Raw genomic sequence first — 55,613 nt, 5'->3', positions numbered from 1 at the left:
ACGAAGATTGAAATTCAAACAAATTGATAACAGTGACTACAGTAAATTTAGAAAATCAATACACAATCAAATTACAAATTGTGAACAAAGGATTCGCATTGCGAGCGAGGAAGAGGCAGTATTTTGCGCTGAATAAAAAATGAGAGAAAAGAATAGATAAAAAAGGTATTAAATTCTAATATATACTTTCTGAAAGTAAATCTATAGTGTAAAATATAAACGTATATAAAAATTCTAATATATCTCAGTGAATTCATAAATTGATATCCAAATCTTATCTAAATTTTCTATTTCGAAACAGAACGATCCTAGTAATTAGTTTTTTGTTTTCGAATATTATTTTGTTCTCAGTATTATTTCCGAAGGAATTTATTCTCAATCTTCAACTTGCCACGAACTTTTTGTTAGATTCCTTCAATTATTATTATCTATATTTGGGGTTTATCTCGATTATTGCCGTCGTTCTCATTATCTGTTTACCCATTGGAGGCAAAAGATTAAATGGAGAGAAACCAGAGTATGGATTTTTTTCTTGGGTTGCCATGCTCTATAGCACAGGTATGGGAGCAGGACTCTTGCTAAGGGCAGTTCAAGAGCCAACTTATTATTTCTTAAATCCACCAGTCGTGTCAGCTCTCGCACCTGAAATCTTATCGTTAGAATATACTTTTTTCCATTGGGGTTTTACTGCTTGGGCATTTTACAGTATTTTTGGCTTAGTAATCAATTCTCGAATGGATCAAAATGAGTCCTTTCTTAGATTCAAATTCAATTTTCCAAGTCAAATTCTATTGATTATTCTAACTATGATCGGAATCATTTCTGTATTATCCTTAGGAAGTAAACAAATATTAACGGGAATTCATCTGAAAGGTTTATTCGAATTAAATTTAGAAAATCATCTGATTATTATTTCGATATTGGCAATGCTCGCAACTCTTTCTGCGTGGGTAGGTGTTCAGAAAAGTATTCGTAGAATTTCCAATTTCAACATATTGCTCGCCTTCTTCTTAATGGGTTTTATATTCTTATGGGGACAGAAGCTACTCATACTTTTTAATTTTTCAAAATCAATCTGTGAGCTGTTAGTTGATTTTATACCATTGAGTTTGAATCTAGGCGACTCCAAAGCCGAAGACCATTTCATCAATGATTGGACCGTTTTCTATTGGGCTTTTTGGTTATCATGGACACCTTTCACCGGGATTTTTATAGCAAAAATTTCTCAAGGACGAACTGTTCGCGAATATCTACTTGGTAGCATTCTGATTCCATCTATTGGAAGTTTTATCTGGTTTTCCATTTTTGGAACAGAGGCTTTCTCAATCATCAAATTTTATCCAGAGCAAAGGGAATCCTTTCTTTCAATTTATAAATCCCTCTTCTCTCTTTTAAACTTTTATCCAATGGCAAAATTAACATCGCTTCTATCCTTAATAGCCATGTCAACATTCCTTTTAACCTCAATTGATTCCGCAATCTACGTTCTTGGAATCCTATCAGACAGAGGAAACTTAACACCTAAGAATAGACTTCGTATCTATTGGGGATGCAGTCTTTTGGTATTGACTTCTTGTTTTGTATTACTTGGTGAGAATGAACTGCTGTCCGCTTTGAAGAATTTACTTATAATTGTAGCCTTGCCTTTTAGCTTTTTCTATCTTTATCTATTATTTCAATTCTTCTTCCATTTATTACAGAAATCGGAAAAAACTTAAGTAACTATATAATAGTTTTTTTAATTTGTCTACTTATTATAGAAACCGCGAAATTTTATACATTTTATACAAATAGAATTTATCATAGAAAGATATCAAGTAATAGGAATTCGTCGTATCCATCCTTGAAAATTTTCAATCCAAAAACAAATTTAGATTTATTTCCAGTCTGTGTAAGCTAAGTTTAAATTAAAATCGAGATCATTTATCGGGTTGCAAGATTTTATAATCCTCTCCAAGATCGGATAAGGAATTTCTAAGCAGGATTCCAAAACTTGGATCAGCAGTCGAACCTTGAACATTCACGGATCCCTTCGGAAAGTATTTTTTTGTTGGAATGATTTTCTTTTGTTTATAAGTTTTATCATCGTAAATATGGATTCCGCTGTTACGTATCCAAGCAATTTCATTGTCCTTCAAGTAACCCTTTCCATGTCCATAGCTTCCAATTTTTTTGGAAGTAACTACTTTGCCTGTATCTGCTTGATAAATTCTCATTTCGCCAGTTTCTGCCGATGCAACAAAAATTCTCTTTACGTCCTGAGAATAAAGTGATCCATAGGGAGTCGAAGGAATGGAGAATCAAATTGCCGATTTGGTTTTGATATCGTAAGAAACTGTATGTGGAACTTCTTTACTATCAGATTCCGCATAATCTAATATTAGAATCTGCCGCGTCCGTTATCTTTTGGAAAATGTAGTAATATTAATTTCCTTATTATTATCAAAATACTCCATTATAGAAGGTGAGTAATGAAAGAATTTTCCAGTTTTGATCTCTACAAAGAATAAATTGACCTTCTTTCGATCTTCTCCTTCTACAAGGTAAAGTATAGTATTTTCTTCCATAAGAACTGCTTTATCTTTATAGCTTATTTTCTCGGTGGTTCCTGGTAAATTTACCGGTCCAATAATTTCACGTATCAGCCTCTGTGCCAATAAATTATTAAATGCTGCACTGATTACAATTAAAACCAAAATGATATAGGAAGAAAAAAATTTCATACTTGTTCCTAAAAATAGAATGATGTAATTGTTCCATTATTTTATAAATGATTGCAAGTGTAAAAAAATTAGAGGTCAAAAAATCAGAAAATGACATTAGAAGATTTAGGATATAATATTGATTTAGAGCAATACGCAAAAGATCATAATCTTCAATCATTTGAAGTAGGAAGAGTCGTAGCCGAGCATAAAGAAAAATATATAGTTAAAACTATCAATTCTGAATACCAAGCGGAAGTAACTGGTAAATTAAGATTCACAGCCGAAAATCGATTTGATTTTCCTGCTGTTGGAGATTGGGTCGCAATAACTGTATATGATGAGAGTCAGTGCCTTATTCATGAAATATATCCAAGGCGGACAATACTATCTAGAAAATCTGTAAGTAAAAATTTTGAATCTCAAATCCTTGCAACGAATATAGATTATGGAATTATCGTAACTGCAGTTGATCATAATTTTAATATTAATCGAATTGAAAGATATCTGACAATTTGCAACGCATCAAAAATTGAGCCGATCATTGTATTGAATAAAATCGATCTAATTGATACGGATAGAAAAGTTGAAATCCTTTATGAAATCAATCAAAGAATTTTTCATACACCCATAATTACTTTAAGCAGTGTGACTTTAGAAGGTATAAGTAAAATAAAAAATTTAATTCTAAAAACTAAGACTTATTGCCTTCTTGGTTCTTCCGGTGTTGGAAAATCTACAATTTTGAATACGCTAGCAGAGCGTTTCTTGATGAACACAGGATCAATAAGTTTGATTCATAACAAAGGTAAGCATATAACAACACATAGAGATTCTTTATTCCAAAACTATATCTCCAGCCTGGAGAATAGTCGATCCTACTCCATCACCTAAATCAGCGATACTATTGTATCCTAACTTTCCGTTTGCACCAGCTCCCCAGCAACGAACTGAACCACTAGCTAGTAAAGCACAAGTATGTGACGCGCCTGCTGATATTTCCCTTACAGCCTCACCTATCGGTACATCTCCGGCACTTTGGATTGTAATACCTGAAACACCATCTGCAATATTGCTTATAGAATTATAACCCAATTTTCCATTAGCGCCAGAACCCCAGCATCTAACATTTCCAGTCGATAATAAAGCGCAGGTATGAGAAAACCCGGCTGTAATTTGAACTGCTGTCTCACCAATCGGAACATCACCACCTATAAGACCATCCCCAATTGAATTTGTGTTATTATATCCCAACCGACCAAAACTTCCAACACCCCAACAACGAACAGTACCTGTCGAAAGTAGAACGCAGGTATGCGCAAATCCAATAGTAATTTGGGTAGGAGTTCCTCCAATGGAAACATCACCAGCATTTATAATACTATTAGCACCACTATCTCCAACATTAATTGTATTATTGTAACCCAATTGTCCAGAAGCATTGAAACCCCAGCACCGAACTGTTCCGGTCGAAAGTAAAGCACAATTATGATCAGAGCCAACGGCTAAGTGAGTAACTGTTCCACCTATATTTATATTCCCTGCAGATTGAATACTGGTTATCCCATCTCCTACATTATCAATATTATTATAACCTAATTTTCCACTATTGCCAGATCCCCAACATCGAACATTGCCTGAGGAAAGTAGAGCGCATGCATGATCAGAACCTGCATGAACCTGGATTACATTCTCTCCTATCGGGAGAATTCCAGCTTCTTGAATGCTGATTCCAACTCCATCACCTACGCTATTCGTATTTCCATATCCCAATCTTCCATTATTGCCGGAACCCCAGCATTGCACATCGCCCGAAATAAAAAGTGCACAACTAAAATTACTACCTGCCGTTAGTTGAGCGATGGGTTGAGAAATTGGAATGAAACTTGAATCTTTGATAGAGAGATTACCGTCCCCTATACTGCTAATATTTCCATAACCAAGTTGTCCAAGATCTGAATTCCCCCATCCCTTGATCCTTCCGTCTTCAAATTTTAATAGAGTGTGATTAGCTCTTGGCATTGTCGCTAGACTTTTAAATGTTGGAGACGGTGCTGGACTAGTAACATTACTATTAAAATTCAAACTATAACCACAGTGTGGAGTTGAATCTCCAATTGTATTTTTTACTAATAAGGTACTAAAAAATGATTCAGTTAGAATATCGCATGGATTGCTAAGATCTGCCTTCATACAATTCGAATTGCAGAATGAGAATAAAAATAAATTGATAGCAAATAAGCATTTACGAATCATCTTTTATATTAGTCCTCTCGTAATCCCATTTATCGCTACGAATTTCATTAGGACAAATTCCTGATTATCTTTTAATTCTAATCTTTCTAGACAAAAATAACATATGATTGTAAGGTATATTTGTCTATTCTAAAATACTACTAAATAGCCAAAAAGATGTTCAGTCGAATTGATTCATTTAGGGAGAATACTAAACCGATTCTTGGGCTTTTGTATTAAAAAATATTGAAATACACTGTTTCATAAACATTTGCAAGGATGACCAATATTTCAATTGAATAAAAAAAAATAAGGCAGTTAACCTTTAAATCACATATGGGATAAGATTAATTATATTCAGAATTTTTCATAATATCTTCTGAAGTTTCATTTCCAAGTTGTTCAGCCAATCCGATTAGTATTCCTTCCGTTCCTCTAACGTAACAAAGCCTATAGACTTCACCAAACTGGACGACTTCCCCAACTATCTTAGCTCCGTATTTCTCAATTCGCGGAAGCAATTCATTTAAATTATCAACTCGAAACATTACTCGTAAATAACCGAGTGAATTGACTGGTGAATTTCTATGGTCAGAAACGATTTTAGGTGAAATAAATTGAGAGAGTTCCAAACGACTATTCCCGTCTGGCGTTACCATCATAGCCACCTCGACAGATTGATCTCCAAGCCCCGTTACTCGGCCAGCCCACTCACCTTCTACAAGCATTCGTCCCTCGAGTGTCATTCCAATTTCTTTAAAAAAAGAAACTGCGTTATCTAGAGATTCAACTACAATTCCAACATTATGCATTTCCATTATTTTACATTTTGACATTTCTATTTTTTTCCAGAGTCCTTAGTTACATCTTTCCCACACCCACCATTCTTTTCATAATTAAAAACAAAATAAAAATTGAATTTTTATACATTGTCATTCGACTTTTCAAGTAAATAAAACTTATTTCACAATGGTTTAATTATTCTACGTATCTCCAAAACAAAAAGGGACATCAAATAGAAATGAATATTATACAACTGAAATAAATTTTCAAAAGGGAGATTATTAAAATTAAAAAAAAATATGTAGATAATAGAAATTAATTAGATAACTGCAGACTTCCTGATAAAATATGCAATTTGGATATTAGAGAATTTTCTTCATGATATTCTCATTACGTCTTCGAACATATTATACAAACAAGTGTTCGCATACTTCCAATTCCAGGAAAAATATAATGGTCAGTCTTTGGAATCTTTATGACCCTCTTATATATTAGCATACTAATTACTAAAGCTAATAGTGAAATTACAAATGCGAAAAATAACTCTATCCAATTGTAGAAAATAGATGATATTAGACCTATGGCCAAAGCAACTAATGTGATTAGAAAAAACTTCTGGATCCTACGAATGTGAATTGGGACAAGCTTTGAATGGGATATAAATATCGGTGGAGGAAGTATTCCAGGAAATGCTGTATTTATTTTATCAACAAAAAACCAATCTTTCTTTTTAGCTAGAGTGTTTATGGATGTGGTTCCAGTTATTCGTTTCTTCGAATCAAAAGAATTTAGTTTTTTCAATAGAAACCTTAAAATACTTCCATGTTTAGATTGTCGGCCTCCAAATTTCCATGGGCTAATTTCCATTGGTTCAGAGTGTTTGGATATAATTTCTGCGAGATCGCCTAGAGTCGATGTATTAGAAGTCCATAATTTGGTAAAGTCAGTTTCTGGTATAGAAGAGTTGAAAGTGTTTCTATAATGATCTAATTGAGTATTTGTCTTCCTTATTAAATCCATCCCATCAATCCAATCGCAAAGAAGAGTGTTTTCAGTTGGATTCAAAAATTGGTCGACTTCAATATCAATAACTCGCGTGATCTGATATGTTGAAACAAATACTTTTAAAAGATGATCTTTGGAAAATACTATTTTCATTTAATATATATGCAAGTAACAACAAACAAATGCTTTTTAGGAATTTAATTTATAGCTGGTTACAATGCTGATTTGATTATTTCTTCAGTCGTCAATCATCAAGTGAATTCGGACATTTTTTTTTAGTCAATATTTAAATCTTTTCCAAAAAGTCCGCTTCAGTTCTTAAATCCTCAAAAACTGCATTGTATCTGCCATAATCAGAAATATTATTGTAGTTTAGATTGGTAGATTAAAAAACTCTGTCGTCCAACAATTTGTATCTAGTCAAGTGAACAAGAACCAAGACTAAAGTCCGTGCATGATACTATATGCAACTAATAAAGCTCGAAGATAAGTATAATCCTGAATAGCAAGCCTATCCAAATTATCTAAATTAAATAATTTATTGAATTTAGTGTATTAATGACCAATGGAAATTTCTTTTTGCATTCCCTTCTCTTTTACTTGCATTCAAAGATAAAAGTAACCGTGTTTTAAAATCTGATTGGTTCCAACGAAAACTACCTTTTTGTCCATAGGAAGCACCGTGCTCTAAATTTCCCCAAGTCAATTCACCAATGAAAACCCCATCTTTAGAATCGTACGAAATTATCCAATCATGAATCTCGGCCGCTCCAGTGAAGGAATCTGCCATAGTTCCATCCTCTCCAGACACCTTTAAACGAGAACCAGATTGTATAGCTTTCATAATATGTCTCACTTGATTATTGATTGAAGGATAAGATTGATTTCCCATAAACTTTGATTGATAACTAAATTAAAGAATTAATATATATTTATTTGCAAGTATAATAATATTAAACCGCAATGCTAGAATTGAGGATAAAAATAATTGCAAAACTTATTAGTTATATTTTTTATTCCCCTATATTAACGTTTTAAATTCTTCCAATATGTTCATCCTTAAGAATCGACCTTAAAAGTGCATTTATTTTTATCAAATAAGGCTAGTCTGTTTAGTTAAGACCATAGTTTCGTTCTAAATATCTAAGAACTCTGTTTTTACCTAAGTAACGATAACTCATTATTTTATTTAATATATATAAGTTAAAGATTCCGGTGACACTAGAATTGGTGAGAAGATATTAATTAATAAATGAGGATTGGAAAATAATTACACTTTATCAGTATTTATTTAAATAAGCGGACTCTGTAATGGCTTTGCAGAGAATTCCATTAGATTTTGTATCTATAACTAAACCAGTTGTTGAAGTAAATGGAATTCCATAGACCTTTCCATTGTTTGCAAGCACTCCGCTTATCCATTTGGCATTGCCTGAGAGTCCTGATATCGAAGCAATATCTGCAACATTCTTAGTTGGATCAATAATCAATACACTTGTTGAAAAATTTGGAATTCCATAAATGAGACCATTTGGAGCTAGTGCCCCACCATACCATTTATCATCGCCAGTCAACCCAGTAATTGTGTTAGTATCAGTTGTATTATTGATAGGATCGATAATAAGCACACTCTCTGATCTACGAGGTATTCCATAAATTTTACCGTTAGGTGCAAGTACCCCTCCATACCATTTTATAGATCCTGTCAAACCAGACATCGAGGAGGTATCCACTGTATTGCTAGTCGGGTCAATGACAAGAACACTCGTTGAGTCAAATGGAATTCCATAAATCTTGCCATTAGGCGCAAGAACTCCACCTGCCCATTTAGTACTATCAATGAGACCAGTAATGGATGTAGTTTCTGCAGTATTATTCTGTGGATCTATAATTAAGACGCTGGTTGAATTATATGGAATTCCATAAATTTTTCCATTAGGGGCAAGAACCCCACCAACCCATTTGCCATTATCCGTGAAACCGGTTATCGATGTAGTATCTATAGTATTGTTAGTTGGATCAATGATAAGGACACTCGCTGAGTTAAATGGAATTCCATAAATTTTTCCATTAGTCGCTAGAACTCCACCAACCCATTTTAAAGATCCACTTAGACCTGAAATACTCGTTGTATCAATTGAGTTATCATTTGGGTTTAGAATCAATACACTCGTGGAGTTAAAAGGAATTCCATATAATTTACCATTAGGTGCAATTACAGCTCCTTGCCATTTGTTCATTCCATTAAGTCCTTGGATTGAAATGATATCAGCAGTTGCTATCCCAGAGGTTCCTAAAATACTTTGCGTCCTTAGTTCGGATGTAAAATCAACTGAATTATTCGTCTGGATGATTTCGAATGACTCTTTCTCACAGAGCGGTATGGAGTCTTCGGGAACTCTAGGAACGCTTACTCCGCAGTGTGGTGAATCGTCACCAATCAATGATTTCATAACCAATGTATCAGAAAAGGACGGATTCTCGAGATCACAAGGATCTAATATTTTTGATGGAATACATTGCGAGAAAAATCCTAATAAAATAAAGCCTGAAACAATATGCATGAGCATGTATAAACTAATATTAGAATTTTTAGATAGTTGTCAATTTTTAAATTCATAATCAATGAATATAAAGCTTCCTTAATTTTCTAGAAACTTGTTTATTTTTTAGGCAAAGATACTCGCGAAAATTGTATTATTGTATAATATTTGGAAATAAATTAGTCGTATTTTTGATATCTAATTTGAACTCAGTGAGAATATATCGTCTATCATAAAGAAAAAATATAAAACTACAACAAATATTTACACCTCAAAAAATAGCTGAGAATAAGGGAAAAATAAATTCAGAATCTTAAGAGAAATATATAGGGGATCTGGAATATAGGGATAAGCTATATTTAAGTAAATTCGCTTAAAGATTATACGATCTTTTATAATAATTGATTGAATCTCGCCCCTTCAGATATCTTTTGGCAAAGGATTTTTGATCTAACACAAGATAACCACCCTTCAAGTATCCTGTTCGAAATTGTACTATTAAATCGAAACAAAAAATATTGTTGTCACATAATCCATTAAATGATGAAAAACAGAAGGTTCATATCGTATAATATACCTTAGTGGATATTGGATAGCAATATAAATAACGAAGTTTAAAATCAGAATATCCCAGAAAACCAGAAATTTGCTTTTTGGATGGATCATAAGTTTCTTAATTCTTCTTAAATGGTATTATGAAAGGTCAACTATTATTGTTGAAAGAAAGAGTATGAGAATTTCACTCAATCATTTAGATTTGGGAATTTTCAGCAGGCATTGCAAGAATAGTTGCTGCCTCTCAAGTAATTCTTCTTTTAAGGCCACTTGAATTAGAAAAAGAATAACTCCTTCTCAAGCTACAGAGGGAAATCATAAAAAGGTTTACTCAAAATATTAGCGGGAAAGATAACTGTTATGATAATGCTCCAGCCGAATCGTTTTTCTCAACATTACAAAGAGAGTTTTTAATCCACAAAAGATATAAAAAAACTCGATTTTTTCTATTTGAGTATATGGAAGTATTTTATAACAGGTATAGATTCGAATCCAGCATGAGGATCAAAATAGCTATTATAGCTCAAAATGAATTTCATGCCTCTCCGTGAGTATATTCTTTGGAATACTACTACGTGTCACCTAAGTGGTCTCAGGTGTATCTAGATGAGCTATCCTTCTTAGGAAACTTAAGATACAATAAGGACTTAGCTAGGTTATTTTTCACAGGCAGTTATACAGAGGGTGAGTCTTTATCTTGTAGCAGTTATACGGTGAACAAGCAAGTAGCTCTTAGAAGTAGTAGCAAGAAGAACTTAGGTGATTTATTATCTTCAGGTAAAGTGAAAACTAGCAGTGAGAAGATATTTAGCTTAGGTGAGAGTATTGTGGGGAGTAGTAATAAGATATGCTCGAAGGGGGACTCGAACCCCCACACCTTTCGGAACTACCACCTCAAAGTAGCGTGTCTACCAATTCCACCATCCGAGCGCAAACGTAATGCCAAGTTAGGGAATGAAGGTGGTGAGTCAAGTTTTTTGGTTTTTCTCTTGTCAGATTCCGATTTCAGAGAGAACTTACCGGAAGATGCCAGGACCTGTTTCCAGTATGCCCGTCGGGGATTTATTTGCCAAAGCCAGATTGATTTTCTGGGGAGTGGGAATTCCTTCCTTGGGCTTTATCGCTCTAATCTTATTCAGTCCAGTTCTTTTGAAATACGGTGGATTCTGGAAGAAGGCAGATATCCTCGTCATCGAACTGAGTTCAACCTCTTCTTTCAAACAATGGAAACTCATCGAGCCTTTGCATAAGAAAGAAATTTTTGACAAAGTATGGATCATTCTACCAAGCGCAATCGGCAATGATTCGGAAATCCTCATTGATAAGGATGCAAATTCTAGACGGGAAAAAATTCTGCAATCTCTATCGGATATTAGCATCAAGGAAGAAAAGATCTCTTTTATCAATCAGTCAGAGGGCGAGTCAGGATCTAGTTTCTATATTTCCAAGGGTTTGATTAAGAATCTCGTAAATGATCCTTCAAAATCCATTTTGGTTTTTACAGACGAGTACAAATCGCAGAGGATTTTGAATACGTACAAAAAGAACTTAAATCCAATCGGCATAGAAGTCTCCATTTACCCTGCAACTTCAGGTTATACATCAACAAATTGGTTTCTAACTGAAGCGGGTGTAGGACATATGACAAAAGAGCTATTTTTATACATATACTACAAGTTTAGAGGCTATTACTAATATTATGGAAGACAAAGAATCAAACGAACTCATACAACAAAGAATCCAAAAGGTTCGTGACTTAGAAAGCCAAGGCATCAATCCCTATCCGCTTCGTTTTTTCCCAAATGGTTTCTCGCAAAACTTAATTGATACATTCAAAGACGAAGACGCAGAAACAAAGAAATCCTATCTTATGGCTGGAAGATTGCATGCCAAAAGAGTTATGGGCAAAGCAAGTTTTGGACATCTCAAAGACAAACAAGGATTGATTCAAATCTATGCTGCTCGCGACGATATGGGCGAGGACAATTATAAAATTTTCAAATCACTCGATCTTGGAGATCATATTGGTATCGAAGGATTTCTTTTTCGAACACAAAAAGGAGAAATCACACTTCATCTAACGAAAGTTACACTACTTGCCAAATGCATACGCCCTCTTCCAACCGTGAAGGAAAAAGATGGGGTTATCTATGACGCATTCTCGGACGTTGAACAACGTTATAGAATGCGTTACGTTGATCTTGTTGTTAACGATCATGTCAAGAAAACCTTTCTAACACGTAGTAAAATTGTACAAGAAATTCGAAATTTTCTAATCAATGAAGGTTTCCTCGAAGTGGAGACTCCGATGATGCAAGTGATTGCCGGAGGTGCAGCCGCAAAACCTTTTATCACTCATCACAATACGATGGATATGGATTTATTCCTGCGAATTGCACCAGAACTCTATCTTAAGAGATTGATCGTCGGTGGGATGGATCGTGTATTTGAATTGAATAGAAATTTTCGTAATGAAGGAATTTCGACCAAGCACAATCCAGAGTTTACCATGCTCGAAGTTTACATGGCTTACGGTGACATGGAGACAATGCTTACTCTCACTGAGAAAATGGTGATTGGCGTTGCCGAAAAAATCGGGATCGGAACCAAGTTTGCTTATGGAAAAGATCAGATAGATATCAGTGCTCCTTGGAAGAGAAAAAAATATGTTGATATCATCAAAGAATATTCTGGAATCGATTTTTCCCAAATCACATCAGTCGAGGAAGCTAAGGCGAAGGCAAAAGAAGTAAAAGTGGATTCATCCAAAGCGACTTCGATTTGGAAAGTTGCCGATGATGTCTTCTCTGAATTGGTTGAACCCAATCTTATCCAACCTGTATTTATTACAGATTTTCCGAAAGAAATTTCCCCTCTTGCGAAATCGAGAGAAGATGATCCAAACTATGTTGAACGTTTTGAGCCCTATGTTGCTGGCCGTGAAATCGGTAACGCATTCAGCGAGTTGAACGATCCTTTTGACCAGAAAGCTCGCTTCGAAGACCAAGTGAAACAGAGAGAAGCTGGAGACGATGAAGCATTTATGATGGATGAAGACTATATTCGAGCATTAGAATATGGTATGCCACCGACAGGCGGCCTTGGAATTGGAATCGATCGACTGGTAATGCTATTCACCAACAGCCAATCAATCCGTGATACTATCCTTTTCCCACTTATGAGAAAAGAATAGAATTGAATGATTTAGTCTCGAGAATGAATAATCAATCTCGAGCAGAAGACTATATTTGAATATTCAAAGATATTGAAATATAGTCCGATTTTATTTATTTAACGATCTTCAATTTTGGCTCAGACTTGAGTTGGCTTGAAATCTTGGTTAAGTAGTCTTTCAAATCCGATCTATCACCCGCTGATAACTCTATATTGCGAGTTTCTTTTCGATTCGTATAGCTTAAGAGGATTTTGTCAGAATTAAGAATAGTGGAAATCAAAGATTCTGGGATTTCGGATATCAATTGCAGAGTCGCTCCGTATTCTGTACTCACTTTCAATAAATTATTGTAACTTGTTCCCAATTGCATCGAGATTCCAACAGGAAATTCTACATCAAAGCTACTCAAATTGTAAACTAAATAGTATCTTGTCTTGAGTGTTGTATTGTCCTTTTCTCCTTTGACGCTAATGCATGGATTGGCGGGGAATACCCAGAGTATGGAATCTAAGCATATTTCATCGGAGATGATGGACACTTGATCCACGACCGGCTCAGGAATGATTTCCATTGACTTAGATTTACCGCAATTGATTAGAATAAGAAAACTAATGGTCAGGAAGATGATAAGAATTTTTTTCAAAGTAAAATACCTCTGACTTCCAGTGTTTTAGAATCTTTTCCGAGTGCAAAGAAAATTTCAATTTCCATTCCATTTGATCATTGGATTATGGAAAATAATTATGGAAGTTTCTTATCCCAAGAAAAAAATCAATGTTCTCCTACTCGAGAACATTCACAGAGACGCATTTCAACTCTTCGAATCGGATGGATTCAATGTCCGCTTAGAAAAAGCTGCCCTGACTGAGCAGGAATTGCTCGAAAGAATTCCCGATATTCATATCCTTGGAATTCGATCCAAAACAAATGTTACAGCACCAGTTATTGCAAAAGCGAAACGTCTTCTTTCTATTGGATGCTTTTGCATTGGAACCAACCAAGTGGATACGCAAGCAGCAGAAGGTCGCGCAATTCCCGTATTCAATGCGCCCTATTCCAATACTCGTAGCGTCGCAGAACTTGTCATTGGCGAAATCATCATGCTCGCACGTAGACTGTCCGATCAGATTCGCAACAATCACGAAGGCAAATGGACAAAAGTATCCGACGGATGTTTTGAGATCCGAGGCAAAACTCTAGGTATCATTGGCTATGGCCATATCGGATCACAAGTTTCTGTCCTTGCTGAGTCAATGGGTATGAAAGTTATTTTTTATGATATCCAAACCAAGCTTCCTCTTGGAAATGCAGTATCACTTCCTACCTACGAAGACGTACTTAAGAATGTAGATTTTCTTTCTTTTCATGTTCCAGAAACAGAAGAGACTATGAATCTATTTCAGAAAAAACATATTCAACTAATGAAGAAAGGATCTTACGTGATCAACGCATCTCGGGGTCGAGTTCTACAAATTGATGATCTTACTGAAGCACTCAAGTCTGGTCATTTGGCTGGGGCTGCCGTTGATGTTTTTCCAGAAGAGCCTAAAGCAAATGGTGAATCTTATAAATCTCCATTGCACAATTTAGAAAATGTTGTTCTCACTTCTCATATTGGTGGAAGCACGGAAGAGGCTCAGAAAAATATTGGAACAGAAGTCGCAGAAAAATTATTAAAATTCATCAACAACGGATCCACTTCTCTATCGGTAAATTTTCCCAATATTGAACTTGGCACAATCAAACCAGGGTTTCACAGAATTCTAAATATTCATAAGAACCAACCAGGTTTCTTACGTGATATCAATAGTATAGTAAGTGATATGGGTGGAAATATTTTGACTCAAAATCTATCTACATCTATGCAGATTGGTTATCTATCCATGGAGATTGATAAGAATTTGGGTGATGAACTAAAAAACCGAATCAAGGAACATCCACATTCCATCCGTACAAGAATTCTCTATTGATACGTTGGTCTTGTCGGAGCTGCTATAGTATTCTACTATCCTAGATGAAAATATGAATTCAAAAAATATTGATAATTTAGAAGATGATAACTGGTTGCCTAAAAACTTTTTTGCCAGAGAATACGGAAGGTTTGCTGCCTGCTTGATGTTTCTTACTAGAATTCCGGCACTTCCCCATCGCTACCATCCCAATCTGCTAAGGACTTGCCACCACTACTCTCCTCTTGTTGGCTTGATTGTAGGTGGAATCCTTGCCTCTCTTTACTATTTTAGCTTTACATTTTTTGGAAATCTGCTAGTTGTCTGGTTTGCATTAGGTGCAGGAATCCTCATCACAGGTTCTTTTCATGAAGATGGTTTTGCTGATACTTGTGATGGACTTGGTGGGAGTTTTAATGTAGAGCGAAAGCTTGAGATAATGAAGGACTCAAGACTTGGAACATATGGAACTATGGGATTGATTTTTCTTATGGGTTTCAAATTCCTACTTTTGTCATCTCTCGATAGATCGAATGGTTGGATTGCAATCTTGGTTGCTCATGTGCTAGCAAGAACTGTTATAATTCCACTCAACTATACTCTTCCTTACGTCGGCAATAGAAATCTGGACAAACCTATGGCTCTTGATGTCAGTCTTCCGAAGGCATTATTTTCCTCTGCGATTGGTTGGATAATCGTTTCCATGTTTCTTGGATATTCTCCTGTTATTTGGTTTCTGCTGTTTAGTTTTTTTATACTCTTGCTATTTTGCGCACATTTTTATCTAAAATCGCAAATTCGAGGTTATACGGGAGATACTCTCGGAGCTGTAAATCAGGTTATGGAGATTCTTGTATATTTTGCATTTTTTATTGATATATATTTTAAATCCAATGGCAGTCCATTTTGAACCTTCTATGTCTTCGTCACCCTCCACTTCCCGAGATTTGGAATGGACGCTTCCTCGGACAGATGGATCCGAGATCGATAGCCTTTTCCCCATCGGATAGCTTCATCGAGAAAGTAAAACTTTTTGATCCAGAACTTATTGTATCATCGGATTTGCTTCGATGTTCAGAAATGGCTGAAGCAATTAAATCTCATTTAGATCCAACGATTCCGCTCATATTCAAACAAGAGCTGAGAGAAATTTCCTTTGGAAGATGGGAGTCTAAATCACATTCTGACCTTGCAGTCGATGAAGATGATAAAGAATTGTATTCTTCCTTTCTAAATAACTTTCCCAATGAACCCGCACCCGAAGGAGAAGCCATACCTGACTTTCAAGATCGCATCGCAAAAACCATTCATGCTATCCATTCGGAGAATCTAGATCGAGTTTTAATAGTTTCTCATGCAGGTGTGATTCGTTCCATCGCAAGCCAAGTTTTGAACGCGTCTCTGGATGTGAGTTTTCGGATGGTTCTAGACTATCTATCCGCTTCTCGTTTTCAAATAGAAAAAGACTTTACAATGTTTCAATCATGGAATGAAAGTTTCTAATGGACATTTTATCATGAAAAAACCAGTTAAGAAAAAAGTTAATAAACAAATCGCAAAAGCTAAAAAAACCAAAACAATTAAAAGTAGTTCTACAATAGACGTGAAAGATTTGGTTAAACAAAACCAATCTTTGCAATCTGAAATCAATCTCATGAAAAAGAAAATTTCCAAATTGGAAAAGGAATCTCTAATCCTAACCAAAAAATTGATGGAATCAGGATACAAACCAAAATTCCTAACCTAAGAATGAATGGATGTTGTCCAGTTATATACCAATTCTTCCCTTCGTAACTTTACATATTTAATCATTGATGCAAAAAGCAAGCTCGCGATTTGCATCGATCCCCATTTCCCAGAACAGATTCTGGGTTACCTCGAATCGAATAATCTTAGTCTTCATGCAATTATCAATACACATGAACACAATGACCACATCTGTGGCAATAAAGGATTATTTGAATATACTAAGGAAGGAATATGGACTCATCCATTTGCAAGATCTAAAATTCCAAACTCAATTCGTAGCTTAAATGCGAATGAAGTGATTTTCTTTGGTCATGGTTACCTTAAGATTTTGGATACACCGGGTCATACATTTAGTCATATAACAATTCTCGGAATCGTGAATGATAAAATCCTATTCACTCTAACGGGAGATAGCCTATTTAATGCAAGTGTCGGAAATTGTTCAAGAGGAGGCGATCCAGAGACTTTGTACAATACAGTTCGAAATTATTACAATCCACTACCAGATGATGTCATATTGTATCCTGGACATGACTATTTCGAAAACAATTTACGATTTACCTTGTCCATAGATCCTGCAAACCAATTGGCTTTAGATATTTTGGATGAAGTAGTCAATCTCAAGAAACAAAATAGATTTCTTTTATCGAATCTAGGTCTAGAAAAGCAATTGAATCTTTTCTTTCAGCTGAGCAATAAAAGGATGAGATCTTCTTTGAATGATTCAGAACTGATATTGTCCGAAAAAGAAATTTTCTTACAATTGCGAAAACTTAGAGACAATTGGTAATCTAACACTTGACTGATAGAGAACTTTTATAAATGATTCTACTATGACTACAGCATTTATTTTTATTGCTATCGCTTTTTGTTTTACTTATGCTACCAAAATTCCTGTTGCAATCGCAATGAGAAATTTGGACAAATTCTATGATAATTCCGATCCCAGATCTCAACAATCTAGATTGACTGGCTGGGGCAAAAGAGCTCTAAATAACCATCTGAATTCCATGGAAATATTTCCAGCGTTCGGAATTTCCGTGATCATTTCTATGTTGGGCAAGACTCCAATCGATGTTTTCAATCTACTTGCAATTGCCTTTCTTATATCCAGATTGTTCTATTCTATATTCTATATTATGGACTTACCTAGAATCCGATCAATAACGTGGTTTTTTGGTTTCCTATGCATTCTTGGACTTATGGTTACTCCAGTATTCGTCTAAAGAATTGAGATAAGAACTAAATCTTAGCAGTTTAGCCCTCAATGACATTTAATAATTCGTATATAGAAAGATTTTTTAAATTTACAAATAATATTTTGGATTTTCTTTTTTCTACTGGAGGTACAATTCAATCGTTTCCAATAATTTAATACCAAATCGAATGATAAATAATTATTTAGTCGAGTTGAATACAGCCGATTCTCAATCGAGAACGAAATCGGAGGATTGGATATCGACTCTTTTGGGATTTCTGACATTGGTATCGATTTTGTATTTAGTATCTTGTCTTCCGACAAGAAATGTTTCACCTAAGAAAAATTCTAACCAAGTTTCCTCTGCCTCTTTTCTTGATACAGATCATAGTGATTCGAAACCGATTGAATCAGATAGGAACATTACAATTCCAGCAGAGTCTATTTTTGCTGAGCAAATTCCTTCGAAAAACAAATTCAATTTTCGTGCGGCAAAAATTGAACTGAGAAAAATTTATAAAAATCATCCCATAGATTTTTACTGCGGATGCGGAATGCAGCGAATATTTAAAGATGGTTATAGCATTTTGTCTGTGACTGATGATTGCAGAATAGCAACAAGAAAAGATCCCAATCGTTCGCGTAGAATTGAATGGGAACATATTGTTGCTGCTGGACATTTTGGCTCACAACTCGCTTGTTGGACCAAAACCAATTGTCAAGTGAATGGAAGAAACCTTCGTGGAAGAAAATGCTGTGTTAAAACCGATCCTGCCTTCAATCAAATGGAAGGAGATATGCACAATCTTCGTCCGGTTCCCGGAGAAATCAATAATGATCGAGGTAATTTTGATTTTGGAATCATACCTGGTGAAATTCGTAAGTACGGATCTTGTGATTTTGAAGTAGATTTCCGTAAAAAAATTGCCGAACCGAGAGAAGAGATTCGAGGAGATATAGCAAGAACTTACTTTTATATGGAAAAGCAGTACGGAGTAAAAATTCAATCAAACTACAAGAAATTATTAATTGAATGGAATTTGATGGATCCACCAGATGATTGGGAAAGATCTCGCAATTTGTTCATTGAAAAAATACAAGGCAACAGAAATCCTTTTATTCAATGAAACATTATGATACAATTGTGATTGGTTCGGGTGGCGGAACAAAATTGGTTCGACCCGTTGCCGATCTAGGACGAAAAGTTGCTATTGCTGAGATGGAATCACCAGGTGGCACTTGTTTAAACCGAGGTTGCATTCCGTCCAAAATGTTAATTTATCCAGCCGATATCATCCATCTAACCAAAGATTTATCAAGATTGAATATACAAAAATCAGATAAATGGAATATTGATTTTCAATCAATGATTCAAAGAATTTCCAATACAGTAGATTCTGAATCAGCAAGTATTCCTCCTGTTTATGATAAGCATCCCAATATAGATTTCTATCCGCATAGAGCTAAATTTATAGGAGAAAAAGAAATTTCAGTAGGAGGTGAGATTATTACGGGTGATCGTATTTTTCTTGCGGTTGGTTGCAGACCGATGATTCCCCATATCAAAGGTCTAGATAAAACTCCCTATTGGACTAGTCGTGAAGCATTGCGATCTGAGACAATTCCCAAAAGGCTTGTTGTACTTGGTGCTGGTTTTATTGCCTTGGAATTGGGTATGGCATATGCAGCATTTGGAAGCAAAGTAGATTTTATAGCGAGATCTAGAGTTCTTGGCGAAGTAGATCATGATATTCGAGAAGCTTTTTGTAAACATGCATCGAATACAGTAAATTTTTATGAGAACACTAATATTCAAGAAGTTGAATATAAAGATGGAATCTTCAAGATTCAACTAACAGATGATAATGATACAATCCTTGAAGCTGATGCACTATTGATTGCAACTGGGATTAGACCCAATACAGATGATCTCGGACTTGAGAATACAAAAATCACATTAGATCGTTCTGGTTATATTGAAACCAATTCTTATCTTGAAACCACTCAGAAAAATATCTTTGCATTGGGAGATGTAATCGGGAGATATTTCTTCCGACATTCGGTGAATTTTGAAGGTGAATATCTTTTTGACAATTTGTATAAAAAAGAAAAACAGCAACCGATTCACTATCCTCCTATGCCCAGTGCTATATTTACTTATCCAGAAATTGCAAATGTGGGCTTAACAGAAGAAGAATGTCGAAACGGTGGATTCGATTATCTCTCGGTAATTCACAATTATTCTGGATCTGCTACTGGTATGGCAAGACTTCCAGAAGTTGGTTTTGTAAAAATATTGGTAGATCGTAAAACCAGAAAGTTACTCGGAACCCATATCATTGGAGATGAAGCGTCCAATCTAATACATCTTATGATTTTTGGAATGACAATGGGCTCGACTATAGAAGATTATCTGAATATGATCTATATTCATCCTGCCCTTCCAGAAATTGCAAGAAATGCATTTCGTAAAGCGCGGGATTTACTTGCTTAGAATAGTTCAAATTTCTAATGCTTGAGGATTTATAAAATGGCAAGAAAAGTTAATATATACGATACAAAAACTCTTCGAGATAGAATAGAGAAAGAAAATTTTGAACGAATCAATTTGTCGTTCTATCGTTATGCAAATATTTTGGATCCGCAAACACTCCGAGATTCGATGTTTGCGGAATTATCCAAAATCAATGTTCTTGGTCGAATCTATCTTGCTCGTGAAGGAATCAATGCTCAGATCAGTATTCCTGATTTTCAAATGGAGAACTTCAAAGCTATTTTGGAATCAATTTCTTATTTCGAGAATATGTATCTAAACATTGCAGTAGAAAGTAAAAAAGAGGCTTTCTTGAAATTGATTGTCAAGGTGCGAAACAAAATTGTTGCCGATGGACTTGAAGATGATAGTTTCGATGTTACAAATGTTGGAACCCATCTGAATGCAGAAGAGTTCAATCGTAAATTAGAAGATTCGAATACGATATGTATTGATATGCGCAATCGTTATGAATCGGAAGTGGGACATTTTGAGAAGGCAATTTTGCCTGATGCAGAAACATTTCGAGATGAATTACCAGAAGTTTTAGAAATTCTTGAAAATCACAAAGATAAACAAATTCTTCTGTATTGCACAGGTGGAATTCGCTGTGAGAAAGCATCTGCTTTTATCAAGCATCATGGATACAATAATGTCTTTCAATTGCGCGGTGGAATTATATCTTATGCACAAGAAATCAAGCAGAAGAATTTAACTTCTAAGTTCCATGGTAAGAATTTTGTTTTCGATGAGAGATTGGGTGAGAAAATAACAGATGAAGTTCTAGGACATTGCCATATTTGCAACGCGTCTTGTGACACTCATACAAATTGCAAAAATCTTGGATGCCATGTTCTAATGCTAATTTGCGATTCTTGCAATTCAGAACTCAATGGATGCTGCAGTACAGATTGCAGAGATATTCTTCAATTGCCTGAAGAATTGCAAAAAGATTTTCGTAGAAAAGCCAAAAAATCCAGTTCGCTTGTACCTTTTACCAAATCACGTTTGAAAAAACGGAACTATCCGACATTAAATACCAATAATATTGATAAGAATTAATAAACCTTAATAGAATAGAATACTCTAACTTATAATCAAATCAAATCAAATCAGAATAGAATAAATTACATAACATGAACGACAACACAACACTTGCTTTAGAAATAAATTCTCTCACCAAAACATATTCCAACGGGATGCAGGCACTAAAAGGAATTGATCTGAATGTCTCTCAAGGAGATTTCTTTGCACTACTTGGTCCCAATGGTGCAGGTAAATCAACAACAATTGGAATCATTTCCTCTCTTGTAAACAAAACGTCCGGCACGGTCAAAGTGTTCGGAGTTGATATCAATTCTGAATCAGAAAAAGCAAAATCTTTGATTGGAATCGTTCCGCAAGAATTCAACTTTGGAATATTCGAAAATATCAAACAAATTATCTTGAATCAAGCAGGTTATTATGGAATTCCAAGAAAGATTGCAAGTGAGAAAGCAGATCACTATTTGAATGTACTTGGGCTTAGTGACAAGAAACATCTGCAAGCAGGCAAGCTTTCGGGTGGAATGAAGAGAAGGCTAATGATAGCAAGAGCCCTAGTCCATGAGCCAAAACTTCTGATCTTAGATGAACCAACAGCGGGTGTGGATATAGAACTCAGGCGGTCTATGTGGGACTTCCTAATTGATCTAAACCGAAAAGGAACAACAATCATATTAACAACCCACTATCTGGAAGAAGCAGAGAATCTTTGCAAAAATATAGCGATCATTGATAGAGGAAAAATTGTTCAAAATTCCTCTATGAAAAAACTTCTTGAGTCATTGGATTCAGAAAATATCATTTTGGATCTTAGAGCTCCCGTGAGTTCTGAGATAGAATGTCCCGGAATGAAAATTCATATGATTGATGACCAGACTTTGGATGTATCATTTTCAAGAAATACAAGTCTCAATTCCTTGTTTAGAGTTCTGGACCAATCAAATATTGAAGTTTTGAGCATGAGAAACAAATCCAATCGCCTAGAAGAATTATTTTTAAATCTTGTGGAGAAATCACTGTAATGAATTTTCAAACCAATTGGATTGCACTCCAAACTATCATCAACAAAGAATATGTTCGTATGACACGAATTTGGATTCAGACATTAATCCCACCTGTTATCACAATGTCATTGTATTTTATCATCTTCGGGAGATTGGTTGGATCTCGAGTAGGTGAGATGGGTGGATTCGATTATATACAATTCATAGTGCCAGGTCTTGTGATGATGAGCGTAATCACCAATTCATACAACAATGTGGTTTCGTCCTTTTATTCGGCAAAATTTCAAAAATACATTGAAGAATTGATCATCTCCCCAGTTCATCCAGCAATCATAGTTTTTGGATTCACATTAGGTGGTGTTCTTCGTGGTTTAATCATTGGAACCTTAGTAACAATTGTGTCCTTGCTATTTACTACATTGCCAATTTACAATATAATGATAATCATTCTCGTAGTATTACTTACAAGTTTCTTATTTTCACTTTGTGGTTTTACCAATGCTCTATTTGCCAAAAGTTTTGACGATATATCAATGGTTCCAACTTTTATTCTAACTCCTCTCACCTATATGGGCGGAGTCTTCTATTCGATTGATATGTTACCGCCATTTTGGAAAACAATGTCTGCGGCAAACCCGATCCTTTATATGGTAAATGCATTTCGATATGGATTTCTTGGAATAACAGATATCAATATCTGGATTGCCTTCGGAATCATTTTAGTATTTTGCGTTGTATTTTTTATTTTAAATGTAATACTAATGATTCGTGGTTATGGGATTAGAAATTGATGGATACTAGAGTCTCTCGCATAGAGCAGAAATTAACACAAGAATTGAATCCTTTAGAACTCAAAGTGACTGATTTCACTGACGAGCACCGAGGTCATGCAGGCCAAGATTCTTCTGACGAGACACATATTCGAATTGCAGTAAAATCTCAAGCTTTCGAAGACTTGACACTTCTTGAATCCCACAGAAGGATCAATGCTCTACTCTCAAATGAATTCAGTTCTGGATTGCATGCTCTAGAAATCCAAATTTTGAAGTAGATTTTAATTAGTTTGACATCAATCTATTTTTTTATATGTTGGAATTACTATGAGTAAACCAAAATTAATAAGCTTCAAACTATGCCCTTATGTCCAACGAAGTGTGATCACGCTCAAAGAGAAGAATGTAGATTTTGATATTGAATATATTGACTTAAGCAATAAGCCAGATTGGTTTCTCAAAATTTCACCCCTCGGTAAAGTTCCCGTGCTACAAACGAATGGAGAAGTTTTATTTGAATCTGCAGTAATCAATGAGTATTTAGATGAGATCTATAAGCCTGCACTTCATCCTCAAGATCCTCTTCTTAAGGCTAAGAATCGAGCATGGATCGAATTCTCAAGTGGAATCCTCGTTGATCAATATATGCTGGCAGTAACCAAAGAAGAATCCGTATATAATAAAACCAAAGAATCAATTCTATCCAAACTCAATCGTCTCGAAGAAATTTTGCCAGATATTGCTGACAATGATTTATTTTTCAATGGCAATCAGTTCTCGCTCGCAGACAGCTCTGTTGCTCCACTACTTCAAAGATTTCGATTTATAGAATTGCATTCCGACGAGAAGTTCATTCTCACTCCAAAGCTTTTAAAATGGACGGAATCTCTACTTCGTAAAAATTCTGTACTGAAATCTCTATTGCCAGAAGTTCCAAAAGAATACATAGAATATATAATTAAACAAAATTCTTATTTAGCTAATAAGCTAGTTTTGTCTAATAGTTAGTATGACTGTAGAGGAAATCAGAAAAAAAATTGAATCTGGACTACCAGGAAGCCAGGTCGAAATCCGAGACCCGTACAACGACGGTGTCCATATCAAAGCAATCGTAGTCTATCCAGGTTTTGAAGGAAAAGGAATATTAGAACAGCATCGGATGGTCTACGATACATTGCGAGAAGAACTCAAGCAAGAAGTTCATGCATTAGGTTTAGAAACAAGGAGTAAATAATTTTGGACGCAGCAACAAAACAAAGAATAGAAGATATGATCGCAAGCAAAAAGGTTTTTCTTTTCATGAAAGGAACACCGGCTCAACCCATGTGCGGATTTTCTGCGGGCGTAGTGTCGACCTTGAATTCGATTTCTACTGACTACGGAAGTTTCAATGTACTTTCAGATCCAGCGATCAGAGAAGGAATCAAAGAGTATGGCAACTGGCCTACTATTCCACAGCTTTACATCAATGGAGAGTTAGTTGGTGGACATGATATCGTTGTTCAAATGAGCCAGTCCGGAGATCTTGAATCCAAAATCAAATCTTAAGATACAGCTAAATTATGATAAAAATTTATCAATTTCCAACTTGTCCGTATTGTGCCAGGGTTATAAGAACCCTGGATTCTCTTGGACTAGAATCAGGTAAAGATTATGAACTAATCGAAGCATACAGAGGAACGAAAGGTAGAGAAGAAGTCGTGCAATTGGGTGGAATCAATCAGGTTCCATTTATGGTAGACGGCGAAACCAAAATGTATGAAAGTAACGACATTATCCATTATCTAAAAAATAAATTTCAAGCTTAAATTAGTTTATTTTTATATTATCTACAAGGATAAGGATAATCTTTTGTCTCTAATAGCTTTGGCAAAAAGCCATCCAAGATATGGGCTCTCGGTTTCCATTTTTTGTCAAAAATTGATGCACAAATAACTACAGTCTGATTTTTTTTAACAGTAAACTCAACTTCCAGATCGTTATACGATTTTGCATTCATTGAGTTTAAACTTACAGAAACAGTATGCTTCCCAGGAAGAATTACTATATATTCAAATAAATTTCCCAAACCTCCGACTAATTCATCATCAAGTTCTCGAATAAATACGTTGTTGGTTGAAGTTAACAAAGCATATTCTTCCTTTGGAAAATTTGGATCATCATGACTTAATTTTTCTGGAGGTTTGCTTCTGATGGGAATATTGGTAATTTTATCACTATAATAGTAATTTCTTGCAGAACAATTCAAGGTTAAAAACACTATGAATAAAATATTGACGATAAGAATAAATCTTTTCATTCAGCTCGATTCCTTTAAGTAAAATAGACTTTCCATATATTCCTATTTACGGCCAGGAAGGTCAACTTTTTTCTAATTGGCTTCCATTATCGAAATAAAATATTAACAACTTCAAAAACCCAGTAGATCCAAAACTTTAGCACCCACTTTGCGATTCTTTCCTTCATAAGGAAAATCATGAATGTACAATACTGGATTGAAATTGATTTCCAAGATTCCATAATTTTCTGATGACGGGAGGGATTCAATTGATTCTGAAATGATATCCACACCACAAATCTGAGATTCAACTGCCCTCGCCGCATTTTCTGCAATTTTAAAATAGTCGGGATGAACCAGGTCCGTTACATCTATGGAATCTCCACCAGTTGATATATTGGAGTTCTTACGCAAATAAACGATCTCTCCTTGTTTAGGAATATAATCCCAATTGAGACCATTGACTTTTAAAATTTCTGTCTCAATATTGGATTTTTGGATTTTTTCAAGCGGAGTCTTGTGTCCAACACCTCTTCGTGGATCTTGATTCTTTATATCGACAAGTTCGCTTACTGTATGCAAGTTGTCCCCCACTACATTCGCAGGAATCCTATTGCAGACAGCTGCTACTTTATAACCTAACACAAGAAAACGGTACTCGGGTCCATTGAGAAACTCTTCAACAATCACAGATGGGGAAAATTCTAGAGCGGCTTTTACTTTATCTAGATATTCTTCCTCGGATTCATTTGGTTCGGAAATAAAAATCCCAATACCAAAATTCGTTGTTACAGGTTTAATAACTTTTTTTATATTTTTAAATTTTGTGTAATCGGACTTAGCCGAATTCACACTGGAATAGGAATCTCCAATAGGAACTCGAAGACCAGCCGTTGACAAAACTTTTTTGGAGACAATCTTATTCTCCATCACTAGATAGGTCATGTAACTATCTAATCTGGTTTTCGATGCTTCTTTGATAAATTCAGACTTTCCATTTTTGATCAATTCAATGAAGTTTTCCGGCCTATCTAAGATTTCAAATTGAATTCCACGTGCTGCTGCTTCTCTTAAAATAATTTGCGTAGATATTTCCATATCCTCATTGCCTGGCAGAATATACTCATCCATATTTTACGACCTGCCGCAACAAACTTTAGCTAATTCCACAAGTGTCGGGCGATTGGATTTATCTGAGTTTTTTGTTTTGATGATTTCTGAAGCTTTATCGATCTCTAGATTCTTCGAATGTTTTTTATCCAAATTCTTTTCTCGAATCTTATCTGCTTCTTCTAATTTTTTTAGTTCAGCAAAAGATACCTTACTCATTTCTAACAAATCAGAGCGAAGGCAGCTATCGATTCCTCTTTGGGAAAAGTAGTTCATATATTTTTTGGATAATCGCATTCCAAGTTCTAAGAAACCAATTTTGTCTCGTTCAAAAATCTTAAGAATGGCACCACTCGGAGTTTCTTCCGGATGAGAAAGTTTGAATCTTTGATTTTTTATCACTTCAGTGAATTTTACTGACTTGGTTTCCTGATCCCAGAACTCAGCTATGCCTTGTAACTTATCCAAGATTTGATTGCCCCATTCTACAATCGTTTTGTTTTCTTCAAACACTTTGTATTTGGTATTTAGGTCTCGTCCATTCCAGACAACTTCATATTGATTGTTATCCCATTGTTTTTTTTCCGCTTCATCCATCTTCGGAGAATCATTGAGTAGACAATAGAGTAAGTACAATTGGGTAAAAAGTATCGCCTCTTCAGAGACTCCAATAGGACTGAAAGGATCAGCATCAATACATCGTACTTCTATATAACGAATTCCTCTCTCGTTTAATGAATCGATCGGTCGCTCACCCGATCTCGGAATTTGCTTAGGACGGACAAGTGTGTAATATTCATTTTCGATCTGTAAATAGAAATCGTTGAGTTGTTTTAGCTTAGAAGAGGATTTCTTCGGATTGTATTGAGAATATGGAGCAAAAGTTGTACTGATCGCTTTACAAAGCCCATTGATATATTCTTTTAAACTATTGAATGATATGTACAAACTGTTCTGCACTTGGCTTGTATAACCTAACTCGCTCAAACGAAGAGTTGTTGCATGTGGTCCATAGAAGGTATTATCATCCCATTTCTCTAAACCAGGAAGCTTCTTCGTAAAACTACTATCCATAGCCGGAGATGCTCCAAAAAAATATAAAATCAAAAAAGAATATCGATTGAAGTTACGAATTGTATCTAAATAGAGCTGAGATTGAGTATGAATGTCTAACTTTTTACCAAACCTCTGCATGGACGCCCATTCCATAAGAGATTTCGAGAAGCTTACATTGACATGCACTCCAGATATCGTCTGCATTTTTCGTCCGTAACGAAAGCCAAGTCCGTTACGATAGATTGTTTTCTTTTTTGCATCCTCCGTATCTCCATAAATCGCGAGTGGAATTTTGGCTTCCGACTCAGGCAATTTGGGTGGCATGCTAAATGGCCACAAACCTTCAGAATCTAGATTCTCCCAAGTGAATACATGCAGATCAGATAGGTTCTTGAGGACAGACTTGGTCTTCGCTGACGGCTTAGTAGAATATTCAACTTGAGATTCTGAAAAATCTGTTTTTATTAATGGATGAGTATATGCAGATCCAAGACCGATTGGATGAGTTTTCTGGCTAATCTCAGCTTTGCTACTTGTGCGAACGGTTTCTCGTTCTAGTCCAAGGATAGTTTTCGAAAGCAACTTTGAATTTTTTTTATTTTTTAGAAAATGATCAAGCATATTCATCCTTATTCTACTGCTGGAATTCCTTGTCCTCGAGGATCTGACACCGCATGCAATCTACCATTTCGATCTTTCTCTACAAGAAAAACCTTAGCTCTATTAGGTGTAAACTTCATTTTATATCCATATTTCTCTAGAGGTTCAAGATCTTTATTGAGCCCCTCTTCGGCAAAGACGAGATCCGGTTTATATTGATGATGAACACGCAAGCTTGATACTGAATCAGAATAAGACATGTCGAAATCAATGCGATTGACTAATGTATTCAAAATCGCTGTCGGAATAAATGATCCACCAGGCGCACCCAATACAAGCCAAGTCTTATTATCATCCAAAACAATTGTCGGAGACATACTAGATAGTGGTATCTTTCCAGGCTCAATTGAATTCGCAAGTCCGCCAACAAGACCATAAGCATTGGGAGTTCCTGTTGCTACAGAAAAATCATCCATTGTATCATTTAGGACAAGTCCCGTTCCTTTTGCAACGACCCTGGATCCAAAAATATAGTTTAAAGATTGAGTAGAACTAACAGCATTGCCTTCTTTATCAATTACGGAAATATGAGTAGTATTATAAGATTCTAATGTTTCCGGCATTTGATCTGTATTCTTTTTATTGGATTTGGGTTTTTCGAGAACGATTCTTTTAATTTGGAGAAATTGATCTGCAGTATAAGCAGATGATAATATTGCATCCACGGGAACATTGGTAAATTTTGGATCTCCACCATACTCAGATCGATCCTTGTATCCTTGTCGCATTGCTTCAATAAAGAATCTATAGAATTCAATAGGATTTTCTTTTTTATACTGATCAAGATCTTGAGAATTCAATATAGAAAGTATTTCTAGCAAGAACACTCCGGAAGAAGGAGGTGGAAAACTAATGATTTTTTTATCGCGATAGTTTACCTCAATTGGTTCTCGTTCTATCGTTTTGTAACGGATGAGGTCTTCTTCAGTTATGTAGCCACCACCTGAGCGCATAGCAGCTATTATTTTTTTCGAAGTTTCTAGTTCATAGAATTCTTGTGATCCATTTTGTATTATCAATCGAATTGTATTCGCAAGATCTTTTTGAACCAAAACTTCTCCTGCTTTCAGCAATCTCCCCTGATTTGAAAAAATAGATTTCATGTCATCGCTCATCTGCTCTTGCGATTTCTCAATTGCTTCTGCTAGATCAGGATAGACAGTAAATCCTTCTTCTGCCAGCCTAAGCGACGGTGTAAGAACCTGCTCTCTAGTAAGTCGTCCGTACTTTTCATGAATATCAAGTAGCCCTCGAACATTTCCAGGTACTGCGACACTTCCAAATCCAAACAAGGAAGCTTGCGGCTTAACCGAATTATCTGCATTCAAATACATTTTTCTAGATGCTCGCATTGGAGCTCTTTCACGAAAATCGAAAGCCTTAGTAACTTGGGATTTCTCCCAATGGATTAAGGCAAATCCTCCACCAGCAAGACTGGTTGATTGCGGTCTTAGGACAGAAATAGCAAAAGACGCAGCTACAAATGCATCTATAACATTTCCACCTGCATTGTAGATTTGTTTACCCGCCTGTGATGCAAGTGGGTGATCGGTTGCAATGGCGAATTCATTTCCTGTCTGGGCAAAAGCAGTATTAGATGATTTGCATGCTAAAATTAGCATAACAATCATTATGCAATTGAATAACTTTCCTGAACTTACAGATAGCTTTCTATAGGTAGACATTTTAGTTGGAAACAAATACAATCTATATTCCAACTAAAAAATTCCTAGCATATCCTTTGCATCTTCCGATGCCATTTCGCGTGGATCCCATTTCGGAGTCCATACGATCTCAACTTCAACTGAATCAATACCTTCCACCCGAAGAGCCGCCTCTTCAACTTCTCTCTTCATCTGAGCGCCAGCAGGACAAGCCATACTCGTGTAGGTCATCTTAACTAATGCTTTATCATTTTCCGTTTTTACTTCGTAAACTAGACCCAATTCTGTGATCGCAATTCCAATTTCAGGATCTTGAACATATTGAATCTGCTCGAATACTTCTTTATCTTTTTCTGTTTCAAGATGGATCATAAAAAAACTCCAATGATTCGTTCATAAAATTCAGATGCAAACTTAATATTAATTTTAGCTTATTCAAATCTACGCTTTGACAAATTTACTAAACAATTTGTGAACTTTCTTTAAAGCCTGAATGAAAGCATCCACATCTTCTCGTGTATTGTATAGATAGAAACTTGCTCGACATGTTCCAGGAATTTCATTCAATTTCATAAAAGGTTGACAGCAATGATGTCCAGTTCGAACTGCAATTCCTTCTTCATCAAGAATGGTTCCTATATCTGTCGGATGAATCCCTTCCATATTAAAGGAAAGTACACCACCTCGATTTTTGCGATCTTTTGGCATATACAAAGTTATATTAGGAATTTCTTGAATTTTCTCCAAGGCATAGTCCATAAGACTCATTTCATGTTCGTGAATATTTTCGAGTCCAATATCATTGAGATAATCAATTGCCGAAGCAAGTCCCATAACACCTGCAATATTCGGAGTTCCCGCTTCTAGTTTCGCTGGAAGATGCGCATAGGTAGAATACTGCAATTCAACATTTTCTATCATATCACCACCACCCTTCCAAGGTGGCATAGCCTCAAGAATATCTTCTTTGCCATATAGAACTCCGATCCCTGTTGGACCAAGCATCTTATGTGCGCTAAAGGCATAGAAATCTACATCCAACTCTTTTACATTGGTTGGAATATGACAAGCCCCTTGAGCTCCATCTAGAAAAACAAGTGCACCAACACTTCTTGCTTTCTCGATAATAGGCTTAATGTTAAGAATACTTCCTGTAACATTGGACATTTGAGAGATGGAAACGATTTTGGTTTTTGGAGTGATAATTGAATCTAAATTGCTTAGATCATACATGTAGTCAGAATCAAAACCTATGTAACTCAAAGTTGCTTTTTTCTCAGCTGTAAGCATTTGCCAAGGAACAATATTTGAGTGGTGTTCAAAATGAGAAAGTACGACATTGTCTCCTTCATGAACATTTGCCCTGCCCCAAGCCTGTGCAACTAAGTTGATGCTCTCCGTAGTACCGCTTGTATAGATAATTGCTTTAGCACATTGTGCTTTTATAAAATTAGAAATTTTGATTCGAGTTTTTTCAAATTTCTCTGTTGCTTTCTGAGATAATAAGTATACACCACGATGAATATTAGCATTTTCTTCTCTATAGTATCTTTCAACGCTATCGATTACTTGAAATGGTTTCTGCGAACTTGCGGCATTATCCAGATAAACCAACGGTTTACCGTTCATAGTTGTCTGCAAAATGGGAAAATCCGTTTTTATTCTTTTGGCATCTAACATAAATTACTCCAAATCCACTTCAATCTCATCACCATTGATTCGTATGGGATAGACTGGTAAATCTTCTGTTGCTGGCATACACAACACTTTGCCATTCCTGATATCAAATTCTGCAAAATGCCTAGGACAGATGATCACATCTCCTCGCAATTCTCCTTCGGAAATTGTACCGCCGTCGTGCGTACAAACGTCTTCGAAGGCAAAAAAATTATTTCCTCTTTTGACAATTGCAAGATCACAAAACTTAGTTGTGAAGGAATAGACTTTATCCTCTTCAATATCTTGCTTAGATGCTATTCTTTGGAAGGCCATATCTTATTCTTTAAAAGGATTCGAATTCTTTCAATCTCGTTTTCATCACCAATCATATCCAATATCTCACTCAAGAACCCTTCAATGAGAATATGTCTCGCATCCTCTTCATTTAGACCTCTGGATTTCAGATAAAAAATCTGTTCTTCATCGATTTCTCCAACGGTTGAGCCATGTGATGATTGGACATCTTCAGAAAAAATCTCCAACTTGGGGACGGACTCAGCTCTTGCAGTGGAATGAAGTGAAAGATTGTGATTTACTTGACTTGATTTTATTTTTTTTAAATTGGAAGGAATATGTAAATTCCCTGTGAATATATGATGCGAACGATCAGTAACAACGACCTTATGTAAAATTGCACTTTCAGTATAATCTGCTCGATGCAAGACTTCCGTTTCCGTATCAATAAATTCTCTTTTGCTTGAAGCGGTAATCCCGTAACCCAATAGATTTGCACCCTTGCCTAAGAGTTCATTTCGTTGAATGGTTTTGCCTCTATATCCACCGAGATAGAAGTGGATATTTTTTAAAGAGCTATCTTCCCAACTTCTAGTAACTAAATTTCGAAAGTGGAAAGCAGAACTAGAATGAGATTCATCTGTAAGAAATTCTACGTTAGATCCTTTACCAATATCTACAACAGTAAGAGAGCTGATAAATTGAAATCCTTCTTCCTCAGAATCTTGAGAAATAATTTTTTCTGTGATTTCAATTTTTGCATTCTCACCGATTCGAATGATAAGTAGCGGAAAATAAGATGCGATCTCCAAGAGAATTGGATGCTCTAAAACCAATCGCTCATTTGATTGGAAATTTGATGCAACATCAATGAAGACTCCAGATTCACTCTCGGCAATCGTTGTAAGCGAGAAATAATTTTCTAAAGTTGCATACTCATTTAACAGCGAATTGACGTAATCTAGATTTTTACCATCCAAGGAATAAAAACTTGAAATGCGAATTTCTTTTGGAAGATTTGCATTCAAGGAATCGAAATCATAAACTGGCTTGAATTTTCTATCAAAATTTGTCGGGAAATTCTTGAAATTAAATTTACGAAAGGATTCATTCGACGAAGTATCTGGAAGACTTGCCTTCTGTAAAAGTTCTTTGGCTTGGATTGACATTTTGCTTGTTCTATCCAAAACTTTCAAATCTTGATACCTGCTTGTTCAAGCAACCAATCATAACCTTTCGATTCGAGTTCAAGTGCCAATTCTTTGTTACCAGTTTTGATAATTCTTCCGTCGGCAAATACATGAACGAAATCTGGCACCACATAATTGAGCATGCGTTGGTAATGTGTTATGAGAAGAATAGATCTATCATTTGACTTACATCGATTGATTCCTTCGGATACAATTCGAAGCGCATCTATATCCAATCCGGAATCTGTCTCGTCAAGAATAGAAAGTTTTGGTTTGAGAAGTGCCATTTGTAAAATCTCATTTCGCTTCTTTTCGCCACCAGAAAAACCATCATTTACATATCTTTTGAGAAAAGTTTCAGGCATTTCCAGAAGCTTCATGCCTTCTTTGAGTTCCGCTTTGAATTCTTTCATCGGAACTTCTTTGCCTCGAACAGATTTGAGAATTGTGCGAAAGAAATTGGGAACAGTAATTCCAGGAAGTGATGTTGGATATTGGAAGCAAAGGAAGACCCCTCTTCTTGCTCTCTCATCGGTTGGAAGGTTTAGAATGGACTGTCCATCCAATAGAATATCACCTGACTGGATTTCGTAATTGGGATGTCCAAGTATCACATTGCTAAGAGTAGATTTACCAGATCCATTTGGACCCATGACTGCATGCACTTCGCCTGGGGCAATTTTGAGACTTACACCTTTTAGAATTTCTTTATCTGCAATGCTTGCATGCAAATCGCGTATTTCAAGAACGGGAACCATATCACCTCGCAAATGGGTATCTTCTAAGTCTTAGACGTTAGAAAATGAGTGGTTCTAAGTGATAAGGAAATTTCTAACTTTTCCAGTCAACTTGTGCCACTAGAACCAGTTCCTCAGAAATGGAATAGGTGAAAACCACATATTCTGATTGTTTCTTGATATCGTAGAGAGGAGTTGTAATACTCCATTTCTTATTTTCCTTGAGCGAGAAAGCTTTGTGTTTTATAAAGTAGGGTTTCCAAGCGTAGTTGTTTCCGAGCCCAGAAAGCCTTTCCATAAATTGCCCATTTTCATTGCGCAAATAAGTAGGAGTTGTCTGATAGCCGTGGATGTCGCAGAGGAATATTTTTGTGATATTTTTGGGAAGAAGTTCCAAGATAGATTGAAAGGATTCTAAGAGACCAACCTCATCAGTAGCTTGGATTACTTGGAATACGCCTTCCAAAGAATGTACCAAATCGCTTTCTTTATTGAGTTCATCCACCAGATCAATAAATCGCAATCCTGCAAATTTTTCCAAAGTGGCTTTGAGAGACTTGGCAAAATAATTTTTATTCAAAAAATTGGATGCGGGCTTCGCAAAATAGTAGCCCTGCAAAAGATTGGCACCCATAGAAAGAGCAAGATTCAATTCTTCTTCATTCTCTATACCTTCGAATAGAAGATGGGATCCAAGTTTCTGAGACATCTCAGAGACTGCAGTAAGCACCTGTTTGAAAGAATTCATGCTGAGACTTTCTCGCATAATCTTGATATCAACTTTGATTATATCAGGATGAAGGTATCCGATTCTTTCTAAGTTCGAAAAACCAACCCCAAGATCATCGATAGCAATGGTCAATCCATACTCTCGAAACACGCTCACCATCTGAATGAGGTTTTCAATGGATCCTTCGAATTCATCTTCTGTAATCTCTAAAACGATATCCGCTTTGTTGATTTCGTATTTTTCGATCAACTGAATGATATGGAAGCGATCAGCGCGTAGATCCGATTTATGAACTCGTGAAAGAAAGTTCGGCATGATATTGAAGAATAATTTCGTTTTGGAGTGAGAATCCTTAAGATACCGAATGGCTTTTTCTCGAATGATTCTATCCACATTATACACGTTGAGAATATCGTCACCGCCGCCTCCATGGAAATACGATCCCAGTGAGTGGAATTGGTTTTCTGTGGGTGAGAAAAGTCGTCCAAGCACTTCATAGCCAGAAACATTTCTCGTTGTCACATTCAATATAGGTTGAAAGTGCGGAACGAAAAACGATTCGTTAAGAAACACTGGATCTATTCCATTTGGTATACCGGTCGACATGAAATCTCTCTTTAAGGCTCAGAATCCTGAGCTCATAGGTCATCATATCAACTCTATAGTATTTGGATAGCTTTTTTTGTGTCAAAAATAAGACAAATTCGTAACAATTTTCTGCAGATTTATGTTATTTTAAATCTCATAACCGTCCGGGACAACCGTTCGTCTAGGGACGACAATGATCCCATCTCTAATTACAACATACTCATCTTCATAATTCTGAACATTGTTCGTATTAAGTAGTTTAACACCCGCTCCAATTGAGCAATCTTTATCAATGATGGTTTTGTGGATCTCACAATTAGGACCGACACCTCGCTTGATATTGCTTCCTTCTTGGAATCCGTAATTGTCCAAGCCCATAATGACACTGTCGGATATTTTGGTTCCTGCATCTATGAATTGACGAATTCCAATAATCGATCTATAGATTTCTGCATCATTGATAATCGATCCTTCACATATCAAAGCTTTGTTAACGCGAGCATTGTTCAGCTTCGTTGGAGGAAGAGATCTTGCCCTAGTATAAAGAGGTGTATCTTCTTCATAGAGAGTAAAAGGAGGAATGTCATCTGTTAGCATAAGATTTGCATCATAAAATGCCTTGATGGTTCCAATATCTTCCCAGTAACCTTTGTATTCATAAGATCTTACCTTTCTTGTGGCAAGAGATTGAGGAAGAATTTCTTTACCGAAATCGGTCTTGGTTTTATCAGAAAGAACATCAATCAATGTTTTCGTGTTGAAAACATAGATACCCATATTTGCTAAAAAATTACTATCTGGCATTCTGCAAGATTCTACTTGAGTGATATCACTTGGCTTTTCGATAAATTCTTCAATATAGCCAGCTTTGTTTGCCTTGATGATTCCTAGTCCATGAACTCGATCTTCAGGCACAGAATTGGCAGCAACACTAATCTCCGTATCAGGATTGATCATGTGATTCTGAACAAACTCCGTTAGATTCATATTGTACAATTGATCGCCTGAAAGAATCATTACATATTTTGGTTTGTATTCTTGGATATGTGGGAGTACTTTTCTTACGGCATCTGCCGTACCTTCGAACCAGTTTACACTCAGATTTGTCTGCTCAGCTGCAATGATCTCAACAAAACTTTTGTTGTTGATTGAATTGATATTGTAAGTTCTGGAAATATGTCTATTGAGGGAGTATGAATTGAATTGGGTTAAAACGAAAATTTGGTTGAAGCCAGAATTCAGAGAATTTGAAATTGGGATATCGATCAACCGATATTTTCCGCCAAAGCTAACAGCAGGTTTGGATCTTCTATCAGTGAGAGGCATAAGTCTCGTACCCTTGCCTCCACCTAAAATTATGGTGATGACTTCACTTTTTTTTAGAATGAAATCAACACAGTCTATTGTATCTTGTGATGAAGCTCGAGTCATAATTTTATCCTCCCATTCTAAAGGTATGAACTCAGAATGAAAAGAAGAAAAATTATATACCTAGAAAATAGTCAAAAAATAGCTTCCCGTCCATAAGCCCAGTATACGGATTCATTGCACGTTCCGGATGAGGCATCATACCCACCACTTTTTTGTTGGGAGATGAGATTCCAGCTATATGTCTCTCAGATCCATTTGGATTTTCTTTATAGTAAGCAAGTACAAGTCCATCATTCTCTAAACTATCAAGAGTTTGCTTATCAGCATAGTATCTTCCTTCACCATGTGCGATAGGCCAAGTAAAACTATTAGAATGATTCTTTGCAGTCATGGATTTCCAATAATTCTTAGAATCAATCGAAGTTTCCATTTCAACATCTTTGCATATGTATTTGAGACTCAAATTATTGGTGAGTGCTCCAGGTAACAATCCGGCTTCTGTTAGAACTTGAAACCCATTACAGATCCCTAATACTTTACCGCCTTTACTGGCATAATCCACAACAGATTCCATCGCAGGTGAAAAACGTGCCATCGCGCCACATCGTAGATAATCACCATAAGAAAATCCACCGGGCAAAACTACAAGATCCTGTCCTGAAGGAATCGAATCCTTATGCCAGATATAATTCACTTTAATATTATAAAATTCTTCTAAAACACTTCCAATGTCTTTATCGCAATTGGAACCAGGGAACGTGACAACTGATGCTTTCATGCTTGAACTATCGATAAACGGTATGACTCAATTACACTATTGACTAAAAGCTTCTCGCAGATTCTTGTCGCAGATTTTTCTGCGTCTGACTGAGAAGTTTCGTTCAATTGAAGTTCAACGTATTTGCCGACGCGAACATCTTTTACTTGGGTCTCGCCCATTCCATTCAAGGCCTTCATAACAGTTTGACCTTGGGGATCGAGCACGGATTCTTTAAGGGTGATATTTATTTGCGCGATGTACATTGTATTATAATTTCTTCCAAGATTTCGTATTTTCTTTTGAGTTCAAGTTGTATTTCCTTTGAGAGAGGTGGAGGCGGAGGATTTTTATCCCAATCTAGAGTCTCTAGATAATTTCTGAGAATTTGTTTATCTAAACTCGGTGGGCTGATTCCCGTTTTATAAGTAGAAGCTTCCCAGTAGCGAGAAGAATCAGGTGTGAGTAATTCATCAATCAAAATCACTTCATCTCCGATCAACCCGAATTCAAATTTAGTATCACAGAGAATCAATCCGCTTTTTTCCAATCTTTCCCTTGCAACTGTATAAAGATGGATCGATGTGGACTTGAGCTTGTCAAAAAGTTCTTGACCTACTTCTTCAGCCATCAAGTGCTCAGAAATATTCTCATCGTGACCTATATCATTCTTTCGTGCCGGAGTAAAGATGGGTCCTGCCAACTTTTCGGATTCAAGCATTCCTTTTGGGTAATCCTTGAAAGCAATCTGTCCTGTTTTCGTGTATTCTTTAAACGCAGAACCGCTCAGGTAGCCACGAACGACACATTCATAATCAATCCGTTTGCATTTTTTTACAAGAATAGATCTTCCTTCTAAATAGCTATCGCTTCGAAACGGTTCAGGAAATTTTCTATAATCTGTTTCTATAATATGATTTGCAATACTCGAAAAAAATTCAAACCAAGCAATGGAAACGTGGTTTAGAACTTTTCCCTTGTTCGGTATTGTCTCATCGAATACCACATCAAATGCAGAAATTCGATCCGTTGATACAAGTATCAAAGAATCGCCTAGATCGAAGACATCTCTTACTTTACCAACATAGGAAGGTTTAATATTTAAAACTGTATACATAACATTGCCATATCATCTTCGGGTTCCGCATCCCCACAATATTCCAAAACACCATTGATCATACCATTGAAAATATCTGGTTCTTTCTTATCCATAACTGTTTTGAATAAATCCATAAGACCTTGAGTCTGAAACATCTCAAGCTTAGAATTTGTTGCTTCGATCATTCCATCTGTATAGAGCAATAGTGTCGTACCCTTCTCAAGCGTAATTGATTGGATATGATCTTGAGGTATAAGATTCAGATCTATAATCAAAGGACTCTGACCGGGAAGCGAATTCACTATGGAATCTTTATAATAAATGGGTTCCGGATGACCACATTTAATATACTGAATCGATCTATCTGGAGAAATAATCAAATATACTAAAGTGATAAAATAATCTTCAGGCAATATTCGTCTCAAATTCGATCTCAAGCAATCTACCTTCTCGGCAAGAGTGGAGCCAACTTGACAATTCAAAAGTTGCATCTTGAACATAACACCAATTAATGCTGCTGAAGGTCCATGCCCTGAACAATCTGCAATCACAGCATGCAGTTCATTATTTTCCGTCCAAATATCTACGAAGTCTCCTCCGATCTGGAATAGAGGATGTAAATACGTACTGGCTTTTATTCCATTCCATTCAATCGATTTGGCTGGAATCATTTGCTCTTGAACTTTTCTAGCAGCTTTAAGTTCTTTTTCGTATCGAACCTTTTCGATCATTAAGTGATCTTGAAGATCTTTGATTCGAAGGAAGGCACGAATTTTTGCAATCAGCTCTTTTTTATGAAACGGTTTACTTATAAAATCATCTCCACCATTGGCGATGGCTTCTTGGAAACCAATTTCTCGATCAACTGCTGTAATAAATAGAATTGGGAGCAGACTAAATTTATCAATCTCTCTGAGTTCTTTACAAAAAGAATATCCATTCTGATCCGGCATGTTTACATCCAATAGAATTAGATCGATCTCTTCAGTTAGTAGGATAGATCTTGCCGTCTGCGCTGAATAAGATTTGTATACTGTAAAATTTTCTGATTTGAGCAATCGATCTACAAATTCCACATTCTCTGTTGCATCATCAACAACCAAGATAGAATAATTTCGTGACAGAGCGGGCATCTCCATCATTCATCATCCATGCTTGCTTTGATAATGTTGCGAAAATTTTGAATATTTTCAAGCCTGTATGCAATTCGTATAAAAACAAGAAACAGTATATGAAATGCTAAAACATTTAGATAAAAAGCAATTCTCATATCTGTTTCCATTCCGCCTTTGCCCAGAACAGAACTTGGGTGATTGCCTGGGTTATCAATCCATCGAATCGCGCCCCAAGTAAGAACCGCATTGACACCACAGAGAATTGTTAAGTAAGCACCAATCATAGCTTTCTTTATTGGATTTGGAATCAGAGATCGAAAAATAAAATATCCAAATAGAGAAAGGCATAGAATAAAAAATGACTGCAATCTTGCATCGGTCCAATCCCAAGGAACTCCCCAAGCACTGTAAGCCCAAATGGGACCCGAAAATAACACTCCAATAGCAAATATTAGAGAAACTTGATTTAGAGCAAAACTCATTCGATCGAATTTTAAATTTCTTGTTAATAAATAAAAAATTGATGCAATGAATGAAAATAAAGGGCCATACAAAGCAACCCAAGCAACCGGAACATGGAAATAGAAAATTCGATGCGAAAGTCCTTGCTCAAGTAAGACATTCGGAACTTTCATTGCATAGTGAATTGAATATCCAGATAACACAACAAAGATGAAAAATATCAAAAAATCCCAAAGCCAAGATGATATAGAGATTTTATTAGAATCTGAGCTAATTGCGTTGTTAACCATCCATATCCTCCGATAAAACCTCTTGGAACAATGCTCCAATCCCCCCATAAAAGAAACAGAAAAAAATCAATAGAAAAATCGAGGAAATTAGAGTTTCTGGATTTTTCAAATATTTATATTCGGAATTGAGTCCGTATAAAAATAAAGGAATACTAAATGGTACCATAAGCAATGGAAGAATAATTTCTTTCATTCGAGAAGCGTTCGAAATGTTCGCAAGACTGACTCCAAGAAAAGAAAGCGACAAAGAACCTGGTATAATAAACATCAATTGAGCAAGAATATTTTCCATTTTACTATTTTGGAAAAATAAAACCATAGCAAAAACAAGTAAAATTTCTATAACAATTAACATAAGCCATACTGCAAAAGATTTAACCATAAATAGTATCCAATTTGATACAAAAAGCTTAGTGATTCGATGAGCTCCCGTTTCTCTTTCTTCCCAACTAGATTGTCCAATCAGAACAAAAGATACAATAAAAACAATTGCCCACTTGATTCCAGCCAAACTAGTTGGAATCAAGATTTGGTTTTTTTCAATGGAAAAATAAAAAATAAATAAAATTGTAAAAGCTAAAACTGCCATAGAGATAAATCCACTCGTCGATCTCGAAATCAATTTAATTTCTTTATTAAGAATTGTAAGAAACAAGTTTTCCTCCTTTTTCAATTTTAAATTGGTTTTTCCAAATCGGATGTTCCATTCCGTGGATCACTGCAAAAATAGTAGAATCTTTTAGAATTTCTTGCAAAAGTTCCAAAACATTTCGATAAGAAGTTTCATCCAATCCCGTAAATGGTTCATCCAAAAGAATCAGTTCGCTTCGTGAGAGAAGAGTTCGGATGAGTGCAGCCTTTTGCTTCATACCTCTAGAAAAAGAAAAAATGGGATCATCTAATCTTCGATGCAAATTGAATCGATGAACCCAATCCAGAATCGTGCTCCAGGGAAATGGCGACAAAGAAATATTATAAAAAAATCTTAGATTCTCTTCAAGACTCAAGCTCGAATACAATCCCAACTCATGACCGAGAAAAGATATCAGATTCTTTGTCTGAATAGAAGTATTGCCGGTTTGATTCCATCGAACTTCATTTGGGAAATGAGAATAGTTTAGAAGGATTTTGAGAATAGTCGATTTACCTACTCCATTGTCTCCTCTTAAAGCATGCGCCTCACCCTTTTTTAGCGCAAAATTCACATTTTTGAGAACGACTTTTGCGCCGATAGAATAAGATAGGTTTGTAACGCTAATAATTTCCAATGGAAAACTCGTATATCCAGTCTGAAAATATGTTACGATTCGACGAGTGTTTCTTTGCTATCATGAAAAATCTCAGAAAAGTATTTCCTTATTCCTTTTTCCCATTTTTGAAAATCTTTCTCTTTTTTTTAGGAATTTCTTGCTTCAGTTTTGCAGTTCATTCTCAAGTTACTATCGATGGTAAACTCTATCCCGATCTTCTCTGGGGCGAAGGAGAAGAAGATCCCAGCGATTTTCCCAACGGAGGACTGATAATAATTCCAGAAGATTTTATCGTGACCACGGGTAAGCTCTGGGAAGGAGAACCGCCTCGGTCTATGGGAAGTTTTAAATTCCAAGACAAGACAATAACCAATTCAGCCAAATTCAATAATGAGATAGTTGAGATCCTTCTCAAAGCTGAACCAAAGGAAAGAGCTCAAGCAGAAGAGATGCTGAAAGCAGGAATTCTATATGATCCAAGATTTTTTGCCTTTCGATACAATTATGGAAGACTTCTGCACCTAAGTAGTAGATACGATGAGGCTTTGGCTCAGTTTGAATTTGCCAAATCAGAAATCCCAGAATTTTACCGAACATATATTCATATTGGGATTCTTAGTTTATTAAAAAACGAAAACTACTATGCAATCAAAAACTTTAAAGATGCTGTGAGTCGAAATTCATTTGACATAACGGCACTTGTATTACTCGCCGAACATTACTTAGAGACAGGACTCAAGAATAGAGCAAAACTTTACTTAGACCGGGCATTAACAATAGATGATGGAAGCCCAAATGCGAAATTAGGTTTAGCCAGATTGGAAATGGAAGCTGGCAATCACTATAGAGCTTACATGATTCTGAACAAAACTGAACTCTATTCTCCCGAAGGCAAAGAAAAATCTTACGACAAAAAGTTTCACTATTATTTTGCCGAAACAGCATCGAAAGTGCAAGATTACGCTACAGCTGAAAGTCAATACAACAAAATTTTAGAATATCCGAATGATCCATTTTTCGGTAGCTTCTCTTATAAAGTAATTCAAAGACGAAGAGATATTACTAAGAAATTCGCGGATGCAAAGAAAACACAACTTGAAGATGATGTAGAAAAGGATGTAAGTAATTTCAAATGAAGATAACCCCAGCTAAGAAAATTCCTCCTATGGAATCTATCGGTGATGATATTTTTAAGATCGTACTTCCTCAACCATTTTATGCACCTAACAATATATATATTTTAGTGAATGATGGATTGACTCTAATTGATTCTGGATATATTGAATCTATACCAATGCTGCAAGCCTCACTTCGAACACGCGGATTTTCCCTAAAAGATATTAAGCATATTATTTATACACATAACCATCTTGATCATATATCTTCGGCTCTATTATTGAAATCGTATGCGCCTCATGCAATCTATTATGGATATCGATCTATGCAAGATGGCGTTGGTAATTATATTGAATCAATGAAATTATTTGAGCAAGCTACTGAAGATTTATTCCATCGAGCTTTTGGAGATCCAGAGCAACTCAATGATATACTCACCAAATCAAGAGAAGGATGGAATACTTTCTTTAGTAAGTTCAATAAAACTAAGAAAGGCAATCCGAATCTACGAATTGATGTAGCACTGGATCATAATGATAGCATGGAATTCAATGGACGAACAATCCGATTTATCCATACTCCAGGACATAATTTATATCATATCACACCGGTCTTGGCGGACTGTGGTGTATATTTTTCCGGTGACTTAATTATCGCAAATCTCACTGCAATCTATTCAGAATTGGATGGAAGCTTAAATGATTATCATTTTACACTTTCGAAGTTGTTGGAAGAGCCAATCAAAAGACTCCTTCCCGCTCACGGCAAAGAAATTGAAAATCCACACAAAACTATCACCTTAGTAAAAAAGACTCTCTCGATTCTAGAAAAAGGGGTCATCCGACGACTCAAAGAAGGATCTTCAGACCTATTGCATCTAATGGAAGCGGCTATCGGCAAAAAAGTTCATAGCGGAGGACATTTGCCAACAGCATTGGGACTCGTCTATTCTATCATCAAAAAAATGGAACTCGAAGGTAAAATTCGAATTGAGTTTCGGGAGAATGGATATGAAATATTTCATTATAAGGAAATTTAAGTTCGCCTTCTAGAATCCGATAATAGAAAGTACAGAAAACTTACCTGGATACAATTATGAAAAAATTACAACTGGCTTTTTGCATAACTCTATTATTTTTTGGGCTGATTACAAGTTCAAGCGCTCAAGAAGCAGACAACGATATATCTGCGAGTGATATTTTTGTTGACAAGGATAGTAAATATACCAAGTCCCTTCTGCGGATTATAGAAGATCTCAAGAACACAATCCAGGTTCGACTCAATGATATCGAGAAAAAGCATGCTCAACTAGTTTTGCTCAAGCCAGAATTCAAAAACAAACATACAATCATCACAGAAGATATCCCATTCACAATCGATGAAGGTTATGAATCGAATCTACTAAAATTTATATCATTCGAATATGATGGAACTAAAATACGCCAAGTTAAATTGGAATCCAGAAAAAAGAGGATTTTATTCGAATTTGCTTTTGAAAATAAAACAATGTTGATCAATCCTAATGATGTGATGAGCACAGAAGTGATTTTAACTCGATTTGACACAGAACAAAAAACTGTGATCAAAACAATCTCACTGGATAATCAGATTCGAGCACTCAGATTGATGGAATCTTCTCTTCGAAATGCCTTCTATAGAATGGACGTTATGATTGTTCTTCTAAAAGATAAGAAAGATAGAGCTAACGAATACCAGATAGATATCTGATGTTATTTAAATTTTAAATCAATTTGCCATAATAACACAATCTTTCTTTTTTAAGAGAGGCAACTTGTTTGCCTCTCTTGCTTCTCATTATTCAGTGACACAATCCCCAATATAGGCAGCTAGTTACTTAAATAGGACTAATTGTTACTCTATATAAAAACTGTCATAAATAGAAACGGTACACAAATGGTGGGAAAATTTGTTCAGAGATCTAAAGCTAGAACTCATCGGTTGAATTGGAAATTCCTTTGCTAGGAAATATGTAAAATAGCTAACGGTTAAATGGTAAAAAGACAGCCGACTTGCGGATATCCTTTTACCTAAGAAATTCTTACTTAAACGAAATAATATGTGATTTTTCGTCCAAGAAAACAAGTTGTTCGGGCTCAACTGTCGTTGGAAGAGCATACATCAAGGTTCTTGTTATAGTCTCATTGGGTTTAATAACAACTTCCTTTTCAACTTTTCCGTTAGCAAAGTTATTCCCAGATACATCTTCCTTTATATCGTTCGAGAATCCAACCTCATAAAAGCGAACAAAAGCCGGTGGATTTAATTTACGGACTTCCTTTCCCTTCTCGTCTAATAAAACCTCAAATGGTGGTTCTAATGCAATTTTAGTGAAGATGAAGCTGTAATCGGTTTTTGTCAAATTCGTAACATTCAAAGTAATATGGATCAACCGATGAGATCTATCTTTTGGAAAAAAATTCTTTCCGCCGGAAGCAAAGCTATCGGGTCCTGATGCAACCTTCACTACTTCGATCGCTAGGTTTTTTGTTTTTGATTTGACATTCTCTTTCAGGATTGTGGGAGTTGCACAATGTAATATAGAGAGACAAAGGCTTGCAATAACAATGATATTCTTCATATTGTGTAGTAATTTAACCATCCACTTAAAAATTTTCACTGCCTTTTTCAAGGATCAATCCACTGAGATCAGTAACAGAACCCTGATTCTAGACAGATTTATATTTATGAGAAGTTAATCGGATTTAAGTCAAGAAATTTATCTAAATTTTATCAAAAAAATCGAAAATAATATTTAGACTTTATGAGATTAAGCTATTGAATTGCGCCTTTTTTGTCTACTTTAGCTTGGTAAAATTATGATATCGAACAACTAAGTTTTTCTAGTATTCGCCTGTCGGATTTACGTGTTCGTTTTGGATACACGTAACCATGAATATAATCGTATTTATATTTGAGTTGCTTTTCCATTTTAGAAAGAAGTTGTATTCCTCCTTGGGGATATGGATTTTTCAAGTAATTATTAAAATACAGTTCTCTGTCAGTCGTATTGCATTGCTTTATAAGGTATAAATTTTTGCCGCAAGACCATTTAAGAAATGAGAATTGACTAACTTTTGAAACCAAAGTTCATTCAATCTTCCAAGGATGGTGAAGAAAGTAAGGTGGTTCAGTATTTTGGATAATGGTATGGACCATCCAAATAGTTTTTTCGGATAGCAAAAAAGACAAAAACAGCTTTTGCAAGAAAAAAAAACCAAGACAATTTTGCAATCATCGCATTCGTTCAGCACAAAGAAGCGATTAGATTTTCCACAAGCGAATAGATATTAATTGAAGCGAGTTTCCAACTTGGATCTTTTCCGAATTTAGATTCGAATTTTTAGGAATAGATATTTTTGTAATGTAAGAAGTTTTAGTACATTTCTTTTTTTTATCAGTATTTATCTTCTTGGAATCTTCAAGCGATGCAAAAGTTTCATTTACTAATATTTGTATAATTTTAACTTTATTATAAAAAATCATATTCGAGATCAAATAATTCTTTGGTATAATTATCCGAACGATAATTGGGAATTTCATTGCTTAGTCCAGATTCTACAATCACTCCTTCTTTAATTACATAAATGCGATCCGAAATCTTTCGGACAACATCCAAGTCATGAGATATAAATAGTATTCCCATTTTCATTCTTGATTTGAGTTCCATGATAAGGTCTAGGATTGGTTTTCTTACCAATGGATCAAGCCCGCTTACAGGTTCATCCATGATGAGAATTTTTGGTTCAAGCAAGATAGATCTCAGGATGGCAAGTCGTTGTAATTCTCCGCCAGAAAATTGATGTGGACGCGATTGTAATCGATGTCTGTCGATACCAATTATTTCGAGCTTTGATCGAATATTCTCCAAACCGATTTTGCGATCTTTATTGTGGATTATAAACGGTTCAAGAAGACAATTTATCATCTTCCAGGAAGGATTGAAGCTTGAAAATGCATCCTGAAAAACAGGCTGAACAGATTGTCCGTCTAAACTTACCTTCCCTTCGATCACATACCCATCCATTGGCAGAATTGAATGAAGGATTGATTTAAAAATTGTCGATTTGCCAGAACCCGATCCGCCAACCAGAGAGACTATTTCATCGGAATTGACAGCCAAACTAACTGAATCCAAAATTTTTTTACCTTGGATCGTTTTCACATTTAGATTTTCAATTCTAAGCATTTTTTTCTTGAAGTCCAGAATTTACAAACCAGACTAGAACCAGGTTACAAGTATGCAAGAGAAAGAGAAAGTGAAAATCACAGAAGTTGGTCCAAGAGATGGTCTACAAAATGAATCCAAATTTATCCCGACTGAGGCTAAACTCGAATTCATAGAGAAACTCATAGATGCAGGACTCAAAAATATTGAGGCAACCTCTTTTGTAAAACCTTCCGCAATTCCTCAGTTAGCTGATTCGAAGGAACTATCAACTAAACTAGATTTTCAAGATTCCAAAATTCAATTTTCCTGTCTCACTCCTAATTTGAGAGGATATGAAGAAGCCGTCGCCTGCGGATATAAGGAAGTTGCAGTCTTTACAGCCGCATCCAATACATTCACAAAGAAAAATATCAATAAGACTGTTGATGAATCATTCGCAGCCTTTGATGAGATTTTTAAACAGGCTAGAAAAGATGGTATAGCTGTGCGAGGTTATGTATCCACCGTGATTGCTTGTCCGTATGAAGGATGGATTGAACCTACGGCAGTACATGAAGTAGTATCAAGACTTCATGATGCAGGAGCCTATGAAATATCACTTGGAGAGACGATTGGATGGGCGACTCCAGACAAAGTCGATTCACTTTTAAGTAATCTATTTCGGGATTTTACGCCAAAGCAATTCGCGGGACATTTTCATGATACCTACGGAATGGCCGTCGCAAATGTTCAGAAAAGTCTAGAGATGGGACTTTTGTCCTTTGATTCATCCGCAGGTGGTCTTGGGGGTTGCCCCTATGCTAAGGGCGCTTCTGGAAATCTTGCAACCGAAGACTTAGTTTATCTTTTAGAAAACCAAGGTTATATAACTGGAGTTTACCTAGACAAACTAATCGAAGCTTCACATAGCATAGAAAAAATACTGGGTCGTACTCTCCAGAGCAAAACTTATATCGCGAAGAAAGCAAACCTCAATGTATGAGGATAAACAACGAATATTTAATAATCTGAAAATGAAATATTCCACCATGGAATATCTAAAAACAGATCCAATTGAATTAGTATATAATTACAAAAATAAAACTGATCAAGAAATTGTTGGATTGATTGTTGCATTGTATTCTTATGGAAATGTATCGAGTATTCGAAATTTTCTAAATAAAATTCTTATACTTCTAGGCGAACATCCATTTAGACTATTGCAAGACATATCCTTTGATGACTTGGCTAATTGGAAAGGTAAAATTGGAGTCTACCGTTTTCAAAAAGAAAAGGATACTTTAGAATTCTTACGTTCTCTAAAAATCCTAATCAATTCTAAATCTCCAATTTTTGAGAAATATTTTATTTCTGATTCGGGAATTGTTGCGGGTATTACAAATTTTCAAAAAACCTTTATGAATTTGTTCCGTTATCAATCCAATGGTTTAAAATTTCTAATTGGGATAGATAAATCCACTTCAGCGAAAAAAAGAATATTTATGTTTCTTAGATGGATGACATCTAATGAGTTTCCTGATTTAGGAATTTACCACAGGCTCTCTGCTTACGATTTACTTCTGCCCTTAGACACGCATATCCAGAAAATCGGAGCTCTTCTAGGACTCACTGAGAGAAAAACTCCAGATTACAAAATGGCATTAGAGATCAGCCAAGGATTGCAAAAAATCGTCGGAGCGCCTGCCGTATCCTATGACTTTGCCCTATCAAGAATAGGAATTGCAGAGAAATGCAAATCAAAATATGAATCTGAAATTTGCAGTATTTGTGAGATCCGAAGTCTATGTAGAATATTTATCAATAGATAAATATCTATAAATTTACTAATTTTACTGTAGTTTTAGAAATTTGTAAAAACAAATATTGCATCGGAATCTAATAAAAAATAGATAAATATAAATAGATATCTTAAATTAAAAAATGCGATCCACAAAAATATCGAAAATAAAATTTGTGGATCGAACTTGATTTTAGATTACTGCAAGAGCAGAATCATAGTTAGGTTCATGAACGATGTCATCTACCAATTCTGAGTGAATGACTTTGTTATCTTCGTCCAGAACAATCACAGCACGAGCAAGTAGACCAGCCATTGGACCGTCTTTTAGAGTAACGCCGTAAAGAGATCCAAAGTCTTTGCTTCGAAAATCAGAAAGAGTCTCAACATTATTGAGTCCTTCAGCACCACAAAATCTTTTCTGAGCGAAAGGAAGGTCTGCTGATATACAAAGGACAACTGTATTCTTTAGACTGCTTGCTTTTTCGTTGAATTTGCGAACTGAAGTTGCGCAAACAGCGGTATCAATACTTGGAAAAATATTTAATATTTTTTTCTTTCCTGCGTAGGTTTCCAAGCTAACATCCGCTAGACTGCCATTTGTAAGATTTAGGTTTGGAGCTTTGCTTCCAATGCTTGGAAGTGATCCAACTGTGTTGATGGGATTACCCTTTAATTTTAATTCTGCCATAATAACTAAAGGAACAATGATCGAGAAGATAAGTCAATGAGGAAAATTGGCAGTGCCACGGGGAATTGAACCCCGATTGCAAGGATGAAAACCTTGTGTCCTAACCATTAGACGATGGCACCATTTGATTCATCAGTGAGTCGTTTGGGATTCGAACCCAAGACCCTCTCATTAAAAGTGAGATGCTCTACCAACTGAGCTAACGACTCCTGACTGTCTGTAAATACATATATTTTTAGAGGTCGCCTGGGTCAAGGATATTCAATAAAAAATCTTCATCCTGCCAAAATTATTGTATGATCTCGATCTGGACCAGTTGATATCATATGAACCGGAACTCCGATCAATTCTCTTAATACATTTATATAATCCTGACAGTTTTTAGGTAACTTTTTGAAATCATTGATTCCGGTAATATCGGATTTCCATCCTGGAAATTCTTTGTAAATAGGCTTCACTCTTTCAAGTCCTTGCGATGGGAAATAATTTATTTTCTTTCCATCAAGTTCATAACCAATCGCAACAGGAATGGACTCATAGTCACTTAGAACATCAATTTTCGTAAGTGCAACTGCATTCATTCCGTTTACGCGAATAGCATGTTTTAACATTTCAACGTCAAACCAACCACATCTTCTAGGTCGACCAGTTGTTGCTCCATACTCTCCACCTAACTCGCGCAAACGAGAACCTTCATCTCCGAATAACTCTGTAGGAAATGGTCCCTCACCTACTCGCGTTATGTATGCCTTACTGATACCGATTACTTTTTTCAAGAAATGGTAGCCTACTCCAGATCCAATCAACGCTCCACCCGTCGTAGGATTGGAAGATGTAACGTAAGGATAAGTTCCAAAATCAACATCCAATCCAGTTCCTTGCGCACCTTCCAGTAAAACTCTTTTTCCTTCCTTTAATTCTTCATTCAAATAAAAGGATGTATTGATAATTCGATTTTTCCATAAATCATAAAAAGTCATAAGTTGGTCCCAGACTTCAGCTTCGTTGAGCCCTGGTAGTCCGTATAGAATGTCCATCTCGCGATTTTTATTTTGGATGATAGTTTTTAGTTTGTTTCTAGCAGTTTCAGGGAACAAAAGATCTCCTACTCGAAGCCCAGTTCTCATCATCTTATCTGCGTAGCATATACCGATTCCTTTTTTGGTAGTACCGATTTTTGTCTCGGAATCACTGCCATCCTCAATGGAGGCATCAATCATTTTATGAAATGGTAAGAGGAGATGAGCCGAATCCGAGATAAAAGTTTTACCGCGAACGTCGAAGCCTTCCTTTTCAATAGATGCAACTTCTTCAAGAAAATAAGTTGGATCTAATACCACTCCGTTACCAATCACACAGATTTTATTATCATAGATGATTCCCGATGGTATCAGATGAAATACATATTTTTTTCCTTTTACAACGACCGTATGTCCTGCATTGGCTCCACCTTGATAGCGAACAATTATATCTGTATCTTTAGAAAGCACATCAATTACTTTCGCTTTTCCTTCATCGCCCCATTGGGCACCCACTACTAAATTTGCTGGCATAAACTCTCCTCAATCTCCTAAAGATGATTCTAATGTATCGATGTGGATTGCAAATCCACAGGCAGGCATTTCTTTACCTGAAAAAATTTCATATAAATTATCATATTGTCCGCCAGTCAAGACCGGCTCTGATTCAGATTCAAGAAATCCTTGAAATAAAAAGCCTGTATAGTATTTCAAATCTCGAACTAATGATAAATCCACGCAGAGATCAGAGAATCTATCACCTTCATACCATAACTTGACAACTTTGCTGAGTTCGGTTAAATCTTTACTAAAATCAAAATCTTCTTGTTTCGCAAATGATGTGAGAACCTCTCTGATCTTTTCAATATCTAAGGTATGAGTTAATTCAATTATTATATCACCATATGCTTTTTTAAGATTGAATAACTGGACAAACTTTAAGATCTCACTGGAGTTTTTTGTATGAATGAAATATGTAAGTTGATTTATAGAAGTAGCATCTAACGACAATCTAGAAAGAATTGATCTTATGAGTCGATTGTTGCTTAAGACTATAGTTGGTCGTTTTTTTAGGTTGGAATTTTTTAGAAGATGATCTGATTCTTGCAAAATTCGAAGGATGTCTTCTGGATTGGATGAACCAATACATTCTGCACCAACTTGTAGAACTTCTCGCCTGGATGCATTTTTTTTCTTGTGATCTCTAATTCTTCGAGCTACATAAAAAACTTTTTGATTCTCCGCAATATGGGAAAGTCCTGCCATTCCTTTAACAACTTGAACGGTTAAATCGGTTCCAGGACTGATTTCTCTACCTTGCAAGTCCCGCAGTTTGAGTACAGAATGTTCTTCTTCCGGGCTGATCTGATTTAAAAATGATACAGAATAATCAAAAGCAGGAACAGTAACTTCGCTATATCCTACATCAAATAAATATTTAGTAAACTGATTGATTAAGCTTCTACGATTACTGGATTCTGTTGGACCCAGGAAATGAAAGCCATCAGGTAACCATTTGGTTTCGCTATTATAATTGAGATTCACTTTCTTTTAGTTCCAGAACTATTTTTTATGAAAGGGTTTTCCAACCAAATCAAAAAAAAATTCGATAGACAAAACAAAGCCAATGTCGAGTATAAAAGTCTTTTGAGGAGATAAAATGACGGAAAAAAAAGCCACAGTCGGCCGATGGTCCAAAGAATTTTTCGAAAATATTCACCTATTCATTAAATCTGGAATGAGCCAAGAAGAAGCTCGCAAAATTCTAGAAGAATTTTTAATACTTTCCAATGCCACTCCTAAACCTAAGGTTATGGAGATTTTCAATGATCCTAGTAAATTAGAGGAAGTGGGCGTTTTGACCGACATGAACCCCGTTCCTCGAGATTTCATGTTGAGATTCCTCGATCCAATCATGAAAAAATTTACAGTGGAAGGAGTAGAGAACTTAGAACTTTTAAACCCTGTCATTGGCAAGATTCCTATTACTTTAATCTCGAACCATCTAAGTCATTTGGATGCACCTGCTATATTTGCCCTACTCTACAATGCTGGACCGCAAGGTAGAAAAATAGCCGAACAACTTGTATTCATCGCAGGACGACTCGCATTTGAGCCAGACTTTACAAGACTAGGACTATATATGTTTGGAACCTTGCTTGTCTGTTCTAAGAAAGACATGTCAGATACTCCAAGTCTTTCTGATATCATGACCAAGATCAATATGAGGTCTTTTCGTCAGGCTCAGAAGATTCAAACGGAAGGTAAAATTATTTCCATTTTTCCCGAAGGGACAAGATCACGGGATGGAAGGTTGATGCCCTTTGTAGATACCGTTTATCACTATGTAGCCAATAAAATTGTATTACCTATCTCTCTCGAAGGAACAGATAAGATTCTACCTACATCAGGATTTTTATTCAATCAAGCGACAGGTAAATTAACCATCGGTAAACCTGTTTTGGTTGGTGAATTGAGTAAGAAATTGATGGAACATTTTCCAGAAACAATGGATCATGTTCAATTCCCTGGCAAAGGTGACAAAAAGCAATTTCTTATTGACAACCTGGCTTTGTTAGTTGGTTCCAATTTAAACAAGCACCAGCATGGAACCTATAGGAATCTATACAATGGTGACAATACCAAAGAAAATGTTTTAATTACGATTCCCAAAAGCCCCAAAGAAGAAGTGGTAATTCTTGGATCTAGCAATATGTCGGTTGCAGTCGGAACGGTTCTTGCCAATAAAGAAGTCCGTGTAACCGTTTATCATCCCAATGAAGAAGAATGCAGACAATCCAACGAAGAACAAAGAGATATCGTTCATTACCCAATTTATAAACTACCGCCCAATATGGAGTTCTCAGCGGATCCGGACGTCTGCAAAAAAGCAACTCTACTTATCCAAGGAACCAATCCCTGGCAGATGGACGAAATCTATCCAAAAATCCGCGATCAAATCGTTAATAATCAAGCTCCCATTATTAACGTTATCAAAGGATTTACAGGTTCTGCTCAAGGTCTCATTCTAGAAGACTTGCAGACGATATTTGGAATCGATCCGAACCGTCTATGCGTAGTATCTGGAGCCAACTACCCAGATCAAATCATGGAGAGAAAAGTTTCAGGATTTGAAGTAGCTACTGTAAAACCCGAATTACAGGCTAGAATCCAAGCTCTATTTAATACAGGCTATGTATTCAGCCGTCCTGCTATCAATCCCACCGATATCAAAGGTGTTCAATTGGGAGGAGCTCTCAAGACAGTTTTCGCGCTCTCGATGGGCTTAGTAGAAGGCTACTTTAAAAAGAATTTAGGTGGAAATGTGGATAATACACTATTTCACTTATCGAGTCGTTTTTTCTCAGAAATGGTCAATATGGGAGTGGCGCTTGGTGGCAGACCGGAAACGTTCCAAGGATTGTCTGGTCTAACCGATTTCATGCTAGCTTGCTTTGGATCCGACACAAGGGATCGTAATTATGGATTTGATGTCTCTTATGGTAAAACTCCAGAAAAAATCACCAATGGTTTTTATGGCTTAAAAGTTTTACCAAACCTTGTGGACATAAAGCCAGAACAATACCCGATCATCAGTTCTACTTATGCTGCAGTGATTCAGAAAGTTGACTTTGACAAAATTGCAGCTGAATTGCAAGAGAAGCTAAAAAGGTTCTAGGAAGAATATTTATTGGGTTACTCTTGTTGGAGTAATTCAAATTCAGACGAGGAATCGTGGTTTAATGTTCTGTTTTCAGTGAGCGATTTTGTTAGAAAGAATAAAATGATAAAGTAGATTTAAGGGTAAGAGTAAGCAAGAAAGGCATTTACTCTTACCCGTTTGTTGGTCTAATGAATTTGAACTATTCGCCCCAGACGATAACACAGTCCAGATAGAATATCCGACCCAAAAAATTCACCGAAGATCTATCGACTACGGCAATTTTTGTAATTCCACCCTTCTTACTTGCCTCTTCTATGCTTCCGCCGTTTCCGTAGTAAAACCAACTTAATATAAATGATGAGGATAAAGAACAAGACTCACCACTCTTTTCGACTCGCGCAGAAGTGATTTGATTACCTTGGGATAAGCCATAAACATGCTGTGTTGTAACCGTAATGAAACTTCCACCACCAATTCCTGGCGTAGTAGAAGAAACACATGCTCCAAAATTAAGTCCCAAGATGAGCAACAATACTACTATAAAAATCTTCTTCATATTCCTTCTCCTGATACAATTGTGCAGTAGTTTTGATAAACCATCGTTAGAATACTAAATGTAGAATGATCAACAGTAGCTATTCTTGTTATATTATTGGTATGTGCAACATTGCCCGCACCAGATTTACCGAAACCAAAAAGCCCCAAGATCGAATGTGAGCAGCCTTTTCCAGTTTTTGTAACTTTCACATCATTATTTGTATTAAATTCACCTGCAAATTTATTTGAAGTAAATAAAAAACCATGAACTGGTCCAGTTGCACATTGATTTAATGTAAAAAGCATTAAGATTAGACTTGAAATTTTTATTATTTTAACCATAGTTATATTACCTCTTATCTACCTTTCTTCACTGAAGTAGTCGGTTGAACTGTTTTGGTAAGTTCAGACGATCCAGCCTCTGACGATCCATTAACCTTAATGCAAAAGCGATGGTAAAACATACCCAAAATCGCCAGTTGTTCATATTCAACCGAAGAAACTCTAGTAATTCCTGCAGCTTTTTTTCCAGCCTCAATGCTTGAATCACCCCACGCAAATAACCAAAGAACAGCGTTTGAACATGATTTGCCGATAGCGTTAGGTTCAGCATTACTAGAGATTTGCCCTGCTACTGTATTATTGTGGAATAATAAACCTCCTTTATCCGCTATAAAACCAGGATTTACATACTCACGCGCAGGATTGGTCACAGCTCCAACACCAAAAGTTGTAGCAACATTAAGCCCCGTGCAATTCCAGGTTAAGAAGATGAGACTGGTCTGTATTAACAAGATCAATCGAAGTTTTAGATTCATAGTTTTTCCTTCAGAAATAAATTAGGTGAACACATCATATTCAAACCCATCTTTGTAGGAATCATAATTTCTGCTAAAAAGACAATTCTTTTTAAATCTATGCAGCTAAAAATACTGAAAATGCACGAATTTTTAAAATTTGAGTTTAATCAGAATCTCTTTAAAAAGGAAATCGCTATAAAATGGTGATTCATTTAAACAGCCAAATGAGAAAATTTACTTTCTGTGGTTAAATGCAAAAATT

Annotated in this window: 61 protein-coding genes and 3 tRNA genes (1 of these 64 cut by a window edge); 27 read left to right on the top strand and 37 right to left on the bottom strand. The window is 35.9% G+C overall.

Annotated elements, in window-relative coordinates; all coding sequences use genetic code 11:
- Both O4O04_RS10240 and O4O04_RS10235 read left to right on the top strand, forming a co-directional pair.
- Nucleotides 1-136, top strand: the final stretch of a protein-coding gene (locus O4O04_RS10240; protein WP_272535845.1) for a hypothetical protein. Its footprint begins 374 nt before the window's first position; only the last 136 of its 510 coding nucleotides appear in the window; the start codon falls outside the window, past its left edge; it ends in the stop codon at nucleotides 134-136.
- 187 nt (nucleotides 137-323) lie between these two features.
- Nucleotides 324-1,718 carry a BCCT family transporter gene (locus O4O04_RS10235; protein WP_272535843.1) on the top strand — a complete coding sequence of 465 codons (1,395 nt, stop codon included), beginning with the start codon at nucleotides 324-326 and terminating at the stop codon, nucleotides 1,716-1,718.
- Nucleotides 1,719-1,919: 201 nt separating this feature from the next.
- Here the strand turns inward: O4O04_RS10235 and O4O04_RS10230 are convergent, their stop codons facing one another.
- Nucleotides 1,920-2,216, bottom strand: a complete 297-nt coding sequence (locus tag O4O04_RS10230) for a hypothetical protein (RefSeq protein WP_272535841.1) — start codon at nucleotides 2,214-2,216, stop codon at nucleotides 1,920-1,922.
- A 183-nt stretch (nucleotides 2,217-2,399) separates the two neighbouring features.
- Nucleotides 2,400-2,723 carry a hypothetical protein gene (locus O4O04_RS10225; protein ID WP_272535840.1) on the bottom strand — a complete coding sequence of 108 codons (324 nt, stop codon included), beginning with the start codon at nucleotides 2,721-2,723 and terminating at the stop codon, nucleotides 2,400-2,402.
- Nucleotides 2,724-2,813: 90 nt separating this feature from the next.
- On the opposite strand from O4O04_RS10225, the gene rsgA reads away from it, so the two are divergent.
- Complete coding sequence (gene rsgA / locus O4O04_RS10220; protein WP_272535838.1) at nucleotides 2,814-3,596, top strand: ribosome small subunit-dependent GTPase A; 783 nt, start codon at nucleotides 2,814-2,816, stop codon at nucleotides 3,594-3,596.
- Here the strand turns inward: rsgA and O4O04_RS10215 are convergent.
- From O4O04_RS10215 to O4O04_RS10190, 6 genes are all read right to left on the bottom strand, one after another.
- Complete coding sequence (locus tag O4O04_RS10215; RefSeq protein ID WP_272535836.1) at nucleotides 3,540-4,895, bottom strand: RCC1 domain-containing protein; 1,356 nt, start codon at nucleotides 4,893-4,895, stop codon at nucleotides 3,540-3,542. The two genes, rsgA and O4O04_RS10215, sit on opposite strands and share 57 nt — an antisense overlap.
- Before the next feature lie 389 nt (nucleotides 4,896-5,284).
- The gene (locus tag O4O04_RS10210; RefSeq protein WP_272535835.1) at nucleotides 5,285-5,773 is read right to left on the bottom strand and encodes a VOC family protein; all 489 of its coding nucleotides are present in this window, start codon (nucleotides 5,771-5,773) and stop codon (nucleotides 5,285-5,287) included.
- A gap of 337 nt (nucleotides 5,774-6,110) precedes the next feature.
- Nucleotides 6,111-6,878 carry a hypothetical protein gene (locus O4O04_RS10205; protein ID WP_272535833.1) on the bottom strand — a complete coding sequence of 256 codons (768 nt, stop codon included), beginning with the start codon at nucleotides 6,876-6,878 and terminating at the stop codon, nucleotides 6,111-6,113.
- A gap of 394 nt (nucleotides 6,879-7,272) precedes the next feature.
- On the bottom strand, nucleotides 7,273-7,569 hold the full coding sequence (locus O4O04_RS10200) for a hypothetical protein (RefSeq protein WP_272535832.1): 297 nt from the start codon (nucleotides 7,567-7,569) through the stop codon (nucleotides 7,273-7,275).
- Between the two features lie 436 nt (nucleotides 7,570-8,005).
- Nucleotides 8,006-9,289, bottom strand: coding sequence for a Kelch repeat-containing protein (locus O4O04_RS10195; RefSeq protein ID WP_272535830.1), 1,284 nt, complete (start codon nucleotides 9,287-9,289; stop codon nucleotides 8,006-8,008).
- 1,382 nt (nucleotides 9,290-10,671) lie between these two features.
- Nucleotides 10,672-10,753: transfer RNA gene (locus O4O04_RS10190), tRNA-Leu, on the bottom strand.
- 33 nt (nucleotides 10,754-10,786) lie between these two features.
- Between O4O04_RS10190 and O4O04_RS10185 the strand changes: the two genes are divergently transcribed.
- Both O4O04_RS10185 and lysS read left to right on the top strand, forming a co-directional pair.
- Nucleotides 10,787-11,518 carry a hypothetical protein gene (locus O4O04_RS10185; RefSeq protein WP_272535829.1) on the top strand — a complete coding sequence of 244 codons (732 nt, stop codon included), beginning with the start codon at nucleotides 10,787-10,789 and terminating at the stop codon, nucleotides 11,516-11,518.
- Nucleotides 11,519-11,522: 4 nt separating this feature from the next.
- Nucleotides 11,523-13,016, top strand: a complete 1,494-nt coding sequence (lysS, locus tag O4O04_RS10180) for a lysine--tRNA ligase (protein WP_272535828.1) — start codon at nucleotides 11,523-11,525, stop codon at nucleotides 13,014-13,016.
- Nucleotides 13,017-13,110: 94 nt separating this feature from the next.
- On the opposite strand, the gene O4O04_RS10175 is transcribed toward lysS, so the two are convergent.
- Nucleotides 13,111-13,641, bottom strand: a complete 531-nt coding sequence (locus tag O4O04_RS10175; RefSeq protein ID WP_272535827.1) for a hypothetical protein — start codon at nucleotides 13,639-13,641, stop codon at nucleotides 13,111-13,113.
- A 100-nt stretch (nucleotides 13,642-13,741) separates the two neighbouring features.
- On the opposite strand from O4O04_RS10175, the gene serA reads away from it, so the two are divergent.
- The 16 genes from serA (at nucleotide 13,742) to O4O04_RS10095 (ending at nucleotide 25,056) form a co-directional block, all read left to right on the top strand.
- Nucleotides 13,742-14,968, top strand: a complete 1,227-nt coding sequence (serA, locus tag O4O04_RS10170; protein ID WP_272535825.1) for a phosphoglycerate dehydrogenase — start codon at nucleotides 13,742-13,744, stop codon at nucleotides 14,966-14,968.
- Nucleotides 14,969-15,020: 52 nt separating this feature from the next.
- Nucleotides 15,021-15,857: an adenosylcobinamide-GDP ribazoletransferase gene (cobS, locus tag O4O04_RS10165; protein WP_272535824.1), complete on the top strand. Its 837-nt coding sequence runs from the start codon at nucleotides 15,021-15,023 to the stop codon at nucleotides 15,855-15,857.
- A complete protein-coding gene (locus O4O04_RS10160; RefSeq protein ID WP_272535823.1) occupies nucleotides 15,854-16,450 on the top strand; it encodes a histidine phosphatase family protein in 597 nt (198 codons plus the stop codon). The genes cobS and O4O04_RS10160 overlap by 4 nt, the downstream gene beginning before the upstream one ends.
- Nucleotides 16,451-16,463: 13 nt before the next feature.
- Nucleotides 16,464-16,694 (top strand): hypothetical protein, encoded by a 231-nt coding sequence (locus O4O04_RS10155; protein ID WP_272535822.1) that lies wholly within the window; start codon nucleotides 16,464-16,466, stop codon nucleotides 16,692-16,694.
- A gap of 6 nt (nucleotides 16,695-16,700) precedes the next feature.
- Entirely contained in the window at nucleotides 16,701-17,486 is a 786-nt protein-coding gene (locus tag O4O04_RS10150; RefSeq protein WP_272535821.1) for a hydroxyacylglutathione hydrolase, read from the top strand.
- 43 nt (nucleotides 17,487-17,529) lie between these two features.
- Nucleotides 17,530-17,922, top strand: coding sequence for an MAPEG family protein (locus O4O04_RS10145; RefSeq protein WP_272535820.1), 393 nt, complete (start codon nucleotides 17,530-17,532; stop codon nucleotides 17,920-17,922).
- A 160-nt stretch (nucleotides 17,923-18,082) separates the two neighbouring features.
- Nucleotides 18,083-19,021, top strand: a complete 939-nt coding sequence (locus tag O4O04_RS10140) for an endonuclease (RefSeq protein WP_272535819.1) — start codon at nucleotides 18,083-18,085, stop codon at nucleotides 19,019-19,021.
- Nucleotides 19,018-20,388 (top strand): dihydrolipoyl dehydrogenase, encoded by a 1,371-nt coding sequence (locus O4O04_RS10135; RefSeq protein WP_272535817.1) that lies wholly within the window; start codon nucleotides 19,018-19,020, stop codon nucleotides 20,386-20,388. The genes O4O04_RS10140 and O4O04_RS10135 overlap by 4 nt, the downstream gene beginning before the upstream one ends.
- 36 nt (nucleotides 20,389-20,424) lie before the next feature.
- Entirely contained in the window at nucleotides 20,425-21,489 is a 1,065-nt protein-coding gene (trhO, locus tag O4O04_RS10130; RefSeq protein WP_272535816.1) for an oxygen-dependent tRNA uridine(34) hydroxylase TrhO, read from the top strand.
- Between the two features lie 74 nt (nucleotides 21,490-21,563).
- Entirely contained in the window at nucleotides 21,564-22,493 is a 930-nt protein-coding gene (locus tag O4O04_RS10125; RefSeq protein WP_272535815.1) for an ABC transporter ATP-binding protein, read from the top strand.
- Nucleotides 22,493-23,266, top strand: a complete 774-nt coding sequence (locus O4O04_RS10120) for an ABC transporter permease (RefSeq protein WP_272535814.1) — start codon at nucleotides 22,493-22,495, stop codon at nucleotides 23,264-23,266. Before O4O04_RS10125 ends, O4O04_RS10120 begins: the two co-directional genes overlap by 1 nt.
- On the top strand, nucleotides 23,266-23,526 hold the full coding sequence (locus tag O4O04_RS10115; protein WP_272535813.1) for a BolA family protein: 261 nt from the start codon (nucleotides 23,266-23,268) through the stop codon (nucleotides 23,524-23,526). Before O4O04_RS10120 ends, O4O04_RS10115 begins: the two co-directional genes overlap by 1 nt.
- A 49-nt stretch (nucleotides 23,527-23,575) precedes the next feature.
- Nucleotides 23,576-24,256 (top strand): glutathione S-transferase family protein, encoded by a 681-nt coding sequence (locus O4O04_RS10110; protein ID WP_272535812.1) that lies wholly within the window; start codon nucleotides 23,576-23,578, stop codon nucleotides 24,254-24,256.
- 1 nt (nucleotide 24,257) lies between these two features.
- Nucleotides 24,258-24,482: a BolA/IbaG family iron-sulfur metabolism protein gene (locus tag O4O04_RS10105; RefSeq protein WP_272535811.1), complete on the top strand. Its 225-nt coding sequence runs from the start codon at nucleotides 24,258-24,260 to the stop codon at nucleotides 24,480-24,482.
- Nucleotides 24,483-24,484: 2 nt separating this feature from the next.
- Entirely contained in the window at nucleotides 24,485-24,796 is a 312-nt protein-coding gene (gene grxD, locus O4O04_RS10100; protein ID WP_272535809.1) for a Grx4 family monothiol glutaredoxin, read from the top strand.
- 14 nt (nucleotides 24,797-24,810) lie between these two features.
- Nucleotides 24,811-25,056, top strand: a complete 246-nt coding sequence (locus tag O4O04_RS10095) for a glutathione S-transferase N-terminal domain-containing protein (RefSeq protein WP_272535808.1) — start codon at nucleotides 24,811-24,813, stop codon at nucleotides 25,054-25,056.
- A 17-nt stretch (nucleotides 25,057-25,073) separates the two neighbouring features.
- Here O4O04_RS10095 and O4O04_RS10090 read toward each other — a convergent pair whose 3' ends face one another.
- The 18 genes from O4O04_RS10090 to O4O04_RS10005 form a co-directional block, all read right to left on the bottom strand.
- A complete protein-coding gene (locus O4O04_RS10090) occupies nucleotides 25,074-25,547 on the bottom strand; it encodes a hypothetical protein (protein WP_272535807.1) in 474 nt (157 codons plus the stop codon).
- A gap of 111 nt (nucleotides 25,548-25,658) precedes the next feature.
- On the bottom strand, nucleotides 25,659-26,657 hold the full coding sequence (gene gshAB, locus O4O04_RS10085; RefSeq protein ID WP_272535805.1) for a bifunctional glutamate--cysteine ligase GshA/glutathione synthetase GshB: 999 nt from the start codon (nucleotides 26,655-26,657) through the stop codon (nucleotides 25,659-25,661).
- A 3-nt stretch (nucleotides 26,658-26,660) separates the two neighbouring features.
- Nucleotides 26,661-28,313: a glutamate--cysteine ligase gene (gene gshA, locus O4O04_RS10080; protein WP_272535803.1), complete on the bottom strand. Its 1,653-nt coding sequence runs from the start codon at nucleotides 28,311-28,313 to the stop codon at nucleotides 26,661-26,663.
- Between the two features lie 8 nt (nucleotides 28,314-28,321).
- Complete coding sequence (gene ggt / locus O4O04_RS10075) at nucleotides 28,322-30,052, bottom strand: gamma-glutamyltransferase (RefSeq protein WP_272535802.1); 1,731 nt, start codon at nucleotides 30,050-30,052, stop codon at nucleotides 28,322-28,324.
- A gap of 18 nt (nucleotides 30,053-30,070) precedes the next feature.
- Entirely contained in the window at nucleotides 30,071-30,388 is a 318-nt protein-coding gene (locus tag O4O04_RS10070) for a metal-sulfur cluster assembly factor (RefSeq protein ID WP_272535800.1), read from the bottom strand.
- A 69-nt stretch (nucleotides 30,389-30,457) separates the two neighbouring features.
- On the bottom strand, nucleotides 30,458-31,696 hold the full coding sequence (locus O4O04_RS10065; protein WP_272535798.1) for a cysteine desulfurase: 1,239 nt from the start codon (nucleotides 31,694-31,696) through the stop codon (nucleotides 30,458-30,460).
- Nucleotides 31,697-31,699: 3 nt separating this feature from the next.
- A complete protein-coding gene (locus tag O4O04_RS10060) occupies nucleotides 31,700-32,008 on the bottom strand; it encodes a Rieske (2Fe-2S) protein (RefSeq protein WP_272535796.1) in 309 nt (102 codons plus the stop codon).
- Nucleotides 31,990-33,138, bottom strand: a complete 1,149-nt coding sequence (locus O4O04_RS10055; RefSeq protein ID WP_272535795.1) for a SufD family Fe-S cluster assembly protein — start codon at nucleotides 33,136-33,138, stop codon at nucleotides 31,990-31,992. Before O4O04_RS10055 ends, O4O04_RS10060 begins: the two co-directional genes overlap by 19 nt.
- Before the next feature lie 23 nt (nucleotides 33,139-33,161).
- Nucleotides 33,162-33,917 carry a Fe-S cluster assembly ATPase SufC gene (sufC, locus tag O4O04_RS10050; RefSeq protein ID WP_272535793.1) on the bottom strand — a complete coding sequence of 252 codons (756 nt, stop codon included), beginning with the start codon at nucleotides 33,915-33,917 and terminating at the stop codon, nucleotides 33,162-33,164.
- 73 nt (nucleotides 33,918-33,990) lie between these two features.
- Nucleotides 33,991-35,232: an EAL domain-containing protein gene (locus O4O04_RS10045; RefSeq protein ID WP_272535792.1), complete on the bottom strand. Its 1,242-nt coding sequence runs from the start codon at nucleotides 35,230-35,232 to the stop codon at nucleotides 33,991-33,993.
- A gap of 129 nt (nucleotides 35,233-35,361) precedes the next feature.
- Complete coding sequence (locus tag O4O04_RS10040; RefSeq protein ID WP_272535791.1) at nucleotides 35,362-36,645, bottom strand: sugar phosphate nucleotidyltransferase; 1,284 nt, start codon at nucleotides 36,643-36,645, stop codon at nucleotides 35,362-35,364.
- Between the two features lie 52 nt (nucleotides 36,646-36,697).
- Nucleotides 36,698-37,363 (bottom strand): phosphoribosylformylglycinamidine synthase subunit PurQ, encoded by a 666-nt coding sequence (purQ, locus tag O4O04_RS10035; protein WP_272535790.1) that lies wholly within the window; start codon nucleotides 37,361-37,363, stop codon nucleotides 36,698-36,700.
- Nucleotides 37,360-37,608, bottom strand: coding sequence for a phosphoribosylformylglycinamidine synthase subunit PurS (gene purS, locus O4O04_RS10030; protein ID WP_272535789.1), 249 nt, complete (start codon nucleotides 37,606-37,608; stop codon nucleotides 37,360-37,362). The genes purQ and purS overlap by 4 nt, the downstream gene beginning before the upstream one ends.
- A complete protein-coding gene (locus O4O04_RS10025; protein WP_272536061.1) occupies nucleotides 37,590-38,441 on the bottom strand; it encodes a phosphoribosylaminoimidazolesuccinocarboxamide synthase in 852 nt (283 codons plus the stop codon). Before O4O04_RS10025 ends, purS begins: the two co-directional genes overlap by 19 nt.
- A 2-nt stretch (nucleotides 38,442-38,443) precedes the next feature.
- Complete coding sequence (locus O4O04_RS10020; protein ID WP_442915959.1) at nucleotides 38,444-39,574, bottom strand: PP2C family protein-serine/threonine phosphatase; 1,131 nt, start codon at nucleotides 39,572-39,574, stop codon at nucleotides 38,444-38,446.
- A gap of 5 nt (nucleotides 39,575-39,579) precedes the next feature.
- Nucleotides 39,580-40,308, bottom strand: coding sequence for a cytochrome c biogenesis protein (ccsA, locus tag O4O04_RS10015; protein ID WP_272535786.1), 729 nt, complete (start codon nucleotides 40,306-40,308; stop codon nucleotides 39,580-39,582).
- On the bottom strand, nucleotides 40,301-40,963 hold the full coding sequence (locus tag O4O04_RS10010; protein ID WP_272535785.1) for a heme exporter protein CcmB: 663 nt from the start codon (nucleotides 40,961-40,963) through the stop codon (nucleotides 40,301-40,303). Before O4O04_RS10010 ends, ccsA begins: the two co-directional genes overlap by 8 nt.
- The gene (locus tag O4O04_RS10005) at nucleotides 40,944-41,576 is read right to left on the bottom strand and encodes an ABC transporter ATP-binding protein (protein WP_272535784.1); all 633 of its coding nucleotides are present in this window, start codon (nucleotides 41,574-41,576) and stop codon (nucleotides 40,944-40,946) included. The genes O4O04_RS10010 and O4O04_RS10005 overlap by 20 nt, the downstream gene beginning before the upstream one ends.
- A 62-nt stretch (nucleotides 41,577-41,638) precedes the next feature.
- On the opposite strand from O4O04_RS10005, the gene O4O04_RS10000 reads away from it, so the two are divergent.
- Genes O4O04_RS10000 through O4O04_RS09990 form a run of 3 tightly spaced genes read left to right on the top strand, consistent with a single transcriptional unit; the run spans nucleotide 41,639 to nucleotide 44,402 of the window.
- Complete coding sequence (locus O4O04_RS10000; protein ID WP_272535783.1) at nucleotides 41,639-42,694, top strand: tetratricopeptide repeat protein; 1,056 nt, start codon at nucleotides 41,639-41,641, stop codon at nucleotides 42,692-42,694.
- Nucleotides 42,691-43,713, top strand: coding sequence for an MBL fold metallo-hydrolase (locus O4O04_RS09995; protein WP_272535781.1), 1,023 nt, complete (start codon nucleotides 42,691-42,693; stop codon nucleotides 43,711-43,713). The genes O4O04_RS10000 and O4O04_RS09995 overlap by 4 nt, the downstream gene beginning before the upstream one ends.
- 56 nt (nucleotides 43,714-43,769) lie before the next feature.
- Nucleotides 43,770-44,402 (top strand): hypothetical protein, encoded by a 633-nt coding sequence (locus tag O4O04_RS09990; protein WP_272535779.1) that lies wholly within the window; start codon nucleotides 43,770-43,772, stop codon nucleotides 44,400-44,402.
- A 331-nt stretch (nucleotides 44,403-44,733) separates the two neighbouring features.
- Here the strand turns inward: O4O04_RS09990 and O4O04_RS09985 are convergent, their stop codons facing one another.
- Both O4O04_RS09985 and O4O04_RS09980 read right to left on the bottom strand, forming a co-directional pair.
- Entirely contained in the window at nucleotides 44,734-45,294 is a 561-nt protein-coding gene (locus O4O04_RS09985) for a hypothetical protein (RefSeq protein ID WP_272535778.1), read from the bottom strand.
- An 870-nt stretch (nucleotides 45,295-46,164) separates the two neighbouring features.
- The gene (locus tag O4O04_RS09980) at nucleotides 46,165-46,881 is read right to left on the bottom strand and encodes an ABC transporter ATP-binding protein (protein ID WP_272535776.1); all 717 of its coding nucleotides are present in this window, start codon (nucleotides 46,879-46,881) and stop codon (nucleotides 46,165-46,167) included.
- 52 nt (nucleotides 46,882-46,933) lie between these two features.
- Here O4O04_RS09980 and O4O04_RS09975 point away from each other — a divergent pair, with 52 nt between their 5' ends.
- Nucleotides 46,934-47,845, top strand: coding sequence for a hydroxymethylglutaryl-CoA lyase (locus O4O04_RS09975; protein WP_272535775.1), 912 nt, complete (start codon nucleotides 46,934-46,936; stop codon nucleotides 47,843-47,845).
- A gap of 46 nt (nucleotides 47,846-47,891) precedes the next feature.
- Nucleotides 47,892-48,671: a TIGR02757 family protein gene (locus O4O04_RS09970; RefSeq protein WP_272535773.1), complete on the top strand. Its 780-nt coding sequence runs from the start codon at nucleotides 47,892-47,894 to the stop codon at nucleotides 48,669-48,671.
- 162 nt (nucleotides 48,672-48,833) lie between these two features.
- Here the strand turns inward: O4O04_RS09970 and tpx are convergent, their stop codons facing one another.
- From tpx to O4O04_RS09945, 5 genes are all read right to left on the bottom strand, one after another.
- Complete coding sequence (tpx, locus tag O4O04_RS09965) at nucleotides 48,834-49,331, bottom strand: thiol peroxidase (RefSeq protein WP_272535772.1); 498 nt, start codon at nucleotides 49,329-49,331, stop codon at nucleotides 48,834-48,836.
- Between the two features lie 47 nt (nucleotides 49,332-49,378).
- A tRNA-Glu gene (locus O4O04_RS09960) sits at nucleotides 49,379-49,453 on the bottom strand.
- A gap of 14 nt (nucleotides 49,454-49,467) precedes the next feature.
- Nucleotides 49,468-49,540 (bottom strand) — tRNA-Lys (locus tag O4O04_RS09955).
- A 66-nt stretch (nucleotides 49,541-49,606) separates the two neighbouring features.
- Entirely contained in the window at nucleotides 49,607-50,884 is a 1,278-nt protein-coding gene (locus tag O4O04_RS09950) for an adenylosuccinate synthase (RefSeq protein WP_272535771.1), read from the bottom strand.
- Between the two features lie 9 nt (nucleotides 50,885-50,893).
- The gene (locus tag O4O04_RS09945; protein ID WP_272535770.1) at nucleotides 50,894-51,895 is read right to left on the bottom strand and encodes an ATP phosphoribosyltransferase regulatory subunit; all 1,002 of its coding nucleotides are present in this window, start codon (nucleotides 51,893-51,895) and stop codon (nucleotides 50,894-50,896) included.
- A gap of 115 nt (nucleotides 51,896-52,010) precedes the next feature.
- On the opposite strand from O4O04_RS09945, the gene O4O04_RS09940 reads away from it, so the two are divergent.
- Nucleotides 52,011-54,029 carry a 1-acyl-sn-glycerol-3-phosphate acyltransferase gene (locus O4O04_RS09940; protein ID WP_272535769.1) on the top strand — a complete coding sequence of 673 codons (2,019 nt, stop codon included), beginning with the start codon at nucleotides 52,011-52,013 and terminating at the stop codon, nucleotides 54,027-54,029.
- 184 nt (nucleotides 54,030-54,213) lie between these two features.
- Here the strand turns inward: O4O04_RS09940 and O4O04_RS09935 are convergent, their stop codons facing one another.
- Genes O4O04_RS09935 through lsa14 form a run of 3 tightly spaced genes read right to left on the bottom strand, consistent with a single transcriptional unit; the run spans nucleotide 54,214 to nucleotide 55,369 of the window.
- On the bottom strand, nucleotides 54,214-54,570 hold the full coding sequence (locus tag O4O04_RS09935; protein ID WP_272535767.1) for a TRL domain-containing protein: 357 nt from the start codon (nucleotides 54,568-54,570) through the stop codon (nucleotides 54,214-54,216).
- The gene (locus O4O04_RS09930) at nucleotides 54,567-54,893 is read right to left on the bottom strand and encodes a TRL-like family protein (RefSeq protein ID WP_272535766.1); all 327 of its coding nucleotides are present in this window, start codon (nucleotides 54,891-54,893) and stop codon (nucleotides 54,567-54,569) included. The genes O4O04_RS09935 and O4O04_RS09930 overlap by 4 nt, the downstream gene beginning before the upstream one ends.
- 14 nt (nucleotides 54,894-54,907) lie before the next feature.
- On the bottom strand, nucleotides 54,908-55,369 hold the full coding sequence (lsa14, locus tag O4O04_RS09925) for an adhesin Lsa14 (protein WP_272535764.1): 462 nt from the start codon (nucleotides 55,367-55,369) through the stop codon (nucleotides 54,908-54,910).
- Nucleotides 55,370-55,613 lie beyond the last annotated feature (244 nt).

Origin of the sequence: Leptospira sp. GIMC2001 (assembly GCF_028462125.1) — a bacterium.
In the GTDB taxonomy this organism is placed as follows: domain Bacteria; phylum Spirochaetota; class Leptospiria; order Leptospirales; family Leptospiraceae.
The sequence above is the reverse complement of the archived record's forward strand: the minus strand, read 5'-3'. Positions and strand labels throughout refer to the sequence as shown.

Coding starts and splice junctions, on each gene's coding strand:
- O4O04_RS10230 (WP_272535841.1), bottom strand. CDS start 2,216: ATGAGAATTTATCAAGCAGATACAGGCAAAGTAGTTACTTCCAAAAAA.
- O4O04_RS10225 (WP_272535840.1), bottom strand. CDS start 2,723: ATGAAATTTTTTTCTTCCTATATCATTTTGGTTTTAATTGTAATCAGT.
- rsgA (WP_272535838.1), top strand. CDS start 2,814: ATGACATTAGAAGATTTAGGATATAATATTGATTTAGAGCAATACGCA.
- O4O04_RS10215 (WP_272535836.1), bottom strand. CDS start 4,895: ATGAAGGCAGATCTTAGCAATCCATGCGATATTCTAACTGAATCATTT.
- O4O04_RS10210 (WP_272535835.1), bottom strand. CDS start 5,773: ATGTCAAAATGTAAAATAATGGAAATGCATAATGTTGGAATTGTAGTT.
- O4O04_RS10205 (WP_272535833.1), bottom strand. CDS start 6,878: ATGAAAATAGTATTTTCCAAAGATCATCTTTTAAAAGTATTTGTTTCA.
- O4O04_RS10200 (WP_272535832.1), bottom strand. CDS start 7,569: ATGAAAGCTATACAATCTGGTTCTCGTTTAAAGGTGTCTGGAGAGGAT.
- O4O04_RS10195 (WP_272535830.1), bottom strand. CDS start 9,289: ATGCATATTGTTTCAGGCTTTATTTTATTAGGATTTTTCTCGCAATGT.
- lysS (WP_272535828.1), top strand. CDS start 11,523: ATGGAAGACAAAGAATCAAACGAACTCATACAACAAAGAATCCAAAAG.
- serA (WP_272535825.1), top strand. CDS start 13,742: ATGGAAGTTTCTTATCCCAAGAAAAAAATCAATGTTCTCCTACTCGAG.
- cobS (WP_272535824.1), top strand. CDS start 15,021: ATGAATTCAAAAAATATTGATAATTTAGAAGATGATAACTGGTTGCCT.
- O4O04_RS10155 (WP_272535822.1), top strand. CDS start 16,464: ATGAAAAAACCAGTTAAGAAAAAAGTTAATAAACAAATCGCAAAAGCT.
- O4O04_RS10150 (WP_272535821.1), top strand. CDS start 16,701: ATGGATGTTGTCCAGTTATATACCAATTCTTCCCTTCGTAACTTTACA.
- O4O04_RS10145 (WP_272535820.1), top strand. CDS start 17,530: ATGACTACAGCATTTATTTTTATTGCTATCGCTTTTTGTTTTACTTAT.
- O4O04_RS10140 (WP_272535819.1), top strand. CDS start 18,083: ATGATAAATAATTATTTAGTCGAGTTGAATACAGCCGATTCTCAATCG.
- O4O04_RS10135 (WP_272535817.1), top strand. CDS start 19,018: ATGAAACATTATGATACAATTGTGATTGGTTCGGGTGGCGGAACAAAA.
- trhO (WP_272535816.1), top strand. CDS start 20,425: ATGGCAAGAAAAGTTAATATATACGATACAAAAACTCTTCGAGATAGA.
- O4O04_RS10125 (WP_272535815.1), top strand. CDS start 21,564: ATGAACGACAACACAACACTTGCTTTAGAAATAAATTCTCTCACCAAA.
- O4O04_RS10120 (WP_272535814.1), top strand. CDS start 22,493: ATGAATTTTCAAACCAATTGGATTGCACTCCAAACTATCATCAACAAA.
- O4O04_RS10115 (WP_272535813.1), top strand. CDS start 23,266: ATGGATACTAGAGTCTCTCGCATAGAGCAGAAATTAACACAAGAATTG.
- O4O04_RS10110 (WP_272535812.1), top strand. CDS start 23,576: ATGAGTAAACCAAAATTAATAAGCTTCAAACTATGCCCTTATGTCCAA.
- O4O04_RS10105 (WP_272535811.1), top strand. CDS start 24,258: ATGACTGTAGAGGAAATCAGAAAAAAAATTGAATCTGGACTACCAGGA.
- O4O04_RS10095 (WP_272535808.1), top strand. CDS start 24,811: ATGATAAAAATTTATCAATTTCCAACTTGTCCGTATTGTGCCAGGGTT.
- O4O04_RS10090 (WP_272535807.1), bottom strand. CDS start 25,547: ATGAAAAGATTTATTCTTATCGTCAATATTTTATTCATAGTGTTTTTA.
- gshAB (WP_272535805.1), bottom strand. CDS start 26,657: ATGGATGAGTATATTCTGCCAGGCAATGAGGATATGGAAATATCTACG.
- gshA (WP_272535803.1), bottom strand. CDS start 28,313: ATGCTTGATCATTTTCTAAAAAATAAAAAAAATTCAAAGTTGCTTTCG.
- O4O04_RS10070 (WP_272535800.1), bottom strand. CDS start 30,388: ATGATCCATCTTGAAACAGAAAAAGATAAAGAAGTATTCGAGCAGATT.
- O4O04_RS10065 (WP_272535798.1), bottom strand. CDS start 31,696: ATGTTAGATGCCAAAAGAATAAAAACGGATTTTCCCATTTTGCAGACA.
- O4O04_RS10060 (WP_272535796.1), bottom strand. CDS start 32,008: ATGGCCTTCCAAAGAATAGCATCTAAGCAAGATATTGAAGAGGATAAA.
- O4O04_RS10055 (WP_272535795.1), bottom strand. CDS start 33,138: ATGTCAATCCAAGCCAAAGAACTTTTACAGAAGGCAAGTCTTCCAGAT.
- sufC (WP_272535793.1), bottom strand. CDS start 33,917: ATGGTTCCCGTTCTTGAAATACGCGATTTGCATGCAAGCATTGCAGAT.
- O4O04_RS10045 (WP_272535792.1), bottom strand. CDS start 35,232: ATGTCGACCGGTATACCAAATGGAATAGATCCAGTGTTTCTTAACGAA.
- O4O04_RS10040 (WP_272535791.1), bottom strand. CDS start 36,645: ATGACTCGAGCTTCATCACAAGATACAATAGACTGTGTTGATTTCATT.
- purQ (WP_272535790.1), bottom strand. CDS start 37,363: ATGAAAGCATCAGTTGTCACGTTCCCTGGTTCCAATTGCGATAAAGAC.
- purS (WP_272535789.1), bottom strand. CDS start 37,608: ATGTACATCGCGCAAATAAATATCACCCTTAAAGAATCCGTGCTCGAT.
- O4O04_RS10020 (WP_442915959.1), bottom strand. CDS start 39,574: ATGCCCGCTCTGTCACGAAATTATTCTATCTTGGTTGTTGATGATGCA.
- ccsA (WP_272535786.1), bottom strand. CDS start 40,308: ATGGTTAACAACGCAATTAGCTCAGATTCTAATAAAATCTCTATATCA.
- O4O04_RS10000 (WP_272535783.1), top strand. CDS start 41,639: ATGAAAAATCTCAGAAAAGTATTTCCTTATTCCTTTTTCCCATTTTTG.
- O4O04_RS09995 (WP_272535781.1), top strand. CDS start 42,691: ATGAAGATAACCCCAGCTAAGAAAATTCCTCCTATGGAATCTATCGGT.
- O4O04_RS09990 (WP_272535779.1), top strand. CDS start 43,770: ATGAAAAAATTACAACTGGCTTTTTGCATAACTCTATTATTTTTTGGG.
- O4O04_RS09985 (WP_272535778.1), bottom strand. CDS start 45,294: ATGGTTAAATTACTACACAATATGAAGAATATCATTGTTATTGCAAGC.
- O4O04_RS09980 (WP_272535776.1), bottom strand. CDS start 46,881: ATGCTTAGAATTGAAAATCTAAATGTGAAAACGATCCAAGGTAAAAAA.
- O4O04_RS09975 (WP_272535775.1), top strand. CDS start 46,934: ATGCAAGAGAAAGAGAAAGTGAAAATCACAGAAGTTGGTCCAAGAGAT.
- O4O04_RS09970 (WP_272535773.1), top strand. CDS start 47,892: ATGGAATATCTAAAAACAGATCCAATTGAATTAGTATATAATTACAAA.
- tpx (WP_272535772.1), bottom strand. CDS start 49,331: ATGGCAGAATTAAAATTAAAGGGTAATCCCATCAACACAGTTGGATCA.
- O4O04_RS09950 (WP_272535771.1), bottom strand. CDS start 50,884: ATGCCAGCAAATTTAGTAGTGGGTGCCCAATGGGGCGATGAAGGAAAA.
- O4O04_RS09940 (WP_272535769.1), top strand. CDS start 52,011: ATGACGGAAAAAAAAGCCACAGTCGGCCGATGGTCCAAAGAATTTTTC.
- O4O04_RS09935 (WP_272535767.1), bottom strand. CDS start 54,570: ATGAAGAAGATTTTTATAGTAGTATTGTTGCTCATCTTGGGACTTAAT.
- O4O04_RS09930 (WP_272535766.1), bottom strand. CDS start 54,893: ATGGTTAAAATAATAAAAATTTCAAGTCTAATCTTAATGCTTTTTACA.
- lsa14 (WP_272535764.1), bottom strand. CDS start 55,369: ATGAATCTAAAACTTCGATTGATCTTGTTAATACAGACCAGTCTCATC.